Source organism: uncultured Rothia sp., from assembly GCF_916049665.1.
Taxonomy (GTDB): domain Bacteria; phylum Actinomycetota; class Actinomycetes; order Actinomycetales; family Micrococcaceae; genus Rothia.
Genome location: NZ_CAJZIE010000003.1, coordinates 1 through 48,876 on the forward strand (window position 1 = coordinate 1; position 48,876 = coordinate 48,876).

Annotated in this window: 37 protein-coding genes; 33 read left to right on the plus strand and 4 right to left on the minus strand. The window is 61.9% G+C overall.

Features of this window, described 5'->3' with window-relative positions:
- Positions 1 to 168: 168 nt before the first annotated feature.
- From QZ540_RS00450 to QZ540_RS00530, 17 genes are all read left to right on the plus strand, one after another.
- Positions 169 to 1,425 carry a GNAT family N-acetyltransferase gene (locus tag QZ540_RS00450; RefSeq protein ID WP_294626877.1) on the plus strand — a complete coding sequence of 419 codons (1,257 nt, stop codon included), beginning with the start codon at positions 169 to 171 and terminating at the stop codon, positions 1,423 to 1,425.
- Positions 1,426 to 1,536: 111 nt separating this feature from the next.
- Positions 1,537 to 3,381: a proline--tRNA ligase gene (locus QZ540_RS00455; RefSeq protein WP_294458646.1), complete on the plus strand. Its 1,845-nt coding sequence runs from the start codon at positions 1,537 to 1,539 to the stop codon at positions 3,379 to 3,381.
- A gap of 86 nt (positions 3,382 to 3,467) precedes the next feature.
- Entirely contained in the window at positions 3,468 to 4,139 is a 672-nt protein-coding gene (locus tag QZ540_RS00460) for a ribosome maturation factor RimP (protein ID WP_049356023.1), read from the plus strand.
- A 109-nt stretch (positions 4,140 to 4,248) separates the two neighbouring features.
- Positions 4,249 to 5,346, plus strand: a complete 1,098-nt coding sequence (gene nusA / locus QZ540_RS00465) for a transcription termination factor NusA (RefSeq protein WP_294626879.1) — start codon at positions 4,249 to 4,251, stop codon at positions 5,344 to 5,346.
- A gap of 251 nt (positions 5,347 to 5,597) precedes the next feature.
- Complete coding sequence (locus QZ540_RS00470; protein ID WP_049341695.1) at positions 5,598 to 5,939, plus strand: YlxR family protein; 342 nt, start codon at positions 5,598 to 5,600, stop codon at positions 5,937 to 5,939.
- A 219-nt stretch (positions 5,940 to 6,158) separates the two neighbouring features.
- Positions 6,159 to 9,041 carry a translation initiation factor IF-2 gene (infB, locus tag QZ540_RS00475; protein ID WP_294626881.1) on the plus strand — a complete coding sequence of 961 codons (2,883 nt, stop codon included), beginning with the start codon at positions 6,159 to 6,161 and terminating at the stop codon, positions 9,039 to 9,041.
- 172 nt (positions 9,042 to 9,213) lie between these two features.
- On the plus strand, positions 9,214 to 9,654 hold the full coding sequence (gene rbfA / locus QZ540_RS00480; protein ID WP_005507090.1) for a 30S ribosome-binding factor RbfA: 441 nt from the start codon (positions 9,214 to 9,216) through the stop codon (positions 9,652 to 9,654).
- A complete protein-coding gene (gene truB, locus QZ540_RS00485; RefSeq protein WP_070594118.1) occupies positions 9,655 to 10,752 on the plus strand; it encodes a tRNA pseudouridine(55) synthase TruB in 1,098 nt (365 codons plus the stop codon).
- Between the two features lie 221 nt (positions 10,753 to 10,973).
- A complete protein-coding gene (locus QZ540_RS00490) occupies positions 10,974 to 11,711 on the plus strand; it encodes a DUF4345 domain-containing protein (RefSeq protein ID WP_049338490.1) in 738 nt (245 codons plus the stop codon).
- Between the two features lie 262 nt (positions 11,712 to 11,973).
- Complete coding sequence (locus QZ540_RS00495) at positions 11,974 to 12,990, plus strand: bifunctional riboflavin kinase/FAD synthetase (RefSeq protein WP_294626883.1); 1,017 nt, start codon at positions 11,974 to 11,976, stop codon at positions 12,988 to 12,990.
- A gap of 168 nt (positions 12,991 to 13,158) precedes the next feature.
- Positions 13,159 to 13,617 (plus strand): S-ribosylhomocysteine lyase, encoded by a 459-nt coding sequence (locus QZ540_RS00500; RefSeq protein ID WP_294626885.1) that lies wholly within the window; start codon positions 13,159 to 13,161, stop codon positions 13,615 to 13,617.
- Positions 13,617 to 14,510, plus strand: coding sequence for a 5'-methylthioadenosine/S-adenosylhomocysteine nucleosidase (mtnN, locus tag QZ540_RS00505; protein WP_294626887.1), 894 nt, complete (start codon positions 13,617 to 13,619; stop codon positions 14,508 to 14,510). Before QZ540_RS00500 ends, mtnN begins: the two co-directional genes overlap by 1 nt.
- Positions 14,511 to 14,721: 211 nt before the next feature.
- Entirely contained in the window at positions 14,722 to 15,060 is a 339-nt protein-coding gene (locus QZ540_RS00510) for a hypothetical protein (protein ID WP_294626889.1), read from the plus strand.
- A 253-nt stretch (positions 15,061 to 15,313) separates the two neighbouring features.
- Positions 15,314 to 16,720, plus strand: a complete 1,407-nt coding sequence (locus QZ540_RS00515) for an amino acid permease (protein ID WP_294626891.1) — start codon at positions 15,314 to 15,316, stop codon at positions 16,718 to 16,720.
- A 241-nt stretch (positions 16,721 to 16,961) separates the two neighbouring features.
- Entirely contained in the window at positions 16,962 to 17,231 is a 270-nt protein-coding gene (gene rpsO, locus QZ540_RS00520) for a 30S ribosomal protein S15 (RefSeq protein WP_005507098.1), read from the plus strand.
- A 406-nt stretch (positions 17,232 to 17,637) separates the two neighbouring features.
- A complete protein-coding gene (locus QZ540_RS00525) occupies positions 17,638 to 19,857 on the plus strand; it encodes a polyribonucleotide nucleotidyltransferase (protein WP_294626893.1) in 2,220 nt (739 codons plus the stop codon).
- Positions 19,858 to 20,063: 206 nt separating this feature from the next.
- Positions 20,064 to 21,395: a pitrilysin family protein gene (locus QZ540_RS00530; protein ID WP_070678502.1), complete on the plus strand. Its 1,332-nt coding sequence runs from the start codon at positions 20,064 to 20,066 to the stop codon at positions 21,393 to 21,395.
- A 193-nt stretch (positions 21,396 to 21,588) separates the two neighbouring features.
- On the opposite strand, the gene QZ540_RS00535 is transcribed toward QZ540_RS00530, so the two are convergent.
- Positions 21,589 to 23,535 carry an acyltransferase family protein gene (locus QZ540_RS00535; protein WP_294626896.1) on the minus strand — a complete coding sequence of 649 codons (1,947 nt, stop codon included), beginning with the start codon at positions 23,533 to 23,535 and terminating at the stop codon, positions 21,589 to 21,591.
- A gap of 253 nt (positions 23,536 to 23,788) precedes the next feature.
- On the opposite strand from QZ540_RS00535, the gene dapB reads away from it, so the two are divergent.
- The 11 genes from dapB (at position 23,789) to QZ540_RS00590 (ending at position 38,133) form a co-directional block, all read left to right on the plus strand.
- On the plus strand, positions 23,789 to 24,559 hold the full coding sequence (dapB, locus tag QZ540_RS00540) for a 4-hydroxy-tetrahydrodipicolinate reductase (protein ID WP_294626898.1): 771 nt from the start codon (positions 23,789 to 23,791) through the stop codon (positions 24,557 to 24,559).
- 9 nt (positions 24,560 to 24,568) lie between these two features.
- Positions 24,569 to 25,231 carry a tetratricopeptide repeat protein gene (locus QZ540_RS00545; RefSeq protein WP_049348889.1) on the plus strand — a complete coding sequence of 221 codons (663 nt, stop codon included), beginning with the start codon at positions 24,569 to 24,571 and terminating at the stop codon, positions 25,229 to 25,231.
- A gap of 193 nt (positions 25,232 to 25,424) precedes the next feature.
- Positions 25,425 to 26,360, plus strand: coding sequence for a 4-hydroxy-tetrahydrodipicolinate synthase (dapA, locus tag QZ540_RS00550; RefSeq protein WP_012903916.1), 936 nt, complete (start codon positions 25,425 to 25,427; stop codon positions 26,358 to 26,360).
- Between the two features lie 389 nt (positions 26,361 to 26,749).
- Positions 26,750 to 28,465, plus strand: coding sequence for a ribonuclease J (locus QZ540_RS00555; RefSeq protein WP_294626901.1), 1,716 nt, complete (start codon positions 26,750 to 26,752; stop codon positions 28,463 to 28,465).
- Positions 28,466 to 28,710: 245 nt separating this feature from the next.
- Positions 28,711 to 31,908, plus strand: a complete 3,198-nt coding sequence (locus QZ540_RS00560) for a DNA translocase FtsK (RefSeq protein ID WP_294626903.1) — start codon at positions 28,711 to 28,713, stop codon at positions 31,906 to 31,908.
- Between the two features lie 199 nt (positions 31,909 to 32,107).
- Entirely contained in the window at positions 32,108 to 32,755 is a 648-nt protein-coding gene (gene pgsA, locus QZ540_RS00565) for a CDP-diacylglycerol--glycerol-3-phosphate 3-phosphatidyltransferase (RefSeq protein ID WP_049341715.1), read from the plus strand.
- A gap of 100 nt (positions 32,756 to 32,855) precedes the next feature.
- The gene (locus QZ540_RS00570; RefSeq protein WP_070542774.1) at positions 32,856 to 33,446 is read left to right on the plus strand and encodes a CinA family protein; all 591 of its coding nucleotides are present in this window, start codon (positions 32,856 to 32,858) and stop codon (positions 33,444 to 33,446) included.
- A 285-nt stretch (positions 33,447 to 33,731) separates the two neighbouring features.
- The gene (locus QZ540_RS00575; RefSeq protein WP_012903910.1) at positions 33,732 to 34,139 is read left to right on the plus strand and encodes a helix-turn-helix domain-containing protein; all 408 of its coding nucleotides are present in this window, start codon (positions 33,732 to 33,734) and stop codon (positions 34,137 to 34,139) included.
- Between the two features lie 145 nt (positions 34,140 to 34,284).
- Positions 34,285 to 34,506 (plus strand): DUF3046 domain-containing protein, encoded by a 222-nt coding sequence (locus QZ540_RS00580; protein ID WP_044150650.1) that lies wholly within the window; start codon positions 34,285 to 34,287, stop codon positions 34,504 to 34,506.
- Positions 34,507 to 34,909: 403 nt separating this feature from the next.
- The gene (gene recA, locus QZ540_RS00585) at positions 34,910 to 36,013 is read left to right on the plus strand and encodes a recombinase RecA (RefSeq protein ID WP_005507111.1); all 1,104 of its coding nucleotides are present in this window, start codon (positions 34,910 to 34,912) and stop codon (positions 36,011 to 36,013) included.
- A gap of 212 nt (positions 36,014 to 36,225) precedes the next feature.
- The gene (locus QZ540_RS00590; protein WP_294626907.1) at positions 36,226 to 38,133 is read left to right on the plus strand and encodes a RecX family transcriptional regulator; all 1,908 of its coding nucleotides are present in this window, start codon (positions 36,226 to 36,228) and stop codon (positions 38,131 to 38,133) included.
- Positions 38,134 to 38,309: 176 nt separating this feature from the next.
- Here the strand turns inward: QZ540_RS00590 and QZ540_RS00595 are convergent, their stop codons facing one another.
- Complete coding sequence (locus QZ540_RS00595; protein WP_070692047.1) at positions 38,310 to 39,695, minus strand: hemin ABC transporter substrate-binding protein; 1,386 nt, start codon at positions 39,693 to 39,695, stop codon at positions 38,310 to 38,312.
- A 35-nt stretch (positions 39,696 to 39,730) separates the two neighbouring features.
- Between QZ540_RS00595 and miaB the strand changes: the two genes are divergently transcribed.
- The 3 genes from miaB (at position 39,731) to dapF (ending at position 43,287) form a co-directional block, all read left to right on the plus strand.
- On the plus strand, positions 39,731 to 41,245 hold the full coding sequence (gene miaB, locus QZ540_RS00600; RefSeq protein WP_070692049.1) for a tRNA (N6-isopentenyl adenosine(37)-C2)-methylthiotransferase MiaB: 1,515 nt from the start codon (positions 39,731 to 39,733) through the stop codon (positions 41,243 to 41,245).
- An 89-nt stretch (positions 41,246 to 41,334) separates the two neighbouring features.
- Complete coding sequence (gene miaA, locus QZ540_RS00605) at positions 41,335 to 42,255, plus strand: tRNA (adenosine(37)-N6)-dimethylallyltransferase MiaA (protein WP_294626911.1); 921 nt, start codon at positions 41,335 to 41,337, stop codon at positions 42,253 to 42,255.
- A gap of 96 nt (positions 42,256 to 42,351) precedes the next feature.
- Positions 42,352 to 43,287 (plus strand): diaminopimelate epimerase, encoded by a 936-nt coding sequence (gene dapF, locus QZ540_RS00610; protein ID WP_070643906.1) that lies wholly within the window; start codon positions 42,352 to 42,354, stop codon positions 43,285 to 43,287.
- Between the two features lie 111 nt (positions 43,288 to 43,398).
- Here dapF and QZ540_RS00615 read toward each other — a convergent pair whose 3' ends face one another.
- A complete protein-coding gene (locus tag QZ540_RS00615; protein ID WP_294626913.1) occupies positions 43,399 to 44,022 on the minus strand; it encodes a class I SAM-dependent methyltransferase in 624 nt (207 codons plus the stop codon).
- Positions 44,023 to 44,165: 143 nt separating this feature from the next.
- Between QZ540_RS00615 and hflX the strand changes: the two genes are divergently transcribed.
- Positions 44,166 to 45,878 (plus strand): GTPase HflX, encoded by a 1,713-nt coding sequence (hflX, locus tag QZ540_RS00620; protein WP_294626915.1) that lies wholly within the window; start codon positions 44,166 to 44,168, stop codon positions 45,876 to 45,878.
- A 6-nt stretch (positions 45,879 to 45,884) separates the two neighbouring features.
- On the plus strand, positions 45,885 to 47,951 hold the full coding sequence (locus QZ540_RS00625) for an ATP-dependent DNA helicase (protein WP_294626917.1): 2,067 nt from the start codon (positions 45,885 to 45,887) through the stop codon (positions 47,949 to 47,951).
- Between the two features lie 146 nt (positions 47,952 to 48,097).
- On the opposite strand, the gene lexA is transcribed toward QZ540_RS00625, so the two are convergent.
- Positions 48,098 to 48,772, minus strand: a complete 675-nt coding sequence (gene lexA, locus QZ540_RS00630) for a transcriptional repressor LexA (RefSeq protein ID WP_070643922.1) — start codon at positions 48,770 to 48,772, stop codon at positions 48,098 to 48,100.
- Between the last annotated feature and the right edge of the window lie 104 nt (positions 48,773 to 48,876).

Consider the following 48,876-nt stretch of genomic DNA (forward strand, 5'->3'; position numbering starts at 1 on the left):
GGTGAGGGCGCCTCCGCGCTTTTCCGGTTATGTCCGGTTATGGTGGTGGCAGGCTTGGTGCTTGCCGCTGCTGGTTGTGGCCGCAGGATCCGGTCGCTTTTTCGGGGGTGCGTGTCCCCGTGGTTTCACTTATTTTTTTGCCGCTCATTCTCTATCACTCACCAGGTCATGTTCACTCTTTTTTCTCGCCGCCGTAAGGCTCATCGTGCCCGGCGTGTTGCTGTTTCGTCTGTTGCTGTTTCGTCGATGGATTCTTCCCCTATGCCTGATCGCGTGAAGGAACACGTTTTTGCCCTGGATGCTCGGTGGTGCGATGAGCTGGAGGACGTCCTGTTCAGCGACCCGGTCCCGAACCTGTACCCCATTGAGCATTATTTGGCGTGCCCTCTTCCGGCGAAGGCGCCGCGTATTCCGCTGCACTACTATCAGGGTTTCGTGGGGTGTGAGCGTGACGGTCAGCTGTGCTGTGTGCTGTTGCTGGGTTCGAATGTGGTACCGGTGCGCCTGTGCGGTGCCGCCGTTGAACATGTCGCAGCTGAACATACTGAACACGATGCGGATTCTCACGACGGTGAAACGCTGGATGCTTCCGCCCTGGACGCGACCACCCTGGATGCTACGGCGCTCGCGCATCGTGACGCCCTGGCTCAGTTGCTACTGCAGGTGGGTTCTCGCCTGGATTCCATGTTCGGTGAGAGCGCCTTCGTGATGCCCCTGTGGACGCGCATGCAGGAGCTGTGCGAGCAGACTCAGGGCGGTAAGGGGTCGGTTCCGCTGTTGCAGATGCTACAGCCGAGCCTGCGGGATGGGTGCGATCATCGTGCGCGGGTTCTTTCGGAGCGGCCCGTGCAGCCGCTACTGTACCTGCCGCCGGAGAAGGGCCTTGCCCGTTTCTATGACGTGGAGCTTCCCGAGCTGCCGGAGCACCTGCCCGCACCCCTCAAACCTGCCGAAGCCCCCACCGGAGCTTTTCAACTCATCGGTGAGCCTGCCGGGTATGCGCGCCTCGCTACCTCTGCCGACCTGAGGGAGCTGCTACCCGCCGCAGCCGCCATGTTCACCGAGGAGGTCGGCTTCGACCCGATTGCTCGCTACGGTGACGGCTACGCGGCGCGCCTGCGCACGCTCATCGCAGGTCAGCGCAGCGCCATTGTCACCGACGTGAACGGTCGCGTTATCTTCAAGGCGGATGCGGGCATCGTGAACCTGGACGCCGCACAGGTGCAGGGCGTGTGGCTGCACCCGGACTACCGCGGCTACGGGCTGGCTAAACCGTTCTTCGCCGCCGCCGCGCAGCTTCTGCAGCGCCACTACCCGCATCTGAGCCTGTACGTGAACGACTACAACGCTCGCGCGCTCGCGATGTACCGGGGGACCGGTTGGGAGCAGATTGGGCAGTTCTCGACCATCATTTTCGAGCGCTAAACACGCCGAACCCTAAAACGCTATAAAATTAAAGACGACTGTGCCTATTTGCGGCTCACCCGGTGAGCTACGGGCACCCTAGCTAAACCTATCGACCTTTCAAGGAGAATCGTGGTACTTCGCCTTTCCAACCTCTTCGTGCGCACTCTGCGCGAGGACCCCGTAGATGCCGAGGTCGCCAGCCACAAGCTGCTGGTCCGCGCCGGTTACATCCGCCGCGCAGCCCCCGGCGTGTACACCTGGCTGCCCCTGGGCCTGAAGGTACTGCGCAAGGTCGAGAACATCATCCGTGAAGAGATGGACGCTATCGGCGCGCAGGAAGTTCACTTCCCCGCACTGCTGCCCCGCGAGCCCTACGAGGCAACCAACCGCTGGGACGAGTACGGCGATAACCTCTTCCGCCTCAAGGACCGCAAGGGTGCCGACATGCTGCTGGCACCCACCCACGAGGAAATGTTCACCCTGCTGGTCAAGGACCTGTACTCCTCCTACAAGGACCTTCCGGTTTACCTGTACCAGATTCAGACCAAGTACCGCGATGAGGCGCGCCCCCGCGCGGGTCTGCTGCGCGGCCGCGAGTTCGTCATGAAGGACTCCTACTCCTTCAACATTGACGATGAGGGCCTGAACGAGGCATACATGGCGCACCGTGCCGCCTACCAGCGCATCTTTGAGCGCCTGGGCCTGGAGATTGTCATTGTGACCGCACAGTCCGGTGCAATGGGCGGCTCCCGCAGTGAAGAGTTCCTGCACCCGACCCCCATCGGTGAGGACACCTTCGTGCGTTCCGCGGGTGGCTACGCGGCAAACGTTGAGGCCGTCACCACCGTGGTTCCCGAGGAAATCGAAATCACCGAGGACACCCCGGCGGCACTCGTTGTGGACACCCCCGACTCCGCCACCATTGAGACCCTGGTGGAGCGCATGAACGAACTGCACTCCGAGGTTACCGGCGGCACCCTGGAAGCTTCGCAGACCCTCAAGTGCTTCCTGGGCACCGTCATCACCCCCTCCGGCGAGCGGAAGGTCTTCGCCGTGGGCGTTCCCGGCGACCGTGCCGTGGACCTGGGGCGCGTTGAGGTCAACATCGGTGCCCTGCTGGGCATCGGCGGCGAGGTTGAGGTTGAGGCAGCCAGCGAAGAGGACCTGAAGGCATACCCGCAGCTGGTCAAGGGCTACATTGGCCCCGGCCTGAGCCTGGACGCGCCCCTGTTCGGTGCGCACACCGAGGACGAGGATGCGGTAGCTTCCGCAACCGGTATTCCCTTCTTCGTTGACCCCCGCGTGGTGCGCGGTACCCGCTGGGTGACCGGCGCAAACGAAGAGGGCAAGCACGTGGCGAACCTGGTCTTCGGCCGCGACTTCACCGCCGACGGCGTCATTGAGGCGTGCGAGGTGCGTGAAGGCGACCCGGCACCGGACGGCTCCGGTGAGCTGGTGGCAGCCCGCGGTATCGAGATGGGCCACATCTTCGCCCTGGGCCGCAAGTACGCTGAGGCACTGGGTCTGAAGGTTCTGGACCAGAACGGCAAGCTGCAGACCGTGACCATGGGCTCCTACGGCGTGGGCGTGACCCGCGCACTGGCTGCTATCGCCGAGGGTAACCACGACGAGAAGGGCCTGATCTGGCCGCGCAACCTGGCACCGGCAGACGTGCACATCGTCGTTACCGGCAAGGACGCAGCATCCCACGAGTACGCTGAAAAGCTCAGCGCATCTCTGGAATCCGCCGGCCTGCAGGTCATGCTGGACGACCGCCCGAAGACCAGCCCCGGCGTGAAGTTCGGCGACGCCGAGCTGCTGGGCGTGCCCACCATCCTGGTGATTGGTCGCGGCTTCAAGGACGGCGTGCTGGAGCTGAAGGACCGCCGCAGCGGTGAGGCTCGCGAGGTGTCCGTCGAGAACGCGGTGGCTGAGGTCATCGCTGAGGTGCGCGCGCCTAAGGCACGCCACTAGCCCGCTAAGACGTAAAACCGTCGCCACCTGCCCCGCCTCCCCGGAGGTGGGGCAGGGTAGCGGCGGAAGAATGAAAGAAGAGAACTATGGCATATAAGCCGAAGCGTTCTGGCTCTAAGAAGAGCGCCCCGAATGCGCGCGCTCGCCGTGCCGCATCCCGCGTGGCGAATGGTGTGAACGCTCCCCGCACTCGCGCTGATAGCGAGCCCGTGGTGGAGGCACCGGTGCGCGTGGGTACCCGCGCGATCCGTGAGGAAGAGGTTGCCGAGGCGATTGCCCCGGTTATCTCCGAGTTCTCGCTGGTGCTGGAGGGCCTGAAGATTTCGGGCCCGGCGGCGAACCGTACCGTGAAGATTACGGTGGACTACACCGCTGAGCGTACCGATTCGCTGTCGCTGGATTCCCTCGCGGAGATTTCCGGTGCGATTTCGAGCGCCCTGGACCGTGCGGATGAAAACGACGAGTTCTTCCCCTACGAGCTGGAGGTGTCCTCGCCCGGTGCTACCCGCGCCCTGACTGAGCGCCGCCACTGGGAGCGTGCCCGCACCCGCCTGATTGCGGTCACCGCACCCGATGGCACCGAGTACCTGGCGCGTCTGCACGAGGTGCAGGACGAGGGTCCGGTGCTGGCTCGTAAGAAGAATACGAAGAAGGGTCAGAAGGAGTCGTACCACGAGCCGTCATTGCTTCCGTGGGAAAATATTGCTTCTGCTCACGTCGAGATTGACTTCAATTCGCCTGCTGAGCCGGTAGAATAGAGTTATTAAAGCTTCAGGCACGGGGTGCTCCGTGCCAGGTATATACCGTTCGGGAGCCGGGGCGCACTAAGCGTCCCGGCGCCGTGCTAACTGGGAAAGGCTGAAAAGCGTGGAGGATATTAAAACTATTGACCTGGGCGCACTGCGCGCATTGGCGAAGCAGCGCTCTCTCGTCATGGAGGAGCTCTTCACCCTGGTTGAGAACGCCCTGCTGCTCGCGTACATGAAGCAGCCCGGCGCTATTAAGGGCTCTCGTGCCGTCATCGACCGTACTACCGGCGAGTTCGTCATTCTGGCTCCCGAGCTTGATGAAGATAACCAGAAGATTGACGAGTTCGACGATACCCCGAACAACTTTGGCCGTATCGCTGCCGCAACCGTCCGCCAGGTGCTCTCGCAGCGTCTGCGTGACGCTGAGGACGCATCCGTTCTGGGCGAGTTCAAGGACCGTGAGGGCACCCTGGTGTCCGGCGTGATTCAGCAGGGCAACAACCCGCGTATGGTTCAGGTTGACCTGGGCACCGTTGAAGCTGTTCTGCCCAGCAATGAGCAGGTTCCGGGCGAGAAGTACCCGCACGGCTCCCGCCTGCGCGCCTACCTGGTTGAGGCTCGCCGCGGCCCCAAGGGCCCCTCGATTGTGGTTTCTCGTTCGCACCCGAACCTGGTTCTGCGCCTGTTCGAGCACGAGGTTCCCGAAATCTCTGAGGGCCTGGTTTCCATTAACTCCATCGCACGTGAAGCTGGTCACCGCTCCAAGATTGCTGTGTCCGCGAAGAACCCGACCATTAACGCTAAGGGTGCGTGCATCGGCGATATGGGTGCCCGCGTGCGTGCGGTTGCTGCCGAGCTGAACGACGAGAAGATTGACATTGTCGACTACTCGACCGATCCGGCAACCTTCATCGCTGCGGCACTGTCCCCGGCGAAGGTCACCGAGGTCATTATCGCGAACCCGCGTGAGTATTCCGCTCGTGCCGTGGTTCCGGATGACCAGCTGTCCCTGGCTATCGGCCGTGAGGGTCAGAATGCGCGTCTGGCAGCGAAGCTGACCGGCTGGCGTATCGATATTCTCTCCGAGTCCAAGTACGCTCAGGTTCGTGCCGAGGAAGAGGTTGCAGCTCGCGTGGCTCGTAGCCTGGCTGAAGAAGCTTCCGCTGAGAAGGCAATTGAAGAAGCAGCAGAAGAGTCCGCACAGGACGCTGAATAAGCATTAGCCCCGGTGAGGGGCGTATCCCGCGGCATATCCTTTTGATGCAGGCGCAAGAGATCGGGCAGCAACGTGCCCGGTGTTCTTGCGCCTGCGTCACAGTTTTGCCCATGATTCTTAAAAACGGGATACACTATTAAGATGTGCCGGTGCGTAACCGGGCGCTTTATCGTGCCCTCACGCGCACCGGATAGAGCATCACGAATGTACTGCGAACGCGGTTCTACACACGCTAGAGAGGGGAGAGGACCATGAGCAATCACGACCTCACCGCAACCTCCGAAGCGTTTGAAGGACCGGTCCGCACCTGCATCGGATGCCGTGCCCGCGATGAACAGCGCAACCTGCTGCGCATCGCCCGCACACCCGTCACGTCTGCTACCGAGCAGGCGGACACCCCGCCCTATCAGCCCGATACGGCGGGAACTATGCCCGGACGAGGCGCTTGGATCCATCCGAGCGAAAAGTGCGTAGCCGCTCTGCAGAAAAAGAACGGTCTGGCGCGCGCCTTCAAAAAAGCGGTCCCTGCAGCCCAGCTGCAGGCGTGCTGTGAGCAGATTCGAGCCGTTATTGCGGACTCGACCCCCTCGTAGACGCTTTTCGGGTATATGCCCTCTGTAAGTCAACGAGTTTGACGACTTCTTATCTGAAAGCGAGTCAGAAAACTGATGGATATCTAATGAGTGCCGCGAAATGAGTACCCTTTCGTGCTCACCCACCGGCAATTTCACGAATTGGCGCGCCTTCGGGCGTGCACCCCGTAAACATTAGTGTCCGCACCATTCCCGGTGCGGACCGGGAATGGAGAAAATTTGGCTCAGCCTCGAGTACACGAGTTTGCTAAAGAAGTAGGCGTACCTTCCAAGGAAGTTATTGCCAAGCTTAAGGATATGGGCGAGTTCGTTAAGAGCTCCTCTTCCACCCTGAACCCCATGGTTCTGAAGAAGCTGCGCGCGGAATTCCCCGCCGCAGCCGCTAAGCCTGCCGCAAAGGCAGCACCCGCGGAGTCGGCAGCTAAGCCTGCCGCTAAGCCGGCACCCAAGCCCGCAGCAGCAAAGCCCGCCGCTAAGCCTGCGGCAGCCCCCAAGCCCGCAGCGGCAAAGCCTGCCGCTAAGCCGGCACCTAAGCCTGCAGCTAAGCCTGTCGCAGCTGAGAGCGCAGCTCCCAAGCCTGCAGCAGCTAAGCCCGCCGCAAAGCCGGCAGCAGCACCCAAGCCCGGCGGCCCCCGCCCGGGTAACAACCCCTTCGCATCCCAGCAGGGCATGGCACGCCCCGAGGCTGCACCGAAGCCGGCAGCTCCCAAGCCTGCCGCTCCGAAGCCCGGCCCCAAGCCCGGTCCTCGCCCCGGTAACAACCCCTTCGCATCCCAGCAGGGTATGAAGCGTGGCGGCGGCGACTCCCAGCGTTCCGGCGGTCCCCGTCCGGCACGTAACGGTCGTCCCGGTGGCAACGGTGGCGCACGCCCCGGCGGTAACGGCGGTCCCCGCCCCGGTGCACCCCGTCCGGCAGCTGGCGCACGTCCCGGTGGCAACGGTGGTCCCCGCCCGGCAGCTGGCGCACGTCCCGGTGCACCCCGTCCGGCTGGTGGCGGCGGCGCACGCCCGAACCCCTCGATGATGCCCAAGGTTTCCAACGTTGGTGGCGGCGCGTCCGGTTCCAACAACGGCGGCGGTAACGGTGGCGGCGGCGCACGTCGCGGCGGCGGTTCCGGCGGCGGCTTCAACCGCGGTCCGGGTCGTCCCGGCCCCGGCGGTCGCGGCAACGCACAGGGTGCATTCGGTCGCGGCGGTTCCAAGCGTAAGGGCCGCAAGTCCAAGGCAGCTCGCCGCCATGAGCAGGAGCAGCTGAACGCACCGGCACCCGGTGGCGTGGTTGTTCCTCGCGGCGACGGCTCGACCGAGATTCGTCTGCGCCGTGGCGCGTCCATCATGGACTTCGCTGAGAAGATTGGCGCAAACCCGGCATCGCTGATTACGGTTCTCTTCCACCTGGGTGAGATGGCTACCCAGACTCAGTCCCTGGACGAGGAGACCTTCGAGCTGCTGGGTGCCGAACTGGGTTACTCGATCAAGATTGTTTCCCCGGAGGATGAGGAGCGCGAGCTGCTCGAATCCTTCGACATCGACCTCGAAGCCGAAGCAGAAGCTGAGGGCGAGGACGTTCTGGAGGTTCGTCCCCCGGTCGTTACCGTCATGGGTCACGTTGACCACGGTAAGACCCGCCTGCTGGACGCTATCCGTAACACCAACGTCATTGATGGTGAGGCCGGCGGCATTACCCAGCACATTGGTGCATACCAGGTCCACACCACCGTTGAGGGTGAAGACCGCGCGATTACCTTCATCGATACCCCCGGTCACGAGGCGTTCACCGCTATGCGTGCCCGTGGTGCGAAGGTCACCGACGTGGCAATCCTCGTGGTCGCAGCGGATGACGGCGTTATGCCCCAGACCGTTGAGGCACTGAACCACGCACAGGCAGCTAACGTGCCGATTGTGGTTGCTGTGAACAAGATCGATAAGGAAGGCGCGTCCCCGGACAAGATCCGTGGCCAGCTCACCGAGTACGGTCTGATCCCCGAAGAGTACGGTGGCGACACCATGTTCGTGGACGTCTCCGCTCGCAACGGCACCAACATCGACGAGCTGCTTGAGGCTGTCACCCTGACCGCTGACGTGCTCGAACTGACCGCTAACCCGAACAAGGAAGCACGCGGCGTTGCTATTGAAGCAAACCTGGACAAGGGCCGCGGTGCGGTTTCCACCGTCCTGGTTCAGTCCGGTACCCTGCGCGTCGGTGACGCTATCGTTGCCGGTGTTGCTCACGGTCGCGTTCGTGCAATGTTCGATGAGAACGGTCAGGCTGTGAAGGAAGCTGGCCCGTCCCGCCCCGTTCAGGTGCTGGGTCTGTCCACCGTTCCTCGTGCAGGCGACACCTTCCTCTCCACCGAGGAAGAGCGTACCGCTCGTCAGATCGCTGAGAAGCGTGAGGCTGCTGATCGTAACGCTCAGCTGGCTAAGCGTCGTAAGCGCGTGACCCTCGAGTCCTTCGATGCCGCTGTGGCTGAGGGCAAGATGGACACCCTGAACCTGATCATTAAGGGTGACGTCTCCGGTGCTGTCGAAGCGCTGGAAGAGTCCCTGATGAAGATCGACGTCGGTGGCGACGAGGTTCAGCTGCGCGTCATCCACCGCGGTGTGGGTGCTATTACCCAGAACGACGTGAACCTGGCTACCGTGGACAACGCGGTCATCATCGGCTTCAACGTCCGCCCGGCAGAGCGCGTTGCAGAACTTGCCGACCGCGAAGGTGTCGAGATGAAGTTCTACTCGGTCATCTACCGTGCGATTGAGGAAATTGAGCAGGCCGTCAAGGGTATGCTCAAGCCCGAGTACGAGGAAGTGGAGCTCGGCTCCGCAGAGATCCGCGAGGTCTTCCGCTCCTCCAAGTGGGGCAACATCGCAGGTTCGATTGTCAAGAACGGCATCATCAAGCGCAACGCCAAGGCACGCCTGGTGCGCGACGGTTCCGTGGTGGCAGACAACCTCACCATCGAGTCGCTGCGTCGTTTCAAGGACGACGCTACCGAGGTTCGCGAAGGTTTCGAGTGTGGTATTGGCCTCGGCTCCTTCAACGACATCAAGGAAGGCGACATTATCGAGACTTGGGAGATGCGCGAAAAGCCGCGTGTCTAAGACTCACACGCTGATGCGCCCGTCACTCGCTAGTGTTCCCGCACCCGCAGGCTTCTAAATCTGGAGCCTGCGGGGCGGACGCTGGCGGGGCGGGCGCTTCCGCATTACCTGGAACGCCTCCGTAACACCCCGAGTGTTCGCGGAAGTACCACGAGATTTCAAGGAGAAACACATGGCTGATGCAGCCCGCGCGGCACGACTTGCCGACCGCATCAAGGTAATTGTGGCGAAGGCGCTGGAGCGTCGTGTTAAGGATCCCCGCCTCGGTTTTGTGACCATTACCGATGCCCGCGTGACCAACGACCTGCAGCACGCAACCCTGTACTACACCGTGTTCGGCTCCGAAGAGGACGCCGCAAACACCAAGAAGGCGCTGGAATCCGCTAAGGGCATTCTGCGCGCCGAGGTTGGTAAGAACATCACTGCCCGCCTGACCCCCACCCTGACTTTCGTCGCTGACGAGGTTCCCGAGAACGCCTTCCACATTGAGGCGCTTCTGCGTGAGACTCGCGAGCGCGACGCCGCCCTGGCTGCTGCAGCCGAGGGTGCCGAGTACGCTGGTGAGGCTGACCCCTACAAGAAGGATGAGCCTGCCGAGGGTGAGGACGCCTAAGTGGCGAAGAAACAACCTCAGGGCCCGTCCGGCCTGATGGTCATTGATAAGCCCGCCGGGATGAGCAGCCACGATGCGGTCTCTCAGATGCGTCGTATTGCTGGCACCCGGCGGGTTGGTCACGCCGGTACGCTGGATCCCGCCGCGACCGGTGTGCTGATTTTGGGCATCAATAAGGCGACGAAGCTGCTGACCTACCTGGTCGGTCAGGATAAAACCTATGACGCGACGATTCGCCTGGGCATTGAGACGCTGACTGAGGATGCCGAGGGCGAGCACACCGCCGCGCATCCTGATGCCGTCGAGGCGCTGACCGGTCTGGACGCTGAGCAGATGCACTCGCGCATCCTGGAGGCTGTGGCGCAGCTGAGCGGCGATATTCTGCAGGTTCCTTCTGCGGTGTCCGCTATTAAGATCAACGGTGTTCGTTCGTATGCGCGTGTGCGTAGCGGTGAGCAGGTTGAGTTGGCGGCGCGTCCGGTGACGATTAGCGAGTTCACGGTACATTCCATCAACCCTGGTTTTGCCGAGTACGTGATTGAGGACCCCGAGAATGAGGGCGAACACGCGGCAACCTCGGTTCCCGTGATTGACTGCAAGGTGACGGTTTCGTGCTCTTCGGGCACCTATATTCGTGCCCTGGCGCGTGATTTGGGCAAGATTCTGGGCACCGGTGGCCACCTGACGGCTCTTCGCCGTACCCGTGTGGGCGCGGTGGTGCTTGAGGATGCCGCCGATTTGGCGCAGTTGAAGCAGCGCCGTGAAGAGTCGGAGGCACCGCTGGAAGATTTGCCGCTGCTTCCCCTGGAGGAGGCGGCACGCCGCATCTTTGGTGCGCGTGAGCTCTCTGCCGCGGAGGCGAGCGACATTTCTTACGGTCGTCGTATTAGCCCCAGCGGTGACGGTTCCGTGGTGAAGCGTTCCGTGCACGCGAGCGCGGATGAGTCCGGCGCGGTGCAGCATGCCAGCGTTGAGGGTATTGTGGCGGGCTTCGCCCCGGACGGTACCCTGGTTGCCCTTCTGGAGAATAAGAAGCAGCGCGGGAAGGTGCAGGCCGCCCCGGTGCTGGTTTTTGAGGCGAATCGTTCCTTCAACTAGGCGTTGAGGGCTTATGATGGGCGAAGAGGGTTCGGCGTTTGCGCCTGCCCACACCTGATTCCTTCAAGCCTGATTCCTCAAGCCTGATTGATCCAGTGCCTATTGAATATGCGCCCTACCGAATGTGCGCCCCCTATTCATTCAACACGCTAACGTAAACAACCCCTGAACACACATGACTACTCGTGCGGGTGCCGCCCGGCCCTGCTGAAGGAGAGAAGATGAGCGAGAACCAGAGCTCTGCTAAGAAGGCGAGTGAGCCTCGTACCGCGCCGGTACCCCGCGTGGAGTCTGCACAGGCTGAAGCTACCGTAACCGGGGCTGCTACTCAGAGCGGTGCCGCGAAGGCTGCCGGTGCTAAGAACGCTGAGCCTATTTCTGCGGCGAAGGCACCCGAGGGTGTTCGCGTAGCCGCACCGGCGTCCGGCGATAAGGCGTCGCAGAAGGCCGATAAGAAGGCTGAGAAGAAGGCAACCCGCGAGGCGTTTGCCCGCCCCAAGAGCCTTGAGGAGGCGGCTAAGCCTCAGAACCGTGCGGCGTTCCGTGCGGCGGTGGCGCTGTACGGTCTGTTCATGATTGCGTACGGTGTGTGGCAGGTTTTGGGCGGTGTCCGCGTCATTCCGGATGCGCCTCAGGACTTTGCGAACGCCTCGGTGCAGTCGAACTACGTGTTCTTCGCGGCAGCCTATGTGGGTGTGGGCCTGTCCTTCGTGTTCATTGCCCTGAAGTTCAAGTGGGTGAACATGCTCGTGTTCTCCTGCCTGGTGGTTTTTCTGGGCGGCGTGGGTCGTATCCTGTCGTGGGCGTTCTTCGGCACCCCGCACTGGTCGCTGATTGTGCTGATGGTGACTGAGCTTGTGATTCCTCCGTGCCTGCTGGTGTGGTACGGCTGGATTAACAAGTCCAATAAGATTCGCGAGGAGATGCTGAAGGCTTCTCGTAACCAGGCTCGTAAGTAGTCGTAACGCCCGGGAAGGTTCCTGCCGCACGGTGGGGTGCCTGCCCGGGCTTTCTTCTGGGCGGGTGCTGCGCATGGATTTTCCAGGTGCGGAGGCTGCACAGTTGCGTGCCAGATACCCCGCCGCATCCGCAAAGGTAGGGGAGAGAGCACCGCCTGCGAGGGGCACCGTTCCATTCCCTGTTGATTCCCGTTTTGAATTCTGCATCCTGCCGCCTGTGGTCTAGGATGGTTAGGTACATTTATCTTTTTCAGGAGAGCCCGTGACCCTCTACACCGCTTTGAGCGAGGTCCCCGCCGGCTACGGCCCCTCGGTCGTGACCATCGGCAATTTTGACGGCGTGCACCGTGGACATGCCCGCGTGATTTCGCGCGTGGTCTCCCTTGCTGAAGAGCACGGTTTGAGCTCTATCGCGGTCTCTTTTGACCCGCACCCGATGCAGGTGCACCGTCCCGAGGCGACCCACCACGACATTATGGGTCAGGGCTCGCGCCGCTACTTCATGTGCCTGTTGGGTCTGAACGACTACCTGCTGCTGAACTACAACCTGGAGTTCGCTTCGCAGACCCCCGAAGAGTTCGTGAAGTCCACCTTCGTGGATGCGCTGAACGCGCGTTTCGTGGTCATCGGTGACGACGTGCGCTTTGGAAAGAACAACTCCGGCGACCTGAACACCATGCGTGAGCTGGGGGAGAAGTACGGCTTTGAGGTTGTGGTCGTTGAGGATCTGATGGTGGATGAGAACACCCGCTGCTCCTCGACCCGCATCCGCCAGCTGCTGTTGGAGGGCGATATGCCCGCCGCTACCGAGTTGCTGGGCCGCCACCACATGATGGCTGGCGAGGTTGTGCACGGTCTGGCACGTGGCCGTGAGTTGGGCTTCCCGACCGCGAACCTTGAGCTTGAGGCGCGCGGCCTGATTCCCGCCGACGGTGTGTACGCCGGCTGGCTCGTGGATGAACACGGTAACCGTCACCCCTCCGCTATTTCGGTGGGTACGAACCCGACCTTTGACGGTATTGAGCACCGCCAGGTTGAGGCGCACGTGATTGACCGCCCCGAGGAGCGCGTGGAGGATTTCAACCTGTACGGTCAGCGCGTGCTGATTGAGTTCGTGAAGCGTCTGCGTCCGATGGTGGCGTACACCGGTGTTGAGGCGCTGATTGAGCAGATTAACGATGACGTGGTGCAGACCCGCGAGGTGCTGGCTGAGGACGCGAAGAACTATTGCCCGCCGGAGTGCCCGGTGCAGGCGGAAGTGAAGCATCCTCATCTCTAAGAACAACAGCCTGCGCTCATAGCTTTTGCCTTTAACGGCTTTGAAGCCCCGGCGGCAGATTTTCGGATCTGCCGTCGGGGCTTTTGCGTACCCGCCCGTCTTTTCCTCCTGCCCCGCCCGCAAGGCACCCCTGTTTTAGTCGCCTCCGTTTTAAGAGAAGATAGAGTCATGGAAAAAATGAACGTCGAATCCTTCAACCTTGACCACCGCGCCGTGGCGGCACCCTACGTGCGTATCGCGGACCGTAAGGTTCTGCCCGGTGGCGACACCCTCATCAAGTACGATATCCGCTTCACCCAGCCGAACACCGCGCACCTGGAGATGCCGACCGTGCACTCCATCGAGCACTTGAGCGCCGAGCACATGCGCAACCACACCGATCGCCTGATTGACTTCTCCCCGATGGGCTGCCAGACCGGTTTCTACGCGCTGACCCTGGGCCTGGAGCCCGAGGAGTTCTTCCCGATTCTGGAAGCGACCCTCAACGATATCCTCAACGCTACCGAGGTTCCGGCGGCGAACGAGGTGCAGTGCGGTTGGGGCGCTAACCACACCCTCGAGGGTGCGCAGGCTGCGGCTCGCGAGTTCCTCGCGGCACACGATGAGTGGGCGCAGGTGATGGCGTAATGAGCGCGCAGATTCCTGACGCTTTCGCATCCGCCTTCAACCCGGTGGACTTTGACCCGAACGCTTTTGACCCGGCTGAGGCGTTTAACAGCATGTTTGAGCTGATGGACGGCATGTCTAACGCCATCATTATTCAGGTGGCTATGGACGAGGAGCTCGCACCCTTCCTGAAGGTGACCGAGGAGCTGCAGCCGTCCTTCACCGAGGGCGCCGCACAGTTCCACCCGCGCTACCTGCAGGTGGGCGAGGACCAGGTTCCGCTGCTGCTGGTTCGCTCCAAGATTGGTCTGGTGAACGCGGCGAGCGCCGTCACCGAGGCGATTAGCTACTCCTCGAACTGCCTGGGCGTCATTAGCGCAGGCACCGCGGGCGGTTTGGCTCGCGGCATTAACGTGGGCGACGTGCTGATTGGCGAGAACTACACCTACACTGACGCGGACGCGACCGCCTTCGGCTATGCGCGTGGCCAGGTTCCGGGCATGCCCGAAAGCTACGATGGCCAGGCGGATGAGTGGCAGGACGCTCTGGAGCATGCGCTCGCCGCGCTGGAGCCGGTGCGTGAGCAGGCTGAAAGCTCGTGGGAGGTGCGCCGCGGCCAGATGCTGGCGGGCAACTCCTTCGTGACCGCACACAACGTGAAGGACACCCGCGAGGCGTTCGAGGGTGCGATTAGCACCGATATGGAGACCACCGCTATTGCGCAGGTCTGCCACAACTACGAGATTCCGTTTATCGGTGTGCGTTGCGTGTCTGATTTGTGCGGCCCGGAGGCTGACCAGGACTTCCACCTGGCGATGGATGTTGTGGCTCCCCGCTCGGCTCGTTACGCTCTGCAGCTGGCCGCTGAGCTGTGGACCGAGGCGCAGCTGGAGGCGCTGGAGCTGGCTCTCTAAACCTCTAGAGCACGCGGCAAGTTTGCGGTGAGATGCGAATTTGAACCCGCTGTTTGAAATGCCGGAGGAAGTGCCGGGGCGTGGACCTGATGGGTTCACGCCCCGGTCTTTTGCACTCGGTCTCTGCGCCCGGTTATACCCCTGAACCGCGAGAAATGCAGAAATATTAACCGCGGTGAATACACATTCTGTGTGTCGTGGAGTACTATGTTTGAAGAAACTAATCACTCTTACAGAGGAGTACGTCGTGAAGTTCTGCCCGACTCTCGCATCCGTCACCGGCCTGATCGGTGGCTACAAGGTCGCATCCAGCACCGGTATTCGCCCCCTCGGCGGCGCTGTGCTGGCACTGTGCGGTGCCGTCGCACACAAGAACTGGAAGCGCAAGGCTGGTACCGGTCGCGCTAACTTCCTGACCGCAATCTACCTGGGCGCTTTCGGCGCATCCCATCCGCTCGCCAAGAAGATTGGCGCGTGGCCTGCAGTCTACACCGTGACTGCTGTAACCGCTCTGTGCTCTATCGTCATTGGACGTAAGCGACAGAAGTAGTCTTTGAAGAAAAGACGGCGGAAAGGCAACGTTGCCTTCCCGCCGTCTTTTGCGTTTTCGCTCCGCCACATGGGCTGAGCGGCAACGCACGGGGCGAGGCGCGGAAGGCAACACCTTCTGCACAACGCCCCATCACTCGATGGGGAGTGAATCAACCGGTACCGCTCTCAGCCACCTGCTGAACTGCGGAACCGCCCGATAAGTTTCCCCGCCACCGGCGGGTACACCCCACGAGGTAAAGGAAAAGAAGAAGATGAATACCACCCCGGACTCAACCCCGGTACAGCAGGGAGCAGCGACGGTTGCCTCCGAGAACCCGCAGCTATCGCGTGGACTCTCCCTGCGTCACATTATGTTCATCGCCCTCGGCTCCGCCATTGGTACGGGCCTGTTCTACGGCTCGGCATCCGCCATTCAGCTGGCGGGCCCCTCCGTGTTGCTTGCCTACGTTATTGGCGGCGCGGCAGTGTTCATGGTGATGCGCGCTATGGGCGAACTCGCCCTGGCACACCCGGTTTCCGGTGCGTTCTCTGAATACGCGACCCGCTACCTTGGACGCTGGGCGGGCTTCGTGACCGGCTGGACTTACGCCCTGGAAATGGCGCTGGTCGCCATTGCGGACGTCACCGCCTTTGCCGTGTACATGAAGTTCTGGTTCCCAAACAGCCCCTCCTGGATTTGGATTGTTTCGGTCCTGCTGATTCTGCTCGCCATTAACCTGGCGAAGGTCAAGGCGTTTGGTGAGACCGAATTCTGGTTCACGCTGGTGAAGGTCAGCGCTATTATCGCCATGATTGTTGGCGGTATCGCCCTGCTCTTCGTGGGCGTGCAGGCGCACGATTCGGTTGCCCCCTCCGTCACGAACCTCTGGGCTCTTGAAGGTGGCTTCTTCGCGAACGGATTTACCGGCTTCCTCGCCTGCTTTACCGTGGTGATGTTTGCCTTCGGCGGTATCGAGAACATCGGTATTGCCGCCGGTGAGGCGAAAGCCCCGCGCACCTCAATCCCCAAGGCGATTCGCACGGTGCCGTTCCGCATCCTCATCTTCTACATTCTGACCCTGTCGGTCATCATGTCCCTGTACCCCTGGTACTCGGTGACGAAGGCGAACTCGCCGTTCGTGCAGATTTTTGAGGGTCTGGGTATTCCGGCGGCTGCCTCGATTCTGAACGTGGTCATTATTACCGCCGCCATCTCTGCGCTGAACGCGGACGTGTACGGTGCCGGCCGCATGATGTACGGCCTGGCGAAGCAGAACCTCGCCCCCGCATCCTTCGCGAAGGTCACCAAGAACGGCGCACCCTGGATGACCACCCTCATCATGGTGCTCGTCATGGCGGTCGGCGTGATCGTGAATGTGCTCTTCGAGAACGCCTTCGAGGTGGTTGCCTCCCTTGCTACCTTCGCGACCGTGTTCGTGTGGGTCATGATTCTGCTGGCGCACATCGCATTCAAGCGCAGCGGTGCCGATACCGACCCGCAGCCGGTACGCCAGCCCCTGTGGCTGAGCTACCTCGCGTTGGCGTTCATGATCTTTATCGTGGTGCTCTTCGGCTGCTTCGCAGACACCCAGCTGGCGCTGGTCATGGGCGCGATCTGGTGCCTGTTCCTGCTGGGCTACTACCGCCTCGTGGTGGTGCGCGCTCGCGCTGAAGCATAAATACCGAAAACGTAGAGCCTGGTTCGAGAACCCGGCTGTGAAGCCCGGCGACCGGTAGTGTGATGAGCTACCTGTCGCCGGGCTTCTGCTCACCCTTCCACGAAAGCGCCCCGGTAGCGTAGAATGGGAAGAACGCGTCTGCAGTCCGCAGTAGACGACGTGTATTACAGGGCGTAAGCCCACCACCCGGCGGCAACCGTCCGTACGGGACGTATGCGGTACTAACTCTAGGAGTTAAAAAGTGGCACTGGATCCCGCTGTCAAGCAGGCAATCATCAAGGAATACGCAACCCACGAGGGCGACACCGGTTCGCCCGAGGTTCAGATTGCAGTTCTGTCTCGTCGTATCGCCGACCTGACCGAGCACCTGAAGTTCCACAAGCACGATCACCACTCCCGTCGTGGCCTGATGATCCTCGTTGGTCGTCGCCGCAACATGCTCGGCTACCTGAAGAGCGTCGACATCGAGCGTTACCGTTCGCTGATCGAGCGCCTGGGTCTGCGCCGATAAAACAGGAGCGTCTTGACGCTTTTGTGGTGATTAATCGCCTTTAGGCGGTGTGTGCGGACGTGCTGTCAGCACTACCAGCCCTCCATTTCGGAGGCGGGTAGTGCCAGCGCGTCCGTACTGCCGCGTTGAGGGGCGCATCTTCCGCTCGCTAGATTCCAGCACTAGATTCCAACGCTAGATTCACAGCGAGAAATCGGTAGAAGACGCCGCCTCACCTGAAAGAAAGAACAGAAGGCCGTACCGGCACACACGCCGCGGTCCTCGGTAGCGAATTACGGAACAACACCACTCCCACAACCGTGCCGACACACGTCGAGCACACGAAAAGGCGGGGGAGAGGTGCCGTGGTTTCCTATCGAAGGCCGACTCGTGCGCCGTACGGCCTGCCAAGAAGAAAGAAGGAACCGTGGAAGGTCCCGAAATCAAGTTTGCTGAAGTCGAAATCGACAACGGCATTCACGGTAAGCGCCACGTGCGCTTTGAAACCGGCCGCCTCGCAAAGCAGGCTGCTGGCTCCGTCCTCGTCACCATCGATGACGAGACCACCCTGCTCTCCGCAACCGCAATCGGCAAGTCTCCCCGTGAGGGCTTCGACTTCTTCCCGCTGACCGTGGATGTGGAAGAGCGCATGTACGCAGGCGGCAAGATCCCCGCATCGTACTTCCGCCGCGAAGGCCGCCCCAGCACCGAGGCAATCCTGGCTGCACGCCTGATTGACCGCCCGCTGCGCCCCGCCTTCACCAAGGGCATCCGCAACGAGGTTCAGGTCGTTGTGACCGTCCTGACCTACGAGCCGGACGAAATCTACAACACCTTCGCAATCAACGCTGCATCCGCATCGACCTCCCTGTCCGGTGCGCCGTTCAACGGCCCCATCGGTGGCGTGCGCATGGCACTGATCGACGGCCAGTGGGTCTGCTTCCCCAAGTACTCCCAGCTGGAAAACGCTGTGTTCGATATGGCTGTTGCCGGTCGTATCGTCACCAAGGCTGACGGTACCGAAGACGTCGCCATCATGATGGTTGAGGCAGAAGCAACCGACAACTCCTGGAAGCTCATCAAGGAAGACGGCCAGACCGCCCCCACCGAAGAGATTGTTGCAGAGGGTCTGGAAGCAGCTAAGCCCTTCATCGCAGCGCTGTGCAAGGCACAGGCTGACCTGGTAGCTCGCGCAGGCAAGCCCGCCCTGGAACTGCCCTTCTTCGGCGGCCACGGCGAGGACGTCGACGCAGCGGTTGAGGCATTCGCAGCAGACCGCCTGGCAGAGGTGTACTCCATCGCTGGCAAGCAGGAGCGCGAAGCAGCAGCCGCTGAGCTGCAGGATGAGCTCATGGAAGCTCTTACCGGCGAAGGCAAGGAATTCGAAGAGCGCGCCAACGAGGTCTCCGTAGCATTCGCTGCCCTGACCAAGCACGTGGTGCGCCAGCGCATCCTCACCGAGCAGGTCCGTATCGACGGCCGCGGCCTGACCGACATCCGTCAGCTCACCGCTGAGGTTGAAATCCTGCCCCGCGTGCACGGCTCCTCCCTCTTCGAGCGTGGCGAGACCCAGATTATGGGTATCACCACCCTGAACATGCTCAAGATGGAGCAGCAGCTGGACTCCCTGCACCCGCTCAAGTCCAAGCGTTACATCCACCACTACAACTTCCCGCCGTACTCCACCGGTGAGACCGGCCGCGTGGGTTCGCCCAAGCGCCGCGAAATCGGTCACGGTGCCCTCGCAGAGCGCGCAATCACCCCGGTGCTGCCCTCCCGCGAAGAGTTCCCCTACGCAATCCGTCAGGTCTCCGAGGCTCTGGGCTCCAACGGCTCGACCTCCATGGGTTCGGTCTGTGCATCGACCCTGTCCCTGCTGAACGCCGGTGTGCCCCTGCGCGCACCCGTTGCAGGTATCGCAATGGGCCTGGTCTCTGACGAGGTTGACGGCGAGACCCGCTACGCAGCCCTGACCGACATCCTCGGTGCGGAAGACGCACTGGGCGACATGGACTTCAAGGTTGCCGGTACCTCCGAGTTCGTGACCGCTATCCAGCTGGACACCAAGCTCGACGGCATCCCCGCATCCGTGCTCGCTGGCGCACTGACCCAGGCACGTGAGGCTCGCCTGCACATCCTCGAGGTCATCACCAGCGCGATTGACGCACCGGACGAGATGAGCGAGTTCGCACCGCGCATTATCTCCGTGAAGATCCCCGTCGCCAAGATCGGTGAGGTCATCGGCCCCAAGGGTAAGATGATCAACCAGATTCAGGAAGACACCGGCGCAGACATCTCCATTGAGGACGACGGTACCGTGTACATCGGCGCAGCTGACGGCCCCTCCGCTGAGGCTGCACGTGCGGCAGTGAACGCTATCGCTAACCCGCAGGTTCCCGAGGTTGGCGAACGCTACCTGGGTACCGTGGTGAAGGTGACCGACTTCGGTGCGTTCATCTCCCTGACCCCCGGTAAGGACGGCCTGCTGCACATCTCTGAGATGCGTAAGCTCAACGGCGGCAAGCGCGTTGTTGACGCTGAGGACGTTGTCTCCGTGGGCCAGAAGGTCCAGGTGGAGATCACCAAGATTGATGACCGCGGCAAGCTCTCGCTGGCACCGGTCGTTGAGGGTGGCGACGACGAGTAGTCGTAACCCCCGCTAAGTGATGAGGGGCGTTCGGCGCACCCGGTGCGGTTCATTCCCCGCCGGATGCACCGGGCGCCCCTTCGCTGTGCTTGCATGCATCTTCTGACGCTCACCCGCCCTATTAGCCGGACTGTCTACGGACTGTCTACTGGTCGTGGGACGGTGAGCTCACCTTCAGACGTACCTGTTGAAAGGTTCTTCTCTCTATGTCTATTTCCCTGCCCGTCGAGCTTGAGGCGATTGCCGAAGAGCTCAACTACGAGCACGGCCGCCTCATCTACGAAGGTGTAGGCGGTAACGAGGTGCGCCGCTCCATCCTGCCCGGTGGCGTGCGCGTGATTACCGAAAAAATGCCCGGTACTCGCGGCGTATCCATCGGCTTCTGGGTGGGAGTCGGCTCCCGCGACGAGGCCCCCGGTATGCTCGGCTCCACCCACTTCCTGGAGCACCTGCTGTTCAAGGGCACCGGCACCCGCACCGCCCTGGACATTGCATCCTCCTTCGACGCGGTAGGCGGCGAATCCAACGCCCTGACCGCTAAGGAGCACACCTGCTACTACGCGCGTGTGCTCGACGATGACGCACCCATGGCGGTGGACGTCATCACCGACATGGTCACCAACGCCCTGCTGGACCCGGCTCACCTGGAGCAGGAACGCGGCGTGATTCTTGAAGAGATCGCGATGGATCAGGACGACCCGACCGACGTTGCCTTCGAGAACTTCGTGGAGCAGCTCATGGGCGAGAACCCGCTGGGCCGCCCCATCGGCGGTACCCCACAGGAGATTACCGAGGTGCCGCGTGACGCCGTGTGGGAGCACTATAAGCGCTACTACACCCCGGACCGCCTGGTCATTTCTGCCGCCGGCTCGCTGGAGCACAGCACCATGGTCCGCCTCGTACTGGAGGCGCTGACCCGCTACGGCTGGAACCTGCAGGAGGGCGTGGCACCGGCACCGCGTCGCGTACGCACCGACAGCGGTATTGTGCCGCTGAGCGAGCTGCGCGAGGTGGAGAAGGGCTTCGAGCAGACCAACATTGTGATGGGCTGCCCGAGCATTATCGCCGGTGATGACCGCCGCTACGCGATGAGCGTGCTGACCAGTGCCTTCGGTGCGGGCATGTCCTCGCGCCTGTTCCAGGAGATCCGCGAGAAGCGCGGCCTCGCCTACAGCACGTTCGCGTTCTCCGGTGCGTACTCGGATGCCGGCTACTTCGGCATGTATGCGGGCTGCCTGCCCGCCAAGACCGAGCAGGTGCGCGAGGTCATGGGCTACGAGTTCGATAAGCTCGCCACCGCCGGTATTACCGAGGAGGAGCTGACGAAGGTCCGCGGCCAGCTGGCTGGTTCCACGGTGCTCGGTAGCGAAGACTCGGGTTCGCGCATGTCCCGCCTGGGCCGCGCCGAACTGGATTCGGGTCTGTTCACCAGCACCGACGAGCTGCTGGAGAAGATCCGTGCGGTCTCCCTAGAGGAGGTTCGCGACCTGGCGGCGTACCTGGGTGAGCAGCAGATGATTACCACCATCGTGCGCTAACCCTCAACGCTCCTGAAGCACAAAAATGCCCGTTCCCACACCCCAACTGAGGGGGGAGGGAACGGGCATTTTCGTTTATTAGACGTAAGGCTTCGGGGCCGTCTGCCGCCCATGCTTTTGACGCTCAGCACGAGCGGCAGAACCCGAAAAGCTACCGCTGAGAGCTACCCCAGCGCGTTACTTCTGCGCGTTATTATTTCTGCGCCTTGGCGATAGCTTCCATCAGCACCTGCGCGTAGAGCTCCTGGCCGGCAGCCTCCGGGTGTACGCCGTCAGAGGAGAGCAGACCGCTCTGAGTCTGCAGAGCCTGGCGAATCGCAGAGTTCCAATCCGCAATGATCACGCGATCAGAATGCTGCGCCGCAAACTCGCGAATCTTACCGTTCGAGTAGTCAATCCAGGTCAGGTTGCGCGGGCCGTAACCGGTCACCAGCACCAGCTTAGAATCGGCAGGCATAGCCGCCAGAACCTGATCAAGCTGACCGTCCAGAATGGTCGAGTTCGCGGTTACCGACAGCACGAAGGTCTTGCGAATCTGGCCGTTGGCGCCCATGGACTTAATAATCGGCAGAGCCTTGGCGATGGTGCGTGCCTCCGCAGCATCAATCTGCGCTTCGGGCATCTTGTCGTACAGCTCGGGGGAAACCGCCACCACGATGGAGTCACCCACAATGGTCACCTTCGAAGAATCCACCGAACCTGCGGCAACCTTAGATGCCGAGGGGCTAGCAGAGGCCTTCGCGTCCTTGCCCGCAGCGCTCGGGCTTGCCGATGCGCTCGCAGCCTGCGCCTCCTGGCGTGCCTTCAGACGCTCAGCGGCGGCACGCTTGCCGTCCTCAACGGACTGCTGGGCGGTGGTCATCGCCGGAGCGGTGTGCACCGCCAGACCGGTCGAAGCAGCCGCCACAACAACAGCCAGGACCACTGAAACCGGCAGGAACTTGGTGCGTGAGGACTGGAAAGCCGCCACCACACGGTTAGCGCTACCGCGGAAACCGTAGCGGCGGATCGGGGTCTCAACCCAGCGGTACGACATCTCCGCAATTGCGAAGGTTGCCACCAGAACGCCCACGTTCACCAGCGGGGAGCGGTCCGCGCCCAGGGCGTAGTGCATGACCACGGCAAGCGGCCAGTGCCACAGGTACAGACCGTAGGAACGTTCGCCCACCCAGCGCAGGGGCGCGAAGTTCAGCAGGCGGCGCAGCATCTCGGAGGCACCAGCGAGCATATCGGGCAGCATACCCTGAATCACGCCCAGAGCCAGCAGGGAGGCGCCGAACAGGCCCCAGGGAATCGCGCCGGGTGCCGACTCGGGAACCAGAATTGCGTAGGGAATCAGCGCGAACAGGGAGATCCAGCTGATCATGACGCGGGCGAAGGCGACCAGGCCGAAGGGCTGAGCCACACGGTACAGTACGGACTGCTGCAGCGGCGGGTACAGCGACCAGGGGCGCGCGAACGCCAGCAAGGCGCCGAGGAGCAGGCCGTAGAGGTGCGTGTCGGTGCCGTAGTAGACGCGGCTGATGGGCGCGCCGGACATCAGAAGAGCGGTAGCAACGCTCAGTGACGCAATAATGCCCAGCACCATGACCACGCTAAAACGACGCCAGCGGCGGCGCAACAACAGGCCTGCGCCAACAATCAGCAGCGGCCAGACCACATAGAACTGTTCTTCCACCGCCAGCGACCAGAAGTTCGTGAAGAGCTCCGGGGAGGTCTGCGCGAAGTAGTCGTTACCGGCAAAAATGGAGATCCAGTTGGACGAGAAGGTTGCCGCACCGGCAAGCTGACGGCCCAGGTTCACCTGAATATCGCCGCCAATGAGCAGGCTGACCGGGCCGAGGACCAGAATCAGCAGGGTAATGGCGGGAAGCAGTCGGCGGGCACGGCGAATCCAGAAGCTGCCCAGGGCAATCTTGCCGGTGAGCGCACCCTCCCGCAGAAGCAGAGAGGTAATCAGGAAGCCGGAGATGACGAAGAAGATATCCACGCCAATCATGCCGCCGGGTAGTACGGTGGGCCAGAAATGGTACACCATCACGAGGAGCACAGCGATTGCTCGCAGGCCGTCCAGACCCGGCAGAATATAACGCCGGTTAGCCTCATCTGGACGCACGGAGGTGGTAAAGAGGGACTTCATACTGTCAAAGCACTCCGTAGGATGGAAAATAAAGAAATACTTCCTAATTATATGTTCGCTACCTATAGATAACGTATTAAACGGCTTGTATGACGGTCAGATTACTTCGCTTTTATGCCGCTAAGGTTCCGCAGCGTATCTCATAGCGTGTGTGCGATGGCGTGCGCCGCGCCCACACGGGGGATAATAGAGGCTGTACGTCACAGCGTCTGCCCCATCGTCGGGGTGCTAACAAGTTACGGAGGAGAGAATCATGACCCACGAGGTTGACGAAAAAATCTGGAAGGTAGCGGTACTCGGTGCCGCGGGCCGCATGGGTTCCGAGGCGGTGCGCGCCGTCAACACCTCCGCAGACATGGACCTGGTGGCGGCGCTGGGCCGCGGCGACGACCTGCAGGAGCTGGTCGATGCCGGTGCAGAGATTGTGATTGACCTGACCGTTCCCGAATCCAGCGAGGCGAATGTGCGCTTTGCGGTGGAGCACGGCATGCACGCTGTGGTGGGTACGACCGGCTGGACCCCCGAGCGTCTTGACTCCCTGCGCGAGCTGCTGGCGGAGCACCCCGAGGTGGGTGTGCTCATCGCCCCGAACTTTGCGATTGGTTCGATCCTGGCAACCGAGTTCGCGGCGAAGGCGGCACGCTACTTCGAGTCGGTAGAAATCATTGAGATTCACCACCCGAATAAGGTGGATGCCCCCTCCGGTACCGCGGTGCACACCGCCCGCAAGGTGGCCGCCGCCCGCGCGGAGGCTGGCGTGGGTGCAAGCCCGGACGCCACCACCTCCGATCCTTTGGGCTCGCGCGGTGCCGTGGTCGACGATATTCACGTACACGCGGTGCGTCTGCGCGGCATGGTGGCGCATCAGGAGATTCTGCTGGGCGATCCCGGTCAGCAGCTCGTGATTCGTCACGATTCCTTTGACCGTGTCTCCTTCATGCCCGGCGTGCTGTTGGGTGTGCGTGAGGTGGCGGCGCATCCGGGTTTGAGCGTGGGCTTGGACGCCTACATGGATTTGTCCTAGGAGAGAATATTGTCTGAACAGACTTCACCCGACACCTCGCCGGTATCTTCCGAGGCTCGTAGCCCCTGGTGGACTTCGCTACGTTTGTGGACTGTCTGCGCCTGCGTGCTGATGGTGCTGACCGTGCTGATTCTGCCGCTGCCTCTGGCGGCGCGTGCCTCTATCCTGGGCGTGCTGATTTTTAGTGCCGTCTTTGTGACGGTGGATGCCGGCGGCTGGGGTAAGACCTTCGCGGCACTGACTTGCGCGCTGCTGACCCTGTACCTGGTACACATTGCGCAGCAGGGGTTCGTGATGCTCACCTCCGGTTCGGTGGCTGGCATTGTGCTTGGCGCGGGTATGATTTTGCTGCCGATTCTGGGTGCGTGGGCGCTGGTGCGTGAGGTGCTTTTCGGTGCTCGTATTCAGCGTATGGCTCAGGAGTTGGCTGCTTCGGGTGAGCTGGCGGAGGATACCCTGCCGCGCACCCCCTCCGGTCGTGTGGACCGTGAGGCGGCGGCGGTGGAGTTTGAAGGCTTTGCGGCGGCGGTTGAGCAGGACCCCGAGAACTGGAAGGCGTGGTTCAACCTGGCGTGCATGTACGATGCCGGTGGTGAACGCAAGCGTGCCCGTGCGGCGATGCGCAACGCGTGGGCGTTGCGTTCGGGCGGTCAGGCGAAGGGCATGCGTTAGGCTCTGACCCTGCGATCCCTAGTCAATGCCACATTTATTTTCGGTATGAGACTGATAACGCCGAGGCTATGTGCCCGGTTTCATAGGCTCTCGTGGAAGTACCGCGGGTTTGAAAGAGTCCGAATAGTAGAACACGCATGAAAACTTATGCGTTCTAACGGAAAAATCTGCATTTCGGGCGTACTCTGGACATATGTCTGAGAACCTTTCGAACCCCGGTACTTTTGTTGAACCCGTCTTCGGTCGCCTCCTGACCGCAATGGTGACCCCCTTCGCGAAGGACGGCTCCGTTGATGAAAAGCAGGTCGCAGACCTGGCGAACTACCTTGTGGAGAACGGCCACGATGGTCTGGTGGTCTGCGGTACCACCGGTGAATACTCCACCATGACCGATGACGAGAACGAGCGCGTCTTCCAGATTGTGAAGGATACCGTCGGTTCTCGCGCGAAGATTATTGCCGGTGTTGGTTCGAACGATACGGCGCATACTATTGAGCTGGCGCACCGTGCCGAAAAGATTGGTGTGGACGGCCTGCTGGTTGTGACCCCCTATTACAACAAGCCGACTCAGCCGGGTGTCTACGCCCATTTTGCGACCGTTGCGCAGGCAACTGAGACCCCCGTCATGCTTTACGATATTCCGGGTCGTGCGGGCATCCCCATCGCACCCGAAACCTACCGTCGCCTTGCAGAAATTGATAGTATTGTAGCGGTGAAAGACGCCAAGGCAGACTTCGGTGCCGCAACCGAGGTCATGGCAACCACCGACCTGCACTACTACAGCGGCGACGACGGACTGACCCTTCCCTGGATGGCAATGGGCGCCGTCGGCCTCGTTTCGGTGACCGCACACGTGGCACCCGCACTCTTCCGTGCCCTGATTGATGCTGTCGTTGCACAGGACCTGGTGGAGGCTCAGCGTCTTCACCTGGAACTGACTCCGATTGTCCGAGCAACCATGGGCCGCGCCCCCGGTTGCGTTGCCGCCAAGGAAATTCTTTCCTGGCAGGGTGTGCTGGACGAGCCCGTCGTCCGCCTGCCGCACGTACTCTCCGAACCGGAGGTTGCCCAGGCTATGCGAGTTGACCTGCTCTCCTCGAGCATCGCTCACACCCTGAAGAACTCCTAAACTTTGACGCCTACCCGACGCACGCAATAGTGCGGGGAGCGTATATATAGAGGACTTCGGCTACCCTACGCCCCGCTTTCGGGGCGCATGTTGTAGCCAACGGATGCGGACTCCACACCTAACACTAGGTGAGGGGTCCGCTCTGGCGTATTGCCGCGGTTTACCGCCCAACGATTCGGCCCCACTCAGACAGGGGCCCAGCTTAGGCAGAGGCACCCGCGCACTACGCCCCCGAATACTTTTGAATACTTTCGGTGATTTGGACGCACCGGCAGCACCCCACCTCCTCGGCATGTGAGAGCCGAACCGGCTGGAGTGCTTGCGGTACGAAGCGTCGCCTACGAATCACAGACATCACAAGAAAACATAGAAGAAAGAGGAGACACACGATGAGCGTCTTTGAAGCGAATCTTCCCCTCCCGCCCCGCCTGAAGAAGGACACCCTGCGCGTGGTGCCCCTGGGCGGCCTGGGCGAAGTCGGTCGTAACATGACCGTGTACGAAATCAACGGCAAGCTGCTGATTGTTGACTGCGGCGTACTCTTCCCCGAAGAGTCCCAGCCCGGCGTGGACCTGATCCTGCCCGACTTCAGCTACATTGTCGACCGTCTGGACGACGTGGTTGCCATGGTGCTGACCCACGGCCACGAGGACCACATCGGCGCGGTTCCCTACCTGCTGCGCCGCCGCCCCGACATCCCCCTGGTCGGTTCCGAACTGACCCTGGCACTGGTTGAGGCGAAGCTCGCCGAGCACCGCATCAAGCCCTACACCCTCGCGGTGAAGGAGCACCAGGTGGAGCGTTTTGGTCCGTTCGAGTGCGAGTTCGTTGCTGTGAACCACTCGATTCCGGATGCGCTGGCTGTCTACATCCGCACCAAGGCAGGCAAGGTTCTGCACACCGGTGACTTCAAGATGGACCAGCTGCCGCTGGATGGCCGCATCACCGACCTGCGCCACTTTGCTCACCTGGGCGAGGAGGGCGTGGACCTGTTCCTGCCGGACTCCACCAACGCTGAGGTTCCCGGCTTCACCCCGACCGAGAAGCACATCGGTCCGGTGCTGTCGAACGTTTTCCGTGACGCAAGCGGCCGCATCATTGTGGCGTCCTTCTCTTCGCACGTTCACCGCGTGCAGCAGGTGCTGGACGCAGCCGCTGAGCGTGGCCGCAAGGTCGTGCTCGTGGGCCGCTCCATGGTGCGTAACATGACCATTGCTGAGAAGCTGGGCTACCTGAAGGTTCCCGCGAACGTGCTGGTGGACCTGAAGAAGGTTGACGACTACCGCCCCGACCAGATTGTGATGATGTGCACCGGTTCGCAGGGCGAGCCGATGGCGGCACTGTCGCGCATGGCGAACGGTGACCACAAGATTCAGATTGAGCCCGGCGACACCGTTGTGCTCGCGTCCTCGCTGATTCCCGGTAACGAGACCAGCGTCTTCCGCATCATTAACGCCCTCATGAAGCTGGGCGCTAACGTGGTGCACAAGGGCAACGCGAAGGTTCACGTTTCCGGTCACGCTGCCGCGGGTGAGCTGCTGTACTGCTACAACATTCTCAAGCCGAAGAACGTTATGCCGGTTCACGGCGAGGTTCGCCACCTGATTGCTAGCGGTGACCTGGCGATGGAGACCGGCGTTCCGAAGAAGAACGTGCTGCTCTGCGAGTCCGGCACCGTCGTGGATCTGCGCGATGGCGTGGCGTCCGTGGTGGGCGAGGTTCCCTGCGAGTACCTGTACGTTGACGGCCGCTCCGTCGGTGAGGTCACCGAGAGCGACCTGAAGGACCGCCGCATCCTGGGTGAAGAGGGCTTCGTGTCCATCGTGACCGTGGTGGACCGTGCAACCAAGCGTGTGGTGACCGGCCCGGATATTCACGCTCGCGGTATCGCGGAGGACGACGCGGTATTCGACGAGATTGTTCCGAAGATTACCGCCGCCCTGGAGGATGCTCTGCACCGCGCACCCGAGAAGGTACACACCGTGCAGCAGCTGCAGCAGATTGTGCGCCGCACCATCGGTGCCTGGATTTCTCGCCGTCTGCGCCGCAAGCCCATGATTGTTCCCGTGGTTGTTGAGAACTCCTCGAAGGCCGCGAAGAACTAATACTCTGCGCGAGGCTAGTCGCTTGTCATAGCGAAAAGGCGGGGTCGATACGTTGTGTCGGCCCCGCCTGCTGTGTATCTGCCGAACGTCTGCGCGAAAGCTACGCGAAAGCGAACGCGGTAGGGGAGAAGCGCCTCATCAGCGCCCTATCAGTGCCCTCATAGACACAGGGCGGGGCGCACTTTTTAGCTCACTGATAACGAAAGAATCGGTACATTAACGGGAAGGTTGATACCCTAAAAGGTATGGCTCCACGGACCACGAAGGGTCGTAACACGACCTCTACTAAAGCAAACACTAAGAAGACCACCCGCAAGCGCACCACCTCCCGAGGCGGTGCCCAGCGCGGTGCCAACGCGGCGAACCCTGTAGCGGGCGCTATCTCCTCCGTCTGGCTGAGCATCGCTCACGCTATCGGTGGGCTCTTCCGCTCCATTGGCACGGTGCGCACCGACCTTGCGCCCGAAGACCGCCGTGACGGCGGCGCGCTCACCATCCTGCTGTTCGGCCTAATCAGCGCCGGGGTGGAGTGGTACAACTGGCGCGCCCACACCTCCCTCGGTTTGTTGCGAGCGCCCCTGGACGCCTGGCACACCATGCTGGGCGGTATTTTCGGTCAGGGCGCCCTGCTGATTCCGGTGTTTTGCCTCATCATGGCGTGGTGCGTTTTCCGTGGGCCCGACCTGATTAAACGTAATAACCGCGTGGCGTTGGGCTCCTTCATCATTCTGGTGGCGACCTCCCTGTTCTTTGCTCGCCATGCGGGTCACCCGACCTTCGCGGATGGTTTTGACGCCGTCTGGGCTGGCGGTGGTGTGGCTGGCGTGCTGCTGGGCACCCCCATTGTGCGTGTGAGCGGCGGTATTGCGTTCGTTGAGATTCTGATCCACCTGCTTCTGGGTATTGCCGGTCTGATGGTTCTGACGAACACTCCGATTCGTCAGGTGGTGCCGCGTACTTTGCACCTGGTTGGTTTGGCTCTGGGGGAGAAGCCGAACGGCACGACTCGAACCTCCGCGAAGGACAGCCCTTCGGATGCGACTCAGACCGTGGACCTGAACGCTGAGGAGCACGACCGCAGCTACCTGTACGGTGACGATGAGAAGCCGGCACGTACGACTCAGAAGTCTGGTGGCCTGTTCGCTCGTCTGCGCGGTTGGTTGGGCATTGCTCCCGCTGCGTCGACCGATTCTTCCCTGGACGAGTACGCCGGTGATGAAGCATTCGTGAGCGCCGTGGTGGATGAGACTCACCCGGAAACCACGCAGATGCCGGTACAGCCGGAGGACTCTGCACAGGATTCTGCGCAGGGATTCGCTCAGCAGACGCGCCCGGCGGCTAAGCCGAACCGTCTGTCCCGTCTGCCCGGTCGCCTCAACCAGGCACCGGCCGCGCAGGGCGCGTCCGCCCAGGGTACGTCTGCGCAGAACGGTGCTTATTCGAGTAGCCCTGACCTCTTCGACGTTGAGGCGTCGGATGCACCCGCAGCCCGCCTGGATCAGGTGCAGCGCGCCGCCGTGGCGAACGGCCGCGTGAACCGTATTCCTGGCGAGGAACCTCTCTTTGACGTTGAGGCATATGACGGCTTCGGCGCTTCTGAGGAAGCTGCACCGCAGACGAAGCCTCACCAAGTGGTGAACCCTGCGCAGTCTGCCGCTCCGGCTTCCGCATCCCAGGCTCCTGCCGCACCCGCGGCTCAGCCTCCGATTCCGACCCGCATGCACTCGCCCGGTGCTCACCCGAAGAACGCGGCTCCCGCGGCTTCGCGAGCGCCCGAGGCTGGCGCATCCCGCCCGCTGCAGAACAATACTCAGGTGGCAACCACCGAGCAGGCGCGCGGCGAGCAGGTTGTCCAATCCTCCCGCGGCGCGTACGTGCTGCCTTCTGAGGAGATGCTGGTTTCTGGCCCGCCCGCTAAGGAATCCTCCGAGGTCAACGAGCACGTGGTTGAGGCTCTGACGAACGTGCTGGAGCAGTTCAAGGTGGATGCGCAGGTCACCGGCTTCTCGCGTGGCCCGACCGTGACCCGCTACGAGATTGAGCTGGGCCCCGCCACGAAGGTAGAGCGCGTGACCGCGCTGAGCAAGAACATTGCGTACGCTGTGGCGAGCCCGGATGTTCGTATTCTGTCCCCGATTCCGGGTAAGTCCGCAATCGGTATTGAGATTCCGAATACGGACCGCGAGACCGTGGCCCTGGGCGACGTGTTGCGTTCCCCGCAGGCTCACGCGAACCAGCACCCGATGGTCATGGGTGTGGGTAAGGACGTTGAGGGCGGCTTCGTGCTGGCGAACCTCGCGAAGATGCCGCATATGCTGGTCGCCGGTGCGACCGGTGCCGGTAAGTCCTCGTTCGTGAACTCGATGATTACCTCGATTCTGATGCGTGCAACCCCGGACCAAGTGCGCCTGGTGATGGTTGACCCGAAGCGTGTGGAGCTGACTGCCTATGAGGGTATTCCGCACCTGATTACGCCCATCATTACGAACCCGAAGAAGGCTGCTGAGGCTCTTCAGTGGGTGGTTCGTGAGATGGATGCCCGCTACGACGACCTCGCCCACTACGGCTACAAGCACGTGGACGACTTCAACAAGGCGGTGCGTGAGGGTAAAGTTCAGCCCGATCCCGGTAGCAAGCGCACGGTGCACGAGTACCCGTACCTGCTGGTGATTGTTGACGAGCTCGCCGACCTGATGATGGTCGCCCCGCGTGACGTGGAAGAGGCGATTGTTCGTATTACGCAGCTGGCGCGTGCGGCGGGTATTCACCTGGTGCTGGCAACCCAGCGTCCTTCGGTGGATGTGGTGACCGGTCTGATTAAGGCGAACGTTCCGTCCCGTATGGCGTTTGCAACCTCCTCGGTCACTGACTCTCGCGTGGTGCTGGATCAGCCCGGCGCGGAGAAGCTGATCGGTCAGGGCGATGCGCTCTTCCTGCCGATGGGTGCCTCGAAGCCGATGCGTGTTCAGGGCGCGTGGGTGTCTGAGTCTGAGATTCACGCCGTGGTTGAGCACGTGAAGAAGCAGGCGCCGACCATCTACCGTGAGGACGTGATGGTCTCTGCCGCGAAGAAGCAGATTGATGAGGAAATCGGTGATGACCTCGATGATCTGCTGCAGGCGGCGGAGATTGTGATTACGACCCAGTTCGGTTCGACCTCGATGCTGCAGCGTAAGTTGCGCATGGGCTTCGCGAAGGCTGGCCGCATCATGGACCTGCTGGAGTCGCAGGGCGTGGTGGGCCCCTCGGAGGGTTCGAAGGCACGTGAGGTGCTCATCCGCCCGGATGACCTGCAGGCGACCCTGGCGCGTATTCGCGGTGAGGAGCCTCCGGCTGCCGACCCGTACGCGAATGCGGTGGACCCGGGCGAGGCGGTCACCGACTACTTCGATGAGCCTGATGATGAGGGCTCGGAGGACGCCTGGCAGCTGACCGGCCGCTAGTGCCTCAGCGCCCTGCCCGCTCGGCTGACCCACTCAGTTGAGTGAGCGCGCGACATGCACCCCGCATCGTCCCTGTGATGTCTGCTACGGCACACGTATAATGGACGGTACGGGGTGTTTGCGTACCCCCGATACGTTTAGGTGTCGGTGCGTACGCGGTCTCTCACCGTCGAAAGCCATCTACCCGTAAGGAGCCGTTATGAGTGAAGCTCGCAATTCCGCACCCGCAGGTGCGGTCAGCACAGCGAAACCTTCGAACTGGAATGTGCCGAATGTGTTGACGGTTCTGCGTATTATTGCGGTTCCTTTCTTTATCGTTGCCCTGGTTGCGGGCGGTACTTTTGGTGCCGCTGATCCAACGCACCGCTGGCTCGCATGGATTATTTTCATTCTTGCCATGCTCACGGACTGGGCGGACGGCTACTTGGCGCGCTCGCGTAATCTGATTACGAGCTTCGGTAAGATTGCTGACCCGATTGCCGATAAGTTCCTCACCGGCGCGGCGTTTATTGTGCTGTCGGCGCTGGGCGAGCTGTGGTGGTGGGTCACGATTGTGATTCTGCTACGTGAGTGGGGCATTACGATCATGCGCCTGTTCGTCATTAAGTACGGTGTGATGGCCGCTAGTAAGGGCGGCAAGATTAAGACCGTGCTGCAGACGGTGGCGCTGGTGCTGATGCTTCTGCCGCTGGGTCAGCTGGGTCTTGGCTGGCTGATTCCTGGTTGGGTTCTGATGGGCGCGGTCACCGCGATTACCGTGTGGACCGGCCTGGTGTATGTGCGTGATGCGTATATTTTGCGTCGTAACTGGTTGCAGGCTCAGGCCTCCCAGGGCGGCGGTAACTAGAGGCGAGGGGAGTGGCGTGTGCTGCTCCCCTTCGCTGTACCTGCGGTGCGTTGTACGCCGCGTGAGGTTTTGGGCGGCGGTGCGCCGCTGAAAGGAGAGAATGATGGTTCCCCTCGTACTTGAAGATGCTCTGTCCCTTGAGCTTTCTTCCGCTGAGGTTTTCTCCGGCACCCCGGAGGCAGCGGCGCTGTTACTGCGTGATGCGGTGCAGTTGCGCGCCGCCCAGGAGGGCCCGGTGCAGGTGGCGACGGCTGAGTCGCTGACCGGCGGGGACGTGGGCGGCGCGATTTGTACGGTGCCGGGTGCATCCGCGTATTACCGCGGCGGCGTGATTTCCTATGCCTACGAGGTGAAGGCGCAGGTGCTGGGAGTGGATGCTCAGCTGCTGGCGCGTGAGGGTGCGGTGCATCCTGCGGTGGCGGTGCAGATGGCTGTTGGTGCGGCGCGTGTGTGCGGTGCCGATTATGCGGTGTCGACTACGGGTGTTGCCGGTCCTGATCCTGCGGATGGCCAGCCGGTGGGCACGGTCTATATTGGCGTGTGTTCCCCGTCCGGTTCTGAGGTGTTTGAGCGGCACTATTCGGGGGACCGGGCGCAGATTCGTGCGGCGGCGAGTGCGGATGCGATTGCTCTGCTGGCGCGTGCGGTACGCGGCGGTGCCGGTGGGGTTCTGGAGAACGAGCAGGCGTAGCGTGCTGGGCTAGACTGTGCTGTGCTGTGCGGCGCCTGGAACGGCTGTGTAGTCGTCTGTGCAGCGCCTACCTGAGAAAAAATTTTACGGTTCAAATATATTCACAGGGTTCTTTCAGCTCCGAGGGAATAAAGGCATAGGTTCGTCTGTTTGAATAGATACAAGCCGTAAGAAGAAGACAAAAATGGCGGGGCTCCTAGCTCACGCTCCAAAAATCAGTTAGGCTTAACTATGTACAGTCCCGCGCGTCGGGAATACCTACTCAGGAAAGTGATATAGAAGCTCATGGCTAAGCAGCGCGTATCGATTAATGGCATTACTAAGTGGAAGGAAATCGAGGAGACCCCCCGACAGGCCGCCCCGGTCGTTGAGGAAGCTAAGGTTGTTCCCCTGCGACAGGCAATCGGTGAGGTCCTTCGCGACGTTCGCCAGCGTCAGGGCCGCACCCTGCGTGAGGTTTCCCAGCGTGCCCGTGTTTCCCTCGGTTACCTGAGCGAAGTTGAGCGCGGTCAGAAGGAAGCTTCCTCCGAACTGCTGGCGTGGATTTGCCAGGCTCTGGACATTCCGATGTCCCAGATGCTGCGTGAGGTTGCCGACCGTATGGCGGTTCTCGAGGGCGTTCAGATCCCGGATACTGTTCCGGCTGAGATGTCTGAGCAGTACAAGAGCGATTACTACATTCTCTCGAAGTAATGCGAGGCGGCACATGCCGCACTAAACGTGAAGCGATGCCGTGCATCCCCGTAAGGTGGGTGTGCGGCATCGCTTATTCTCGGTTTATTACCGAGCGATGTGACGAATTATGAAGCAAACTAGCGGTGAAGCGGAAGGAGCGCTTGTGAAGCTGAGCGAATTTTGGGCGTGCATGGAGTATGAGTTCGGTGCCGGGTATGCTCCGGTACTTGCGCGGGACCTGGTGCTGGGTTCGCTGGGTCATGTGACCGCTGCGGAGGCGCTGGACCAGGGCGTTAACCCGAGGGATGTGTGGCTTGCAATCTGTGAGGAGCAGGAGATTCCGCAGGAGCGCCGCCTGGGTCCCGATAAGGAGCCGTTGCGCTAGGTAGTGAGCCTGGCGTGTTCTAGCGTATGGGCGGGCCTAGCGTCTGTTCCCTGGCATTTGTTCGAGTGCTAGCGCCTGTGCGGGAGGTATTTTCGAATAATTAGCCGAGAATCCGGGGTTTTTCGAAAATATATGCCGAAACCCTATCCGATTTATTCGAAACTGGGTCGTAATTTTGTTCGACTCGTGCTAGACTTTTCCACATCAGGAATTTTTCGGAAAAATCTTCAAAGTTTTCCACAGATTTTAAAAAATGGCCTTATCCTGTCAGGCTGTGACCCTAGAGTAGTCTCAGAAGGAACCGGTAGGCCAAAACCTTCAAGGTCTCGATTACGAGTCCCACCGATTCCGAAGAAACATTACTCCCGTCAACCACTGACAACACAAAGAACGAGGTACTACCGTGGCTAAGAACACCAAGTCTCAGAGCGTAGCTCGCGTTCCCGAAGAGGGTCGCGCCAAGGCACTTGAAGCCGTGATGGCACAGATCGACAAGAACTACGGCAAGGGTGCAGTCATGCGCCTGGGTGATAAGGAAATCACCAAGACCGAGGTTATCTCCACCGGCGCTATCGCTCTGGATGCCGCTCTGGGTATTGGTGGTCTGCCCCGCGGCCGCGTCATCGAGATTTACGGTCCCGAGTCCTCCGGTAAGACCACCGTTGCACTGCACGCTGTAGCGAACGTTCAGAAGGCAGGCGGCGTGGCAGCGTTCATCGACGCCGAGCACGCACTGGACCCGATTTACGCGGCTAAGCTGGGCGTGGACATCGACCAGCTGCTGGTCTCTCAGCCCGACACCGGCGAGCAGGCACTGGAAATCATGGACATGCTGGTTGGTTCCGGTGCCGTTGATATCGTGGTAGTCGACTCCGTTGCAGCACTGGTACCCCGCGCCGAAATTGAAGGCGACATGGGTGACTCCCACGTGGGTCTGCAGGCTCGCCTCATGAGCCAGGCTCTGCGTAAGATTACCGGTCGCCTCTCCGCAACCGGCACCACCGCAATCTTCATCAACCAGCTGCGTGAGAAGATTGGTGTCTTCTTCGGCTCCCCCGAAACCACCACCGGTGGTAAGGCGCTGAAGTTCTACGCTTCGGTCCGTATCGACATCCGCCGCATTGAGACCCTCAAGGACGGCGCTAACCCGATCGGTAACCGCACCCGCGCCAAGATCGTGAAGAACAAGATGGCTCCGCCCTTCAAGCAGGCTGAGTTCGACATCCTCTACGGTGAGGGCATCTCCGTTGAGGGCGGCATCCTGGACCTGGCGGTGGAGAACGACATCGTCAAGAAGTCCGGCGCATGGTTCACCTACGACGGTGAGCAGCTGGGCCAGGGCCGCGAGAACGTTCGTAAGCTGCTCAAGGACAACCCCGAGCTCACCGAGGAACTGCAGTACAAGGTTCTGGTGAAGCTGGGCATCATTGAGGAAGAAGCTGACGAGCAGGCAGCTGCTGAGTCCGAGGGTAACGACCCGCTGGACGAGCTGGCTGAGGAGTTCTAAACCCGCCCGCGTAGCTTCTTGCTAACGCCACGACTGATTGCCGTGTGCTGTGCATTCCGCACGGTGCACGGCAATCTGTCGTTAACGGAAGAAGCACGTTAACGGGCGTATCGGGGGCGCCGAGACAACGCCTCGTTACAATGGGGGAGCGCCGTATAGCCCGGCGCACGGGCCATCAAGCGAGCCAACACAGGGGAGAGGAGGAACTGAACATGACGGAACAGCGCATGATGGAACAGCGCATGACGGAACAGAACGGCCATGAAGAGCGTGAGCGAAACAACGCGCGTGACGACGACGCCGGTTTTGCAGCGCTGGAGGCGACCGAACCGCACTTCGGTTCCTCAGCTCTACAAGGGTCAGCCTTCCAAGAGCCTGCATTCTCAGCGCCTGTTTCCTTTGACGCTACCGGTTCGTTTGAATCTACCGCCCCGCCGGTTAAAGTAGGCGGCTTCGAGGCGCTCAATTTTGAGGTGCCCGCACCTCTGGCAGAGCCCACCCTCAACTGGGAGACACCGCAGATTACTCCTCCTGCTGTTCTGGATCCCTCGCCCGCTACGCCGCAGGCGGTAGAACCGTCGTACCCGGAGATGCCTCCGAGTCTTGAAGAGCCCCCATATCTGGACGAGCCTCCCTACCCTGAAGCAGAGTATGCGGGGTGGGTGCCCTCGGACGAAGCGGCACCCGCAGAAGCGGAGAAGCCCGCGCCCGCAAAAGCCTCTCCCCAAAAGCCTGCGCAGAAAGCGCGGCAGACCGAAAAGGCTGCACCCAAAAAGTGGGCGCGGAACAAGGTAGCGGAGCAGGTAGCCACTGAGGAGTTTCCGGACTGGCACCCCGCCGCGCACGGCTTTATCGAAGAAAGCATTGCCCGCGATAACGGCAACGACTACGCGGGGGAGTTCCGCGTACCCGAGTTGCCCCTGCAGGCTGTGCCCGCCAACTTTGAAGATGGCAGTTCCGGGGAAGGTAGTGAATCCCCGCGCCGTAGCCTGCTCGTTGACCCGAACCTGCCCGCCGTCTCCATTGACGAAGCGCCCGTTCGTGCTTTTACCCCCGGCGGTGCCGAACCGCGCCCTATGGCGGCGGGGCGCATGAGTCGAGCGGGTGCCGCCTCCATCGGGTCGGGGCTCACCGCCGAAGAGAAGGAAGAAATCGAGAGGCAAGCCGCTCAGCGGGATAAGCAGAAGAAACGCAAGTCTTCGCGTGCCTCCAAGAACACCGACTATAAGCGCGGGTTCCGCCGTATGAGCGCGGCACAGGAAGAGAAAATGCGGAGCCGCTCGCCCTACGCGCCCGCCTTCGGGGCTCGAAGTGACGACGAGGAAACCCGCAAGAGTCCTGCAGGCCGCGGCTCGGGGAGCAACCTATTCAGGGAGGGAAGTAGCTTGAATGAAGAACTCACCCCCGCCGAAGAAGCGCTCATCCGCGGTATTGCGGAGGAGGAGGCGCAGGGCGTTGGTACCGGAAAGCGCCGTGCCGCTTCGGCTGGATCCCCAAAGGATGATTCTCGAGCACGCGGTTCCCAACCGGGCGGCTCTCAGATGAGACAGGTTTCCTTACCGTCGGAAAGCAACGTGCCTTCCTGGAAGCAGAAGGTGCGTGCCGCCCGGGCCGCGGAAGAAACCGACCCCTACACGCGCGCTAAAACCATCGTGTACAACCAGCTGGCGTATTCGGCAAAAACCCGAGGTCAGCTGCGTAAGAAGCTGCAGGCAGAAGGATTCGATGCGGAGCTCATTGAGCCGCTGCTCGATAAGTTCGAGGCGGCAAAACTCATTGACGACGCCGAATACGCCCAAAGCTTTGTGGCGCAGAAGAGCCGCACCAAGAAGCTCTCCCGCGCCGCGCTGCGCCGTGAGCTCGCTGAACGCGGGGTGCGCGGTGAAGAGGCGGAGAATGCCCTGGCTCAGCGCACCGACGAGCAGGAACGTGAGGACGCCGCCGATCTGGTGCGTAAGAAGCTGCGCCCCGGCATGGATCTGAGCGACCGCGCTGAAAAGGATAGGGTGACTCGCCGACTGCTGGGGATGCTGGCTCGCCGCGGGTACTCCTCCTCGGTGTCGATGTCGGTGATTCGTGAGGAACTCGCCGCCTACGGTGCAGAGGACGAGCTCTGGTAGAGAGCGAAGTAATACATTCCGCACGCACGGATAGACCCATGCCGGGGTGACCGAGAAAATAGGCACTATAAAGGGTGAGCCCGCTACAGACACACTCTGTGGCGGGCTCACCCTTTACGTTTTTGATCCTTATAAAAAGCCTTGTCGAAGGCTATATCCGCTGTTTACTCTGCTGCTTATTCAACGGCCCCCAGACGGTTCGCGAACTCGGCGAGGGTTGCATCCTGAGAACCGGCGATCTCCAACAGCAAGCGCATCAGCTGCGCACCCTCACGGCGAATACGAGGCAATAGATCGGAACGTGCCGAAGAAAAGTACAGCTCCAACAGGGCGCACACGGTCACCGCCGTGCACACCGCCAAATCCTCCGCCAGGTGCTCATCCAGCGGGGCGTCCTCAAAGAGGGCAGAGTACAGCGCCGGTAGCGCCTTTTTGCGGTCCACACGGTAGCGCGGGTACTCCGGCGAGGAGGGGAATCCCAGCATCGCCTCAACGAAGGGGAAGCCTCGGTGGTGCAGGCAGGTGCCCTCCGCATCGACCATGCGCACCTGCGCGCCGTCCGCTGAACCAATCAGCACGTTCTGCGGCGAAAAATCGCCCGACGAGAGCATATAGACACGTCCACGGTTGAGCTTGAACTGCTCGGGCACGGGCGGGCGCTTGGTGAAGAAGGGCTGCAGAACACGGCGGAAGCGGAAGGACAGCTCCTCAACTGCGGCGGGAAGAACGGGCGCATCCTCATGCTCAGCGGAGGCAGAGACGGGGCTAGAGTCAGCACCCTGCTCGGGTGCGCGCGCCTCATCAGCCACACCGTACAGCTTCTTCAAGCCGCGCTCAGCCAGTCCCGGCGAGGCGATAGCACCCGGGAACTGCGCCTTGCGGTCGGCACGCGCCAGGTTCAGGCGGTAATCCTCGACCGCCTCACCCATAATGCCGCTGGCGGCAAGGGAACGGTACGCCTCAATGTAGTAGTTCAGCGCATCCAGCGCCTGCTCCTCGGTGCCCTCCAGCAGGGCGTGGGCGACCGAATACTGCTCGCCCTCCACGGTTCCGTCGCTCACATCCTCCAGTGCCAGCACGCGCAGTTCAGCATCCGCACCGTAAAGCTGCGGGAACAGACCCGGAACCTGCTGGTTCAGCGCTTCCAAACCGTAGCGCTCACGCAGGTACCCGAAACCGCCCGCGTTCACCGTCGAATCCTTACGGCGGTAACGCTTCACAATAATCGAGGTCGGCAAAGACTGTGCAGACTCGAAAGACTGGGCAGACTCGGCCGCAGGCTCATACGCCACACGCACCACAACGGAACGCATACCGGTACCCAGAATCTGCACGCGCTCAACCGTGCGCCCAGCCACCTGCTCCAGGGAATGCGCCCAGCAGAGCAGCTGCATCAGGTTCTGACGCATCGAGGCAGAATCGGCGCTCGCCTGAGGCGGCACGGGGGAGTAGGCGGTGATTGCCTCCTCAATGAGGGCGCTCAGAAGCTCCCCGTCAGGGGCGGGAGCGGAAGAATCGTTCGGTGACAGAGCCGGAAAGTTACTACTAAGGGAAACCTGCATAGAGCCATTATCCCCCATCGGATACCCTATAGGGCATGACTTCGACCCTCAGCGATTCCGCCCAGACCCCCGAAACCAGCCCCCGCACCTACGAAGTGCGCACTTTCGGCTGCCAGATGAACGTGCACGACTCCGAACGAATGTCCGGCCTGCTGGAGGCTAACGGCTACGTTCGCGCTGAGGAAGGCACCCAGCCCGACCTGGTCGTGTTCAACACCTGCGCGGTTCGCGAAAATGCTTCCAACCGCCTGTACGGTCACCTCGGCCAGCTCGCGCCGGTCAAGCGCGCCCACAAGGGCATGCAGATCGCCGTGGGCGGCTGCCTGGCGCAGAAAGACCAGGACGCCATCATCGAGAAGGCGCCCTGGGTTGACGTCGTGTTCGGTACCCACAACATTGGTTCCCTGCCGGCGCTACTGGAGCGTGCCCGCCACAACCACGAGGCGCAGGCAGAACTGCTCGAATCCCTCGAAGTTTTCCCCTCCACCCTGCCCACTAAGCGCGATCACGTGTACTCCGGCTGGGTGTCCATCTCCGTTGGCTGTAACAACACCTGCACCTTCTGCATCGTGCCGTCCCTGCGCGGTAAGGAGAAGGACCGCCGCCCCGGCGACATTCTCGCTGAGGTTCAGGCGCTGGTTGATGATGGCGCCATTGAGGTGACCCTGCTCGGTCAGAACGTGAACTCCTACGGCGTGGAGTTCGGCGACCGTCAGGCGTTCTCTAAGCTGCTGCGCGCCTGCGGCGAGATTGAGGGCCTGGAGCGTGTACGCTTCACCTCCCCGCACCCGGCAATGTTCACCGACGACGTGATTGACGCGATGGCGGAGACCCCGAACGTCATGCCCGTGCTGCACATGCCGCTGCAGTCCGGCTCCGATAAGGTGCTCAAGGATATGCGCCGCTCCTACCGTTCCAAGAAGTTCCTGAACATTCTGGACAAGGTGCGCGAGCGCATCCCGAACGCCGTGATTACCACCGATATCATTGTGGGCTTCCCCGGTGAGACTGAAGAGGACTTCCAGGACACCCTGAAGGTTGTGGAGCAGGCTCGTTTCTCCTCCGCGTTCACCTTCCAGTACTCAATCCGCCCCGGCACCCCCGCGGCGACCATGGAGAACCAGATCCCGAAGGAGGTCGTGCAGGAACGCTACGAGCGTCTGATTGCCCTGCAGGACCGCATCGCCGGCGAAGAGAACCGCAAGCAGCTCGGTAAGACCGTTGAGCTGATGGTCGTTGCCGAGGCAGGTCGTAAGGCTGAGCAGACTCACCGCCTCTCGGGCCGCGGCCCGGACCAGCGCCTCGTGCACTTCTCCGTGCCCGAAGGTTGCGAGACTCCGCGCCCCGGCGACATGGTGACCGTGCCGATTACCGAGGCTGGTTCCTTCCACCTGATTTCTGACCCGACCGCCGAGCAGTACCAGCTGCGCCGCACCCGCGCCGGTGACGCGTGGGACCGCTCCCAGGCTGACTCTTGCGGTACCGGCACCACCCAGGTGCCCGGTGCGCCGGTGGGTCTGGGCATGCCGACCATCGGTCTGCGCCCCTAAAACCTAGATTCGAATCATGCGCCCTGTTCTTCGGGCCCTCATCCTCACCGCAAGTTGGGGGGGGTGAGGGAACCGGTAGAATGGGGCGCATGACTATCTCCGAAACTCTGCCCGTTATCGCTATTGTGGGCCCGACCGGCACCGGTAAGAGCGCGCTCGCGATTGAGCTGGCTCTGCGCCTGAATGGTGAGTGCATTAACGCTGACTCCATGCAGTTCTACCGGGGCATGGATATCGGTACCGCGAAGGTCACTGCAGAGGAGACGCGCGGCGTTCCGCACCACCTGCTCGACATTATGGATGTGCGGGATGAGGCGTCCGTGGCGGAGTTTCAGGGGCGTAGCCGTGAGCTGATTGAGCAGATCCGTGGCCGTGGCCGCTACCCGATTCTGGTGGGTGGTTCCGGTCTGTATATGCGTGCCGCCCTGGATAGGTTGGAGTTTCCCGGCACGGATGCGCGGGTGCGTGAGCGCCTGGAGGAGCAGGCACGTACCGAGGGTATTGGTGTTCTGCACGCCCGCCTGGCGGAGGTCGACCCGGAGTCGGCGGCGCGCGTGAAGGATGAGCGCCGCATTATTCGAGCCCTGGAGGTGTTCGAGGTGACGGGCCGCCCGTTCTCGGCGTTCATGCCGGTGCGCGAGTACGTGACGGAGAGTATTCAGATTGGTCTGGATATGGATCGTGCCCTGCTGCACGAGCGTCTGCACCGCCGTGTGGAGCTGATGCACGAGCAGGGTCTGCTCGATGAGATTCGTACCCTGAACGAGCAGGGACTGCAGGAGGGTAAGACTGCCTCCCGCGCGATTGGTTACGCGCAGTTCGCTCGCGCCCTTGAGGATGCAGACTACAGCGTGGAGCAGGCGATTGAGGATACGACCATTGCGACCCGCCAGTTTGCGCGCCGCCAGCTGACCTGGTTCCGTGCGGACCCGCGCGTGCAGTGGCTAGATGCGCTCTCACCCACCCTTGCCGATGAGGCGGAAGCCATCATCCGCGAAAGCACCCGATAAGCCACAATAACGAGCCGTCGCCGAACCGATACCTCGTCGAACCGGTCGGCGCGGTAAAATCATAAACGGACAGGTCACCAACCTTAAGGACAGCATATGAGCGAGAACCCTTCCATCTGGGGCGAGCTGGCAGGCCTGACCCTCACCAAGGGTCACGGCACCGGTAACGACTTCATTTTTCTGACGGACGAGAACGCAGAAATTGCCCTCACCCCCGAGCTGGTAGCCCGCGCCTGCGACCGCCACTTCGGCATCGGTGCGGACGGCTTCATTCGTGCTGCCCGTAGCACCGCCTCCCGCGCGGGCCAGAAGCTGCTCGAGGAGCACCCGGACGCTGTCTGGTTCATGGACTACCGCAACGGTGACGGATCTATCGCAGAGATGTGCGGCAACGGTGTGCGCGCGTTCGTGGAGTACCTGCGCACTGAGGGCCTGATCGAGCTTGAGGTGGGCGAGACCGTCAAGATTGGTACCCGTGCCGGTGTGAAGACTGTGGCGCGCACCGAAGAGGGCTACGCGATTGATATGGGGCCGTGGAGCTTCATTCACGGTGACGCCGCCCGCGAGGGTGGCGAGGACTGCCTGGTGTCTGCCCGCGGCCTGAAGACTCCGCGTGCTGGCCTGTCCATTTCGATGGGTAACCCGCACACCGTGGTGATGCTCGGCTCCGACGGTAAGCTGGACGGCCTGGACCTGCACAGCCTGCCGCAGGTGAACCCCGCCCCGGTCAACGGCACGAATGTTGAATTTGTGGTGCCGGTCGACCTGGATGTTGAGAGCGGCGCGCAGGTGGGTGCTATCCGTATGCGCGTGCACGAACGCGGCGTGGGTGAGACCCTCTCCTGCGGTACCGGTGCGTGTGCTGCGGCTGCGGCGACCCGTTTCTGGGGCGGCGAGGAAGCACCGGATGAGTGGCTGGTGCATGTGCCCGGCGGTACCCTCGCGGTGACTTTCGTGCTGGGCCCGGACGACCTGGAGCATGTGGTTCTGGCTGGTCCGGCGCAGATGGTTGCAACCGTCGTGCTGCGATAGCGAGCAGTCCTCGATAGAGACTTTGATATACAAAAGCGGCGGGTGTTTTCTGAAACTAAAATCAGAAAACACCCGCCGCTTTTACGTTTTTAGCAATGAGCGCCAGAGGTCTTAGTCCTCGTAGCGGTGCACCTGCAGAATACGGAAACCCTTCGAGGTTGCATAGCGCGAGACCTCAAACTCGCCGGGGTGCAGCTCCTCAAGGTGCGCATCCATCCACTTCTGCAAAGAATCGGAGCCGAGGTTCTTCTGAACCACCAGGTAGGCGTCACCGCCGGGTGCCAGGCGCGGCAGCCAGGTCAGCAGGATCTCGTGAAGGACCTCCTTGCCCACGCGAATTGGCGGGTTCGACCAGATGGTATCGAAACGCAGTTCGGGGTCGACAGATTCGGGGGTTCCCACGGTCACGTTGGGCAGGCCGAGAGCGGCGGCGTTGCGTTCGGTCAGGCTAATGGAGCGGGAGTTCACGTCCACCGCGTGCACCTGCGCCTGCGGGGCGAGCATCGCAAGAGTCAGGGTGATGGGTCCCCAACCGCAGCCGATGTCGAGCATGCGTTCGCCCTGCGGGTCGGGTGCTTCCTGCAGCAAAATGGCGGTGCCCTTATCGATGCCGGAGGGGCTGAAAATGCCGTTAGCGGTGGTGACGGTGACCTTGCGGCCGGCAAGCTCCACCTGCACGGGGCGGGGCTTGAATTCGGTCTCGGGGGTTTCAGAGAAATAATGCTGCTCGCTCATGCTATCCAGTGTACCGGTAGGGCAAGATCCCGCCGCACACGGGCAGAGTATGCGCGGGGTGGTTCAGCAGCTTGCACGCCCTGAGCGCACAGGCGACCGAACCCCCTACCCGATGCGGGCAACGGCGGTAGAATTGTAACCGTATGAATTCTAAGAACACCCCCGTATCTGATACCGAAAAGCTGCCCAGCGATGAGCAGCTACGCCGCACCGTAGACCGCGTTCTGGGGCGCTCCCAGGCCGCCGCCTCCGTCACCACTTATGACGCCGCCGGTACCGCGCATCACAGCGACAACTCCTCCAGCACCCACGGCAACAATAGCCGCCGTGTGCTGGATACTCGCGCACGCGAAATTTCTGACGTTCAGCGCGAACACTCCGAATATGACGGTGACCAGGAAGACCTCGCCGAGCGCCGCGCACTGCGCCGTATCGCGAACCTCTCCACCGAACTTGAAGACGTCACCGAGGTCGAGTACCGCCAGCTGCGCCTGGAGCGCGTGGTGCTTGCTGGCCTGTGGACCGAAGGCACCGTTGAGGACGCCGAGAACTCCCTGCGCGAGCTCGCGGCACTGGCTGAAACCGCAGGTTCCGAGGTTCTGGACGGCCTGGTTCAGCGCCGCCTCAAGCCGGACCCCGGCACCTTCCTCGGCTCCGGTAAGGCACTGGAACTCAAGGACATTGTGGAGGCGACCGGCGCCGACACCGTCATCGTTGACTCGGAACTGGCTCCCTCGCAGCGTCGAGCCCTCGAAGACATCGTGAAGGTCAAGGTCATTGACCGCACCGCCCTGATTCTCGACATTTTCGCTCAGCACGCTAAGTCCCGCGAGGGTAAGGCACAGGTTGAGCTGGCTCAGCTGGAGTACATGCTGCCGCGTCTGCGTGGTTGGGGTGCGTCCCTGTCCCGTCAGGCGGGTGGCCGTGCCGCAGCCGGTGAGGGTATCGGTTCGCGTGGTCCCGGTGAAACCAAGATTGAGATGGATCGCCGCCGCCTGCGCGCTCGCATGGCGAAGCTTAAGCGTGAGATTGCTGCGATGGCGCCGGCGCGTGAGACGAAGCGTCTGAACCGTCGCCGTAACCGCGTGCCTTCGGTGGCTATTGCCGGGTACACGAACGCGGGTAAGTCTTCCCTGCTGAACCGTCTGACCGACGCGGGTGTGCTCGTGGAGAACGCCCTGTTCGCGACCCTGGACCCGACCGTCCGTAAGGCTCAGACCCCGGACGGTATCGGCTACACCCTCTCTGACACGGTGGGTTTCGTGCGTTCGCTGCCGACCCAGCTGGTCGAGGCGTTCCGCTCCACCCTGGAAGAGGTTGCTGACGCTGACGTGATCCTGCACGTGGTGGATGCTTCGCACCCTGACCCGGAGGGGCAGATTCGCGCTGTCCGCGAGGTCATCGCGGAGGTTGACGCCCGCCATATCCCCGAGATTATTGTGCTGAATAAGGCGGATGCCGCCGACCCGTTCGTACTGGAGCGTATGCGTCAGCGCGAGCCGGAGCACGTGATTGTTTCGGCGCGTACCGGTGAGGGTATTGACGAGCTGAAGCAGAAGATCGCGGACACCATTCCGCGCCCCTCCATTGAGGTGAAGCTGCTGATTCCGTATTCGCACGGTGAGATTATTTCGCGCCTGCACGAGTGGGACGCCGAAATTAAGAGCACTGATTTCGTATCGGACGGTACCTTCGTGGTGGCTCTGGTCCGTGAGGATGTCGCCTCGGACCTGGCAGAATACGTGCTGGAGGGCGACCTGCTGGAGGTTCTGGAAGAGGAACTTGCGGAGGCACGCGCCCTCACCGAAGCGACCGCATCTGAGTCCGAGCAGTCCTCTACCTCTGAGGGTCGCTAGGAGCGTATGAGCGTGACCGAGAGCATCAACGCGCCCAAAAACGCCCCGGGAACCGCCCCCGCAACCGGCGGCACCCGATTCACCGGACAGGAGCTTGAGACCCTGCCCGGTGCGAAGGATGCCCTGACCCTGCTGGATGAGGCGGTTGCCGCCACCGGCGGTCAGAACCGCGCCGGTCAGCGCACCATGGCGGCGCACGTGGCGCAGGCTCTTGAGCTGCAGCGTCACCTGCTGGTTCAGGCGGGTACCGGTACCGGTAAGTCCCTGGGCTACCTGGTTCCTACCCTGGCGCGCGTGGGGGAATCTGACCAGCCGATTGTGGTTGCGACGGCGACCCTGGCCCTGCAGGCGCAGATCGTGAACCGCGATATTCCGCGTCTTCTGGAAGCGCTGGAGCCGCGTCCGGAGTCGCAGGCGCAGGTGGCTCTGCTCAAGGGCCGCAATAACTACCTCTGCCTGCACAAGCTGGAGGGTGGCTACCCGGAAGACGAGCCGGATGCTCTCTTCGACATGCCTTCTTCGACCTCCCGCGTGGGCGAGGAAGTGGTGCGCCTGCGCGAGTGGGCTGACCGCACCGAGACCGGCGACCGCGACGAACTGAAGCCCGGCGTCTCTGATCGCGCCTGGGCTCAGGTGTCGGTGAGCGCTGCCGAGTGTTTGGGTCGCCGCTGCCCGCTGGTGGAGGAGTGCTTTAGCGAGATGGCGCGCAGCCGTGCCGCTGAGGCTGACATCGTCATCACGAACCACGCCCTGCTGGCGATTAATGCTTTTGAGGGCATGAAGGTCCTGCCCGAGCATGAGACGGTCATTATTGATGAGGCCCACGAGCTGGTGGACCGCGTGACCGGTGCCGTGTCTGGTTCTTTGACGGTTGCGATGGTTCGCCGTGCGGCGCGTAGCGTGAAGAAGCATTCGAAGGCTGATTCCGGCGCACTGGAAATGGCGGCCGGCACCCTGGAGACCGCGTTCGAGGGTCTTGCCGAGGGCCTGCTGAAAGGCCTGGACGGTCGCCTTTTGACCGCTATTTCTGCGGTCAACGATGCCGCCCGCACCGCCCTGTCCGATACCAAACCGGACGGTCAGGATGTTGATGCAGGCCTGCAGATGGCGCGCTCGCGTGTCTCTGAGGTGCACGATATGAGTAGCCGCATTCTGGAGGCTTCGGGCGAGCAGGACGTGCTGTGGATTTCTCGCCAGGGCGGTTGGGAGAACGGCCGCTATGTGGCTGCTTCCGATACCGACCCGGCGACCCTGAACATCGCCCCGTTGAGCGTTGGCCTACAGCTACGTGACGGCCTGTTCGCTGACCGCACCGTGATTCTGACGAGTGCGACCCTGACGGTGGGTGACTCTTTTGACGTTGCCGCCGGTGCACTGGGACTGCAGGGCGAGGGCGCGCCGCGCTGGACGAGCATCGACGTGGGTTCGCCTTTCGACTACCGCAAGCAGGGCATCATGTACGTCGCCGGGGATTTGAAACCTCCGGGATTCGGTGTGCATGAGGGTCAGCTGGAGCGCCTGCGTGAGCTGTGCGAGGCCTCGGAGGGCGGTGCCCTGGGCCTGTTCTCCTCGAAGCGCGCCGCCGAGCGTGCCGCCGAGTACATGCGTGAGCACAGCGACCTGAACATTCTTCTGCAGGGTGAGTCTTCGCTCAAGGCTCTGGTGGAGGAGTTCAGCGAGGACGTTGACTCATGCCTGTTCGGAACGATGAGCCTGTGGCAGGGCGTGGATGTTCCGGGTGACTCTTGCCGCCTGGTGGTGATGGACCGCATTCCGTTCCCCCGCCCGGACGACCCGATTGCGCAGGCTCGTACGGAGGCGGTGAACCGTCACCGCGGTAACGGCTTTATGGCGGTTTCTGCTCACCATGCGGCGATTCGTATGGCGCAGGGCGCGGGCCGCCTGATTCGTTCGGTGTCTGACCGCGGCGTGGTGGCTGTACTGGATTCTCGTGTGGCGACTAAACGTTACGGCGGTTTCTTGATGAAGGCGATGCCGCCGATGTGGTCGACGCAGAATAAGGCAGCCGTGATTGGTGCGCTGGCTCGTCTTTCGGCGAGTATTGAGCGTTAGCTCGGGCGAGATCCATTCCTTGCCGCGCCGCCGCCCCGTTTTGGGCATATAAATTTAGACATATAGAAATCACCCCGGTGATACGTGAACATTCACGTACCACCGGGGTGATTTTTATGTAGAGCTAAGAGCTTAGCGTTATGTCTCTAGAGGCTGCGCAGCACGGAGACGACCTTACCCATGACGGTTGCGCGGTCGCCCATAATCGGCTCGTAGTTGGCGTTGCGCGGCATGAGCCAGGTGTGGCCGTCGACCTGACGGAACACCTTCACGGTTGCCTCATCGTCGAGCAGCGCAGCAACGATATCGCCGTTGTCGGCGGTGTGCTGCTCGCGGACAACCACCCAGTCGCCGTCGCAAATCGCGGCGTCAATCATGGAATCGCCCTTGACCTTGAGCATGAAGAGCTTGCCGCTACCGACCAGCTGGCGGGGCAGAGCGAGCACATCCTCCACGGACTGCTCGGCGGTGATGGGACCGCCCGCTGCAATACGTCCAACCAGGGGAACGGGTACGAGGTCTTCGTCGCCGACTTCGAAGTTCGGCAGCTCGGGCAGGGACGAGGAGGAGCTACCGTGCATGCCGACGCCGTTCTCATCCAGCACCTCAATGGCGCGGGGGAGCTTGGGGTCGCGGCGAATGTAGCCCATGGTCTCGAGACGACCGAGCTGGTGGGTGACCGAGGACAGGGACGCAAGACCCACCATGTCACCAATCTGGCGCATGGACGGCGGGTAACCCTTCTGTTCAATCTCGGTGCGGATCGCGTCAAGAATCTTCTGCTGGCGCGCGGTCAGCGCCGGACGGGGTGCTGTTGCCATTTCTTTTCCTTCGGTCTGTACTCCGGCCTTTGTATTTCCGGTCGGGGCACGGATGGGTGCTTCACACGTTTTCTGGTGGTGTCCTAAAAATTTTTTGGTTCTGC

What these genes read in the sequence shown, in the direction of transcription:
- dapA (WP_012903916.1), top strand. Translation starts at nt 25,425, where the DNA reads ATGTCTGAGAACCTTTCGAACCCCGGTACTTTTGTTGAACCCGTCTTC.
- QZ540_RS00535 (WP_294626896.1), bottom strand. Translation starts at nt 23,535, where the DNA reads ATGAAGTCCCTCTTTACCACCTCCGTGCGTCCAGATGAGGCTAACCGG.
- rbfA (WP_005507090.1), top strand. Translation starts at nt 9,214, where the DNA reads ATGGCTGATGCAGCCCGCGCGGCACGACTTGCCGACCGCATCAAGGTA.
- QZ540_RS00530 (WP_070678502.1), top strand. Translation starts at nt 20,064, where the DNA reads ATGTCTATTTCCCTGCCCGTCGAGCTTGAGGCGATTGCCGAAGAGCTC.
- hflX (WP_294626915.1), top strand. Translation starts at nt 44,166, where the DNA reads ATGAATTCTAAGAACACCCCCGTATCTGATACCGAAAAGCTGCCCAGC.
- QZ540_RS00500 (WP_294626885.1), top strand. Translation starts at nt 13,159, where the DNA reads ATGGAAAAAATGAACGTCGAATCCTTCAACCTTGACCACCGCGCCGTG.
- QZ540_RS00615 (WP_294626913.1), bottom strand. Translation starts at nt 44,022, where the DNA reads ATGAGCGAGCAGCATTATTTCTCTGAAACCCCCGAGACCGAATTCAAG.
- QZ540_RS00555 (WP_294626901.1), top strand. Translation starts at nt 26,750, where the DNA reads ATGAGCGTCTTTGAAGCGAATCTTCCCCTCCCGCCCCGCCTGAAGAAG.
- QZ540_RS00595 (WP_070692047.1), bottom strand. Translation starts at nt 39,695, where the DNA reads ATGCAGGTTTCCCTTAGTAGTAACTTTCCGGCTCTGTCACCGAACGAT.
- miaA (WP_294626911.1), top strand. Translation starts at nt 41,335, where the DNA reads ATGACTATCTCCGAAACTCTGCCCGTTATCGCTATTGTGGGCCCGACC.
- QZ540_RS00460 (WP_049356023.1), top strand. Translation starts at nt 3,468, where the DNA reads ATGGCATATAAGCCGAAGCGTTCTGGCTCTAAGAAGAGCGCCCCGAAT.
- pgsA (WP_049341715.1), top strand. Translation starts at nt 32,108, where the DNA reads ATGAGTGAAGCTCGCAATTCCGCACCCGCAGGTGCGGTCAGCACAGCG.
- lexA (WP_070643922.1), bottom strand. Translation starts at nt 48,772, where the DNA reads ATGGCAACAGCACCCCGTCCGGCGCTGACCGCGCGCCAGCAGAAGATT.
- dapB (WP_294626898.1), top strand. Translation starts at nt 23,789, where the DNA reads ATGACCCACGAGGTTGACGAAAAAATCTGGAAGGTAGCGGTACTCGGT.
- QZ540_RS00570 (WP_070542774.1), top strand. Translation starts at nt 32,856, where the DNA reads ATGATGGTTCCCCTCGTACTTGAAGATGCTCTGTCCCTTGAGCTTTCT.
- QZ540_RS00575 (WP_012903910.1), top strand. Translation starts at nt 33,732, where the DNA reads ATGGCTAAGCAGCGCGTATCGATTAATGGCATTACTAAGTGGAAGGAA.
- QZ540_RS00515 (WP_294626891.1), top strand. Translation starts at nt 15,314, where the DNA reads ATGAATACCACCCCGGACTCAACCCCGGTACAGCAGGGAGCAGCGACG.
- QZ540_RS00450 (WP_294626877.1), top strand. Translation starts at nt 169, where the DNA reads ATGTTCACTCTTTTTTCTCGCCGCCGTAAGGCTCATCGTGCCCGGCGT.
- mtnN (WP_294626887.1), top strand. Translation starts at nt 13,617, where the DNA reads ATGAGCGCGCAGATTCCTGACGCTTTCGCATCCGCCTTCAACCCGGTG.
- QZ540_RS00470 (WP_049341695.1), top strand. Translation starts at nt 5,598, where the DNA reads ATGAGCAATCACGACCTCACCGCAACCTCCGAAGCGTTTGAAGGACCG.
- QZ540_RS00490 (WP_049338490.1), top strand. Translation starts at nt 10,974, where the DNA reads ATGAGCGAGAACCAGAGCTCTGCTAAGAAGGCGAGTGAGCCTCGTACC.
- dapF (WP_070643906.1), top strand. Translation starts at nt 42,352, where the DNA reads ATGAGCGAGAACCCTTCCATCTGGGGCGAGCTGGCAGGCCTGACCCTC.
- QZ540_RS00625 (WP_294626917.1), top strand. Translation starts at nt 45,885, where the DNA reads ATGAGCGTGACCGAGAGCATCAACGCGCCCAAAAACGCCCCGGGAACC.
- QZ540_RS00560 (WP_294626903.1), top strand. Translation starts at nt 28,711, where the DNA reads ATGGCTCCACGGACCACGAAGGGTCGTAACACGACCTCTACTAAAGCA.
- QZ540_RS00590 (WP_294626907.1), top strand. Translation starts at nt 36,226, where the DNA reads ATGACGGAACAGCGCATGATGGAACAGCGCATGACGGAACAGAACGGC.
- miaB (WP_070692049.1), top strand. Translation starts at nt 39,731, where the DNA reads ATGACTTCGACCCTCAGCGATTCCGCCCAGACCCCCGAAACCAGCCCC.